Annotated in this window: 47 protein-coding genes and 1 tRNA gene (2 of these 48 cut by a window edge); 18 read left to right on the forward strand and 30 right to left on the reverse strand. The window is 65.4% G+C overall.

The features are described 5' to 3' along the window. The 10 genes from trpA to leuC form a co-directional block, all read right to left on the reverse strand. Positions 1-279, reverse strand: partial view of a tryptophan synthase subunit alpha gene (trpA, locus tag THITHI_RS0100240; protein WP_018231055.1) — the beginning only. It extends 525 nt beyond the left edge of the window; 279 of the gene's 804 nt are visible here — the first part of the coding sequence; the start codon lies at positions 277-279; its stop codon lies beyond the left edge, outside the window. Next, complete coding sequence (trpB, locus tag THITHI_RS0100245) at positions 276-1,475, reverse strand: tryptophan synthase subunit beta (RefSeq protein WP_018231056.1); 1,200 nt, start codon at positions 1,473-1,475, stop codon at positions 276-278. The genes trpA and trpB overlap by 4 nt, the downstream gene beginning before the upstream one ends. Positions 1,476-1,488: 13 nt before the next feature. After that, positions 1,489-2,127: a phosphoribosylanthranilate isomerase gene (locus THITHI_RS0100250; RefSeq protein ID WP_033336882.1), complete on the reverse strand. Its 639-nt coding sequence runs from the start codon at positions 2,125-2,127 to the stop codon at positions 1,489-1,491. Between the two features lie 265 nt (positions 2,128-2,392). Beyond that, positions 2,393-3,172, reverse strand: a complete 780-nt coding sequence (gene truA / locus THITHI_RS0100255) for a tRNA pseudouridine(38-40) synthase TruA (protein WP_018231058.1) — start codon at positions 3,170-3,172, stop codon at positions 2,393-2,395. A gap of 10 nt (positions 3,173-3,182) precedes the next feature. Then, the gene (locus THITHI_RS19675; protein WP_018231059.1) at positions 3,183-3,863 is read right to left on the reverse strand and encodes a hypothetical protein; all 681 of its coding nucleotides are present in this window, start codon (positions 3,861-3,863) and stop codon (positions 3,183-3,185) included. Between the two features lie 363 nt (positions 3,864-4,226). Beyond that, positions 4,227-6,908, reverse strand: a complete 2,682-nt coding sequence (locus THITHI_RS0100265) for a FimV/HubP family polar landmark protein (protein ID WP_018231060.1) — start codon at positions 6,906-6,908, stop codon at positions 4,227-4,229. A 134-nt stretch (positions 6,909-7,042) separates the two neighbouring features. Continuing rightward, positions 7,043-8,065, reverse strand: coding sequence for an aspartate-semialdehyde dehydrogenase (locus tag THITHI_RS0100270; protein WP_018231061.1), 1,023 nt, complete (start codon positions 8,063-8,065; stop codon positions 7,043-7,045). A gap of 80 nt (positions 8,066-8,145) precedes the next feature. After that, on the reverse strand, positions 8,146-9,225 hold the full coding sequence (leuB, locus tag THITHI_RS0100275; RefSeq protein WP_018231062.1) for a 3-isopropylmalate dehydrogenase: 1,080 nt from the start codon (positions 9,223-9,225) through the stop codon (positions 8,146-8,148). Positions 9,226-9,290: 65 nt separating this feature from the next. Continuing rightward, a complete protein-coding gene (leuD, locus tag THITHI_RS0100280) occupies positions 9,291-9,929 on the reverse strand; it encodes a 3-isopropylmalate dehydratase small subunit (RefSeq protein WP_018231063.1) in 639 nt (212 codons plus the stop codon). A 316-nt stretch (positions 9,930-10,245) separates the two neighbouring features. Continuing rightward, complete coding sequence (gene leuC, locus THITHI_RS0100290) at positions 10,246-11,664, reverse strand: 3-isopropylmalate dehydratase large subunit (protein WP_018231065.1); 1,419 nt, start codon at positions 11,662-11,664, stop codon at positions 10,246-10,248. A 112-nt stretch (positions 11,665-11,776) separates the two neighbouring features. Between leuC and THITHI_RS0100295 the strand changes: the two genes are divergently transcribed. Then, a complete protein-coding gene (locus tag THITHI_RS0100295) occupies positions 11,777-12,637 on the forward strand; it encodes a LysR family transcriptional regulator (protein ID WP_018231066.1) in 861 nt (286 codons plus the stop codon). A gap of 39 nt (positions 12,638-12,676) precedes the next feature. Here THITHI_RS0100295 and THITHI_RS0100300 read toward each other — a convergent pair whose 3' ends face one another. From THITHI_RS0100300 to aroC, 6 genes are all read right to left on the reverse strand, one after another. After that, the gene (locus THITHI_RS0100300; protein ID WP_018231067.1) at positions 12,677-13,720 is read right to left on the reverse strand and encodes a thioredoxin family protein; all 1,044 of its coding nucleotides are present in this window, start codon (positions 13,718-13,720) and stop codon (positions 12,677-12,679) included. 347 nt (positions 13,721-14,067) lie between these two features. Next, a complete protein-coding gene (locus tag THITHI_RS0100305; protein ID WP_018231068.1) occupies positions 14,068-15,321 on the reverse strand; it encodes a NupC/NupG family nucleoside CNT transporter in 1,254 nt (417 codons plus the stop codon). A 135-nt stretch (positions 15,322-15,456) separates the two neighbouring features. Next, on the reverse strand, positions 15,457-16,758 hold the full coding sequence (locus tag THITHI_RS0100310) for an Nramp family divalent metal transporter (protein WP_018231069.1): 1,302 nt from the start codon (positions 16,756-16,758) through the stop codon (positions 15,457-15,459). Positions 16,759-17,593: 835 nt separating this feature from the next. Continuing rightward, positions 17,594-22,237 (reverse strand): RHS repeat-associated core domain-containing protein, encoded by a 4,644-nt coding sequence (locus tag THITHI_RS0100315; protein ID WP_198005551.1) that lies wholly within the window; start codon positions 22,235-22,237, stop codon positions 17,594-17,596. Positions 22,238-22,577: 340 nt separating this feature from the next. Continuing rightward, a complete protein-coding gene (locus THITHI_RS0100320; RefSeq protein WP_018231070.1) occupies positions 22,578-23,744 on the reverse strand; it encodes an MFS transporter in 1,167 nt (388 codons plus the stop codon). A 135-nt stretch (positions 23,745-23,879) separates the two neighbouring features. After that, positions 23,880-24,992 (reverse strand): chorismate synthase, encoded by a 1,113-nt coding sequence (gene aroC / locus THITHI_RS0100325; RefSeq protein ID WP_026185919.1) that lies wholly within the window; start codon positions 24,990-24,992, stop codon positions 23,880-23,882. A gap of 109 nt (positions 24,993-25,101) precedes the next feature. Here aroC and THITHI_RS0100330 point away from each other — a divergent pair, with 109 nt between their 5' ends. The 3 genes from THITHI_RS0100330 (at position 25,102) to THITHI_RS0100340 (ending at position 27,911) form a co-directional block, all read left to right on the forward strand. Beyond that, positions 25,102-25,938, forward strand: a complete 837-nt coding sequence (locus THITHI_RS0100330; RefSeq protein WP_018231072.1) for an amidohydrolase family protein — start codon at positions 25,102-25,104, stop codon at positions 25,936-25,938. Positions 25,939-26,029: 91 nt separating this feature from the next. Then, positions 26,030-27,289 (forward strand): TlpA family protein disulfide reductase, encoded by a 1,260-nt coding sequence (locus THITHI_RS0100335; protein ID WP_018231073.1) that lies wholly within the window; start codon positions 26,030-26,032, stop codon positions 27,287-27,289. 160 nt (positions 27,290-27,449) lie between these two features. Then, positions 27,450-27,911: a DUF2721 domain-containing protein gene (locus THITHI_RS0100340; protein ID WP_018231074.1), complete on the forward strand. Its 462-nt coding sequence runs from the start codon at positions 27,450-27,452 to the stop codon at positions 27,909-27,911. Between the two features lie 165 nt (positions 27,912-28,076). On the opposite strand, the gene hemN is transcribed toward THITHI_RS0100340, so the two are convergent. Both hemN and prmB read right to left on the reverse strand, forming a co-directional pair. Next, the gene (gene hemN / locus THITHI_RS0100345) at positions 28,077-29,477 is read right to left on the reverse strand and encodes an oxygen-independent coproporphyrinogen III oxidase (protein WP_018231075.1); all 1,401 of its coding nucleotides are present in this window, start codon (positions 29,475-29,477) and stop codon (positions 28,077-28,079) included. 178 nt (positions 29,478-29,655) lie between these two features. Then, positions 29,656-30,570: a 50S ribosomal protein L3 N(5)-glutamine methyltransferase gene (gene prmB / locus THITHI_RS0100350; protein WP_026185922.1), complete on the reverse strand. Its 915-nt coding sequence runs from the start codon at positions 30,568-30,570 to the stop codon at positions 29,656-29,658. Positions 30,571-30,620: 50 nt separating this feature from the next. On the opposite strand from prmB, the gene THITHI_RS0100355 reads away from it, so the two are divergent. Both THITHI_RS0100355 and asd read left to right on the forward strand, forming a co-directional pair. Further along, a complete protein-coding gene (locus THITHI_RS0100355; RefSeq protein WP_232199362.1) occupies positions 30,621-31,277 on the forward strand; it encodes an SCO family protein in 657 nt (218 codons plus the stop codon). A 1-nt stretch (position 31,278) separates the two neighbouring features. Further along, complete coding sequence (asd, locus tag THITHI_RS0100360) at positions 31,279-32,151, forward strand: archaetidylserine decarboxylase (RefSeq protein ID WP_018231078.1); 873 nt, start codon at positions 31,279-31,281, stop codon at positions 32,149-32,151. A gap of 70 nt (positions 32,152-32,221) precedes the next feature. Here asd and epmA read toward each other — a convergent pair whose 3' ends face one another. Continuing rightward, positions 32,222-33,178, reverse strand: coding sequence for an EF-P lysine aminoacylase EpmA (gene epmA / locus THITHI_RS0100365; protein ID WP_033336883.1), 957 nt, complete (start codon positions 33,176-33,178; stop codon positions 32,222-32,224). A gap of 11 nt (positions 33,179-33,189) precedes the next feature. Continuing rightward, on the reverse strand, positions 33,190-33,750 hold the full coding sequence (efp, locus tag THITHI_RS0100370) for an elongation factor P (RefSeq protein ID WP_018231080.1): 561 nt from the start codon (positions 33,748-33,750) through the stop codon (positions 33,190-33,192). 94 nt (positions 33,751-33,844) lie between these two features. Here efp and epmB point away from each other — a divergent pair, with 94 nt between their 5' ends. From epmB to THITHI_RS0100390, 4 genes are all read left to right on the forward strand, one after another. Continuing rightward, entirely contained in the window at positions 33,845-34,909 is a 1,065-nt protein-coding gene (gene epmB / locus THITHI_RS0100375) for an EF-P beta-lysylation protein EpmB (protein ID WP_018231081.1), read from the forward strand. A 72-nt stretch (positions 34,910-34,981) separates the two neighbouring features. Beyond that, positions 34,982-36,760, forward strand: a complete 1,779-nt coding sequence (locus tag THITHI_RS0100380) for a hypothetical protein (protein WP_018231082.1) — start codon at positions 34,982-34,984, stop codon at positions 36,758-36,760. Positions 36,761-36,996: 236 nt separating this feature from the next. Further along, entirely contained in the window at positions 36,997-39,081 is a 2,085-nt protein-coding gene (locus tag THITHI_RS0100385) for an EAL domain-containing response regulator (RefSeq protein ID WP_018231083.1), read from the forward strand. A gap of 9 nt (positions 39,082-39,090) precedes the next feature. Continuing rightward, the gene (locus tag THITHI_RS0100390; RefSeq protein WP_018231084.1) at positions 39,091-39,765 is read left to right on the forward strand and encodes a class II aldolase/adducin family protein; all 675 of its coding nucleotides are present in this window, start codon (positions 39,091-39,093) and stop codon (positions 39,763-39,765) included. 281 nt (positions 39,766-40,046) lie between these two features. Here the strand turns inward: THITHI_RS0100390 and THITHI_RS0100395 are convergent, their stop codons facing one another. Then, positions 40,047-41,975 carry an NAD(P)-binding protein gene (locus THITHI_RS0100395; protein WP_018231085.1) on the reverse strand — a complete coding sequence of 643 codons (1,929 nt, stop codon included), beginning with the start codon at positions 41,973-41,975 and terminating at the stop codon, positions 40,047-40,049. Positions 41,976-42,264: 289 nt separating this feature from the next. Here THITHI_RS0100395 and THITHI_RS19680 point away from each other — a divergent pair, with 289 nt between their 5' ends. Continuing rightward, positions 42,265-43,296, forward strand: a complete 1,032-nt coding sequence (locus THITHI_RS19680; protein ID WP_018231086.1) for a glycosyltransferase family 2 protein — start codon at positions 42,265-42,267, stop codon at positions 43,294-43,296. Between the two features lie 71 nt (positions 43,297-43,367). On the opposite strand, the gene THITHI_RS0100405 is transcribed toward THITHI_RS19680, so the two are convergent. The 5 genes from THITHI_RS0100405 to THITHI_RS0100425 all read right to left on the reverse strand — a co-directional run bounded on the left by THITHI_RS0100405 (position 43,368) and on the right by THITHI_RS0100425 (position 51,178). Next, positions 43,368-44,279 carry a TauD/TfdA dioxygenase family protein gene (locus THITHI_RS0100405; RefSeq protein ID WP_018231087.1) on the reverse strand — a complete coding sequence of 304 codons (912 nt, stop codon included), beginning with the start codon at positions 44,277-44,279 and terminating at the stop codon, positions 43,368-43,370. A 20-nt stretch (positions 44,280-44,299) separates the two neighbouring features. Then, complete coding sequence (locus THITHI_RS0100410) at positions 44,300-45,889, reverse strand: alkaline phosphatase family protein (protein WP_018231088.1); 1,590 nt, start codon at positions 45,887-45,889, stop codon at positions 44,300-44,302. Next, complete coding sequence (locus THITHI_RS0100415; RefSeq protein ID WP_018231089.1) at positions 45,886-46,917, reverse strand: glycosyltransferase family 2 protein; 1,032 nt, start codon at positions 46,915-46,917, stop codon at positions 45,886-45,888. The genes THITHI_RS0100410 and THITHI_RS0100415 overlap by 4 nt, the downstream gene beginning before the upstream one ends. 293 nt (positions 46,918-47,210) lie before the next feature. After that, entirely contained in the window at positions 47,211-50,753 is a 3,543-nt protein-coding gene (locus THITHI_RS0100420; RefSeq protein ID WP_198005553.1) for a S41 family peptidase, read from the reverse strand. A gap of 335 nt (positions 50,754-51,088) precedes the next feature. Continuing rightward, positions 51,089-51,178 (reverse strand) — tRNA-Ser (locus THITHI_RS0100425). A 236-nt stretch (positions 51,179-51,414) separates the two neighbouring features. Here THITHI_RS0100425 and THITHI_RS0100430 point away from each other — a divergent pair. The 4 genes from THITHI_RS0100430 to THITHI_RS0100445 all read left to right on the forward strand — a co-directional run bounded on the left by THITHI_RS0100430 (position 51,415) and on the right by THITHI_RS0100445 (position 54,258). After that, a complete protein-coding gene (locus THITHI_RS0100430) occupies positions 51,415-52,083 on the forward strand; it encodes a Bax inhibitor-1/YccA family protein (RefSeq protein ID WP_018231091.1) in 669 nt (222 codons plus the stop codon). A gap of 81 nt (positions 52,084-52,164) precedes the next feature. Next, complete coding sequence (locus THITHI_RS0100435) at positions 52,165-53,124, forward strand: 2-hydroxyacid dehydrogenase (RefSeq protein ID WP_018231092.1); 960 nt, start codon at positions 52,165-52,167, stop codon at positions 53,122-53,124. 17 nt (positions 53,125-53,141) lie between these two features. Beyond that, positions 53,142-53,357 carry a SlyX family protein gene (locus tag THITHI_RS0100440; RefSeq protein WP_018231093.1) on the forward strand — a complete coding sequence of 72 codons (216 nt, stop codon included), beginning with the start codon at positions 53,142-53,144 and terminating at the stop codon, positions 53,355-53,357. Between the two features lie 127 nt (positions 53,358-53,484). Next, positions 53,485-54,258 (forward strand): class I SAM-dependent methyltransferase, encoded by a 774-nt coding sequence (locus THITHI_RS0100445; RefSeq protein WP_018231094.1) that lies wholly within the window; start codon positions 53,485-53,487, stop codon positions 54,256-54,258. Positions 54,259-54,449: 191 nt separating this feature from the next. Here the strand turns inward: THITHI_RS0100445 and THITHI_RS0100450 are convergent, their stop codons facing one another. Continuing rightward, complete coding sequence (locus THITHI_RS0100450; RefSeq protein WP_018231095.1) at positions 54,450-55,007, reverse strand: Rieske (2Fe-2S) protein; 558 nt, start codon at positions 55,005-55,007, stop codon at positions 54,450-54,452. A 98-nt stretch (positions 55,008-55,105) separates the two neighbouring features. Here THITHI_RS0100450 and THITHI_RS0100455 point away from each other — a divergent pair, with 98 nt between their 5' ends. Beyond that, entirely contained in the window at positions 55,106-55,426 is a 321-nt protein-coding gene (locus tag THITHI_RS0100455) for a hypothetical protein (protein WP_018231096.1), read from the forward strand. Between the two features lie 83 nt (positions 55,427-55,509). On the opposite strand, the gene THITHI_RS0100460 is transcribed toward THITHI_RS0100455, so the two are convergent. Then, positions 55,510-55,992: a YajQ family cyclic di-GMP-binding protein gene (locus THITHI_RS0100460; RefSeq protein ID WP_018231097.1), complete on the reverse strand. Its 483-nt coding sequence runs from the start codon at positions 55,990-55,992 to the stop codon at positions 55,510-55,512. 69 nt (positions 55,993-56,061) lie between these two features. Here THITHI_RS0100460 and THITHI_RS0100465 point away from each other — a divergent pair, with 69 nt between their 5' ends. Then, positions 56,062-56,442, forward strand: coding sequence for a DUF423 domain-containing protein (locus tag THITHI_RS0100465; RefSeq protein WP_018231098.1), 381 nt, complete (start codon positions 56,062-56,064; stop codon positions 56,440-56,442). 41 nt (positions 56,443-56,483) lie between these two features. Next, positions 56,484-56,807: an iron donor protein CyaY gene (gene cyaY, locus THITHI_RS0100470; RefSeq protein WP_018231099.1), complete on the forward strand. Its 324-nt coding sequence runs from the start codon at positions 56,484-56,486 to the stop codon at positions 56,805-56,807. Between the two features lie 292 nt (positions 56,808-57,099). Here the strand turns inward: cyaY and THITHI_RS18215 are convergent, their stop codons facing one another. Together THITHI_RS18215 and THITHI_RS0100480 are read right to left on the reverse strand one after the other, a co-directional pair. After that, the gene (locus THITHI_RS18215) at positions 57,100-57,456 is read right to left on the reverse strand and encodes a hypothetical protein (protein ID WP_018231100.1); all 357 of its coding nucleotides are present in this window, start codon (positions 57,454-57,456) and stop codon (positions 57,100-57,102) included. A gap of 155 nt (positions 57,457-57,611) precedes the next feature. Further along, positions 57,612-57,671, reverse strand: the final stretch of a protein-coding gene (locus THITHI_RS0100480) for a protein adenylyltransferase SelO (protein WP_018231101.1). It continues 1,422 nt past the right edge of the window; the window shows 60 of its 1,482 coding nt (coding positions 1,423-1,482); its start codon lies beyond the right edge, outside the window — the gene reads right to left on this strand; its stop codon occupies positions 57,612-57,614.

Consider the following 57,671-nt stretch of genomic DNA (forward strand, 5'->3'; position numbering starts at 1 on the left):
GTCATCGCGCTCACGGAAGCGCCTCACCATGTCCAGCACGCCGCGCAGGCTCACGTGATGGCGCAGGGCCCGCTCGCAGGCCTGCTGGATCACGGGCCCGTCGGCCATTGGATCGGAGAACGGCACTCCCAGTTCGATGATGTCGGCACCCGCCTCCACCATGGCGTGCATCAGCGGCACGGTGTTCTCCGGGTTCGGATCACCGGCGGTGACATAGGGGATCAGGGCCTTGCGGCCCGCGGCCCGCAGGGACTCGAAACGTCCGGCGATACGGCTCACAGTTCGATTCCTTCCAGTTGCGCCACGGTGTTGATGTCCTTGTCGCCCCGGCCGGACAGATTGATGATGACGATGGCGTCTCGATCCATCTGCGGCGCGCGCTCCATCACGTAGGCCACGGCATGACTGGATTCCAGCGCCGGGATGATGCCCTCGGTGCGGGTCAGGTGATGGAATGCGGCCATCGCCTCGTCGTCGGTCACAGAGACGTAGTGCGCGCGCCCCGTGTCCTTGAGCCAGGCGTGCTCCGGGCCCACCCCGGGGTAGTCGAGGCCGGCGGAGATGGAGTGGGTCTCGATGATCTGCCCGTCGGCGTCTTCCATGAGATAGGTGCGGTTGCCGTGCAGGACGCCCGGCTTGCCGGCGCACAGCGGCGCGGAATGGCGCCCTGTATCGATGCCGTCGCCGGCCGCCTCCACCCCGTAGAGCTCGACCCCGGCATCGTCCAGGAAGGGATGGAACAGGCCGATGGCGTTGGAGCCGCCGCCCACGCAGGCCACCAGCGCATCGGGCAGGCGTCCCGTGCGCTTGAGGCATTGATCGCGGGCCTCGCGGCCGATCACCGACTGGAAATCCCGCACCATGGCCGGATACGGGTGAGGGCCGGCGACGGTGCCGATGATGTAGAAGGTGTTGTCCACGTTGGTCACCCAGTCGCGCATCGCCTCGTTCAGCGCGTCCTTGAGGGTGCGGGAACCGGAGGTCACCGGTACGACCGTGGCACCCAGCAGACGCATGCGATAGACGTTCGGCGCCTGGCGCTGGATATCCTCCGCACCCATGTAGACAACGCACTCGAGTCCCAGGCGCGCAGCGACCGTGGCCGTGGCCACACCATGCTGACCCGCCCCGGTCTCGGCGATGATGCGGGTCTTGCCCATGCGCTTGGCCAGCAGCGCCTGGCCGATGGTGTTGTTCACCTTGTGGGCGCCGGTGTGGTTCAGATCCTCGCGCTTGAGATAAACCTGCGCGCCGCCCAGTTCACGGCTCAGCCGTTCGGCGTGATACAGGGGGCTCGGCCGGCCCACGTAGTCGGCCAGGTCCGCATCCAGCTCCGCCAGGAACGCCGGATCACCCATGTAGCGCGCATAGGCCTCGCGCAGTTCCTCCAGGGGCTCCATGAGCGTCTCGGAGACAAACTGGCCGCCGTACGGACCGAAGTGCCCGTGGGCGTCCGGGTAAGCGTTCCAGTCCATCGAACGCCTGGTTTCAGGGGTTGCAGTCAACGCGTTTCACCTCGTCTACAAAGGCCTGCATGCGCGCGGAATCCTTGATCCCGGGCCGCGCCTCCACGCCCGTACTCACATCCACGGCCCACGGGCGCACACTGCGCACCGCTTCGGCCACATTCTCCGGGTTGAGCCCGCCCGCCAGCACCAGGCAATGGCGCAGATCACGCGGGATCCGGTCCCAGTCAAAAGTCTCGCCCGTGCCGCCCGTCCTGCCGTTGCCGTGGCTGTCCAGCAGAAAACCGGCGGCATGCGGATAGGTATCCATGTAGGCCACCGGGTCCGTGCCCGGCGCCATGGGCACCGCCTTCAGGTACGGCCGGCCGATCGCGTCACAGTCCGCGGGGCATTCATCCCCGTGGAACTGAAGCAGGTCCAGGGGGACCGTGTCCAGGATGGCCGCCACCGTATCCGGGGCCGCGTCCACGAACAGGCCGACCCGGCTCACGAACGGCGGCATGGCCAGCGCCATCTCTCGCGCCGCCTCCGGGGTCACCGCCCGGGGGCTCCGGGCATAAAACACGAACCCCACCGCATCGGCACCCGCCATGGCCGCGGCGAGTGCATCCTCCATGCGGGTGATGCCACAGATTTTGACCCGGGTCCGGGGAATTGTCATGGGTGCTGACCAAGGCGCCTCGGAGGAAGCGGTACACTATCAGAAATCAGGGGGTTGTACTAAGTGTGAGCGCCGGGGGTATGGGTATTCCGGGTATGGGCGTACCGGGCCGGAGGTCATCCGGGCTCTGACACTCCCGATTCTCTAAGTCCAAGGCTTTCGATCCCCGCTGCGCGGGGCTCGAAAAGCCTTTGAAGTTATATTCCACGTCGATCGTCCGCCGACGTTCCCCCGAGGCCCATCTCAAGCCCCCCGGAATCCGGGCTCAGAACGACGGCAACACCGGCTCCAATACAATCCCGGTCTCCGGCTCATACTCCACATGCACCAGATACAGCCCATCCGGCGGCGCCGTCACACCGCCGAGGGTGCGATCCCGGGCGTGCAGCACCTCCGAAACCCACCCCACCGGCCGCTCCCCCTCTCCCACGGCCATCAGCACGCCGGCGATGTTGCGCACCATGTGATGCAGGAAGGCATTGGCGTGCACGTCCAGGTAGATGAAATCCCCGTGCCGGGTCACGTCCAGGGACAGTAGGGTGCGCACGGGGCTCTTCGCCTGGCAGCCCACGGCCCGGAAACTGGTGAAGTCCCATTCGCCCAGGAGTCGCTGCCCCGCCTCGTGCATGCAGGAGGCATCCAGCGGGCGATGGTGCCACGTCACCCGCCGGTGAAAGACGGCAGGGCGCACCCAACGATTGAAGATCACATAGCGATAACGCCGGCTGCAGGCGGAGAAGCGGGCACTGAAGCTCGCCTGCGCTTCGCGTGCCCAGAGGAGACTGATCTCCGGCGGCAGATTGCTGTTGCCCCCGAGCACCCAGGAACGGGGGCTGCGTTCAGACGCGGTATCGAAATGAATCACCTGGGCCATGGCATGCACGCCCGCGTCGGTACGACCGGCACAGACCACACGGACCGGATGGTCCGCAACCTGGCTCAAGGCCTTTTCCACGCAGGCCTGAACACTGCGCCCATGCTTCTGCGTCTGCCAGCCGCAGAAGACGGAGCCGTCATATTCCAGACCCAGAGCGATGCGCTTCATGGCCTTGCGCTCAGAGAGGACGCCACAGGGCGAGCGCAAACAGGGGCGCCAGCACAACGCACAGCATCAACCAGTGATGCCATCGCGGACGGCCGGGCATCGAGATCTCCATGGGCCCGGGTGACGCCTCGGCGGCCTGCTGAATGACGCGATCAATGAGGGCCCTGGCACGCCCCGCCCAGGTCATGTCCCCGGTGCCGGGACCGGCATCCCGCGCCTCGGCCACCAGCGGGTGCAGTCGGGGCACTACCTCCAGCGTCAGGACCAGGCGCACGGCGAAACGCTCCCGGGGGAATCCCAGTCCGGCCAGTGGGGCCGTGAGCCACAGGATGGCGCCCACCAGCTCCTCGCGTGAGCTGCGCGCCAGCAGCCACACCACGGCACCCACGATGATGGCGAGAATCATGACGCGGCCAAGGCCGAGCAGCAGTCCTTCCAGGGTCGGCGACAGGGGATCCGCGGCGGGCAGTACCTCACGTCCGGGCGTGAACCAACCGTAGAGCAGGATGATGGAGACGAAGAACCAGCGCAGACGGCGATTCAGATCCAGGCAACGGCGCCAAGCGGTTGGGCCGACACCGGTGAGCAGGACAGCCACACCCGCGCCCGCCACAAGACCCGCCAACAGGCCGCCGTGCGCCACGACGGGGATGAACAGCATCACGCCAAGGACGCGAAGCGCGGGATGCATGTCTCCAGCCCGCATTCTCACCACCCTTCTGTTGCGGCCGCCGATCGGCGCGCTGCCGCGGGGCGTGCTCGCACCAGCCGGCTTGACGCGGTGTCGGCTACGCCATCTTCCACCGCGTGCGCCCCGCCACATCGGCATCCCGACGCCCTCGCTGCGAACGGTGGTGAGATATGCGGGCTGGGTGACCGGTGGCGCATCGCTGACATCATGAGATCCGGGAAGGCGACTTACTGTACGCCTGCGGGGACACTGAACTCAAAGGGGCGAAAAGACAACGGGTGCGGCCCGTCAGCGACGCACCGCACCCGTGATTCGTGCATCAGGCATACAGGATCCCATCGGTCTGACGGGCCGCGAAGTGTCCTAGGCGATCTGATCGAGAAGCGACTTCGCCTCACGTTTCTGTTCGTCGTTCCCCTCGGACAGCACCTCTTCCAGGGTACTGCGAGCACCCTCCGGATCTCCCATGTCGATGTATGCCCGAGCCAGATCCAGCTTGGTGCTGACTTCATCGTCGTCGGCAAGCTGTTCGACAGGCTCATCGTCGGACACAAACGACGCGTCACCTTCCCCCGTGCCGTCTTCCAGGAAATCCATGTCGGAGAAGTCCTCCTCCATGATCTCGGTGGCATCGTCGTGCAGGCTTCCGGCAGTACGTCCGGAGAAGTCCTCCATGACCGTGTCGTCCAGATCGCCCTCCGGCTCCACGGGAACGTCGAGTTCGGGCAGCTCCGCCACTCGCGTGTCGTCCTCGGACGGGTCCGACAGTGTCGGCGCCGGGGCGTCCTCTTCGCCCGTGTCCTCGGTCAGCGCGGCCCCTGCATCGTGCAGATCCACATCCAGGCGGTCGGCGTCCAGCTCGAGTTCGCCCAGGTCGAACTCGAGTTCGTCGTCCCCCGCCTCAGCCGGCCGGGTTCCGGGCGCCTGCGGCGCTCCCTCGGCCCGGGGTTCTTCGGCCTCCTCCACCAGGTCCTGCTCGGCAGCCTGCTCCAGGTCGTCCAGCGAGCCTTCCAGGTCCCCGAAGGCGGCATCCAGATCCTCTTCGTCGGCGCCATGACCGCCACCCGTTCCCGCCATCGCCGCGGCACCGGTGAACAGGGGATTGTCCGGATTGAGATCCTTGCCCATGGACTGGACCCGGTCCCACAACTTGCTGGGTTGTCCCGCCAGGACCTCTTGCATCTGTTGTGCATTGGCCTCGAAGGCTTCGGTATTGCGGGTGGCGAAATGGGTTTCCGCCAGCTTGAAGCGGTAATCCACCCGGTCCGGGTGTTCCTCGATGGCCTGCTTCAGAAGATCCTCCGCCTGACTGTAAAGGCCATAGGCCAGGTAGACGTCCACCTCAGCGATGGTGTCGTCATTGATAATCTCCTCATGCTCCTCGGATACCGCGGCGGTGGATTTCGCCTCGGCATCGGCGGCCTCGAGTTCTTCTCCCACACGGGATTCGGGCGCTTCATCGGCGACCGCGGCCCCGGGAGATTCCTCAATCTCCAGCCTCTCCGCATCGGACGCTTCGCTCCGGTCACCGGCCAGTATCCCTGCGGCGGCGCCGCCTGCCGCGGCACCGGCGAGAGCGCCCGCGCCCATATCCATACCGGTGCCGGCTGGCGTGGCCAGGGCCAGAGACGAGTCTTCAGCCCCGGAACGCCTCATCCGGCGGACCATGAGCCACGCCAGCGCCAGGACCAGCAGGGCCAGCAGGCCGACAATCATCAGGGCGTTGGGATGGCCCATCAGGTCATCAATCATGCTGGCGGGCCGGGCCGGTTCGGCAGGGGCCGGCGGGGTCGCCGCCCGGGGTTCCGCCGCGGGCTCATCGACCACCGGCGCGGCGGGCTCCTCCGGCACGGGTTCGGCCGCCATGGGCTCCGCCTCGCCGTCGACCGTGGCGGGGACTTCGTCCGCAACGTCTGCCTCCGCGGGCTCCTGCGGTGCGGCCGGATCACGACCTTCGCCGCTGTCGAGGCGGGCCTGCAGTTCAGCCATCTGCTCGTTGGTCAGTTCCAGAAACCGCTCGCTACGTTCCAACAGCGCCTCAAGCTCGGCCACCCGGGAGCGCAGTTCCTCCGCCTCGCGGGTACGCGCCTCCGCTGTTTCCCGGGCAAGGTCCAGTTCCTGTTGCAGTTCAGCGACGGGGCCGCCCCCTTCCCGGGCAGCCAGTATTTCCAGGCGGGCGTCATCAGCCTCGGCGGGATCATCCGGTTGTGCGTCGGCGACCGCAGGCTCCGCCGGTGCGGGCGGTGCGGGCACCTGAGGCCGGGTCTCTTCGGCCACGCGCGCACGGTACTCCTGCCACAGGCTGTTCTGGCGAGCCACCTCGCGGCTGGCCTCGGCCCGGTCCAGCCGATCGATCTCGGCCCTGTCCGGCACACGCAGCACGAAACCGCTGAGCAGGTTGTTGATATTGCCGTCGGCAAAGGCCTCGGGATTGGCGCGAAGCAGCGCCAGCATCATCTGCTCCATGCTGACATCCGCGTCAGGACGCAGATTCCGGGCGACATTCCAGAGGGTGTCGCCACTCTGGACGGTGTATGACCCGGGCACCTCACGGCGCGGCGCCTCGGCACGGGGCGCCGGATCGGGACGGGGTTCGGCCGGGCGCGCCTCGGGCGCGGGTGCACGGGCGGGTTCCTCCCGTGCGTCGAACATCACCGGGGGATCCAGCAGGAGGGTGTATTCGCGGACCAGCCGGCCGGCCGGCCAGGAGGCCTCGATGAGGAAGTTGACGAAGGGTTCGCGGACCGGATCACGGGTGGTCACCCGGATCACGTGACGCCCGTCGGGCAAGGTTTCGGGCCGGAAGCTCAACCGGGTGACCAGGCCCGAGCGCTCGATGCCCAGGCGCCGGTACAGGGCCTCCGGCGCCAGGCGGACCTGCAGGTCCTCCATTTCGCCGCTTCGCACCGAGACCAGTTCGATCTCCGCATCCAGCGGCTGGTTCAGCGCCGAACGAACCTCAATGTCGCCGAGCCCCAGCGCCTGCGAGAGGCCTGGAACGAGAAATAGCCCCAGGAGGGCCATGCCCATCACCAGTCTGCGCACAGATCTTCCCCTTAGCCTTGTGGTGTTCGATGGGCGTTCCCTCATCCGGGAAGCCTCCCCCCTGATCCCTGGCGACGCACGCCATGGCCATCGGCATTGTCATGTCGAATCTAATTATATGGCGTAACTATAGGCTACAAATAGTCTTTTATCAAAATTTCTGCGATCTGGATACTATTGAGTGCCGCGCCCTTGCGGACGTTGTCCGCCACCACCCACAGATCGATCCCCCGAGGATGGGAAATATCCTCCCGGATTCGGCCTACATAAACTGCGTCATGGTTCGCACCTTCGGTCACCGCGGTGGGGTACCCGCCGTCCTTGCGCTCGTCCATGACCACCACGCCCGGGGCCCTGGACAGCAGGTCCCGGACCTGCTCGGCGCTGATCTTCTCCCGGGTTTCGATATGCACGGCTTCGGAATGCCCATAGAAGACCGGAACCCGCACGGCGGTGGGATTCACCTGGATGCTGTCGTCTTCCATGATCTTGCGGGTCTCCCAGACCATCTTCATTTCTTCCTTGGTGTAACCGTTCTCCAGGAACACATCGATATGCGGCAGCACGTTGAAGGCGATCTGCTTGGGATAGACATGCATGTCCACGGGCTTGCCGTTAAGCAGATTCGCCGTCTGACCGGCCAGTTCCTCGATGGCCTCCTTGCCGGTGCCGGAGACCGCCTGGTAAGTGGCAACGTTGATGCGCTCGATGCCCGCGACGTCCTGGATCGGCTTGAGCGCCACAAGCATCTGGATGGTGGAACAGTTGGGGTTGGCGATGATCCCCCGGTTGGTGTAACGGGCCACTGCGTGCGGATTTACCTCCGGCACCACCAGGGGGATATCGTCGTCGTAGCGGAACTGGGAGGTGTTGTCGATCACCACGCAACCGGCGGCGGCGGCCTTGGGGGCGTACTCCCTGGACACCGACGCGCCCGGCGAGAACAGGCCGATCTGCACCCTGGAGAAGTCGAACTTCGCCAGGTCCTGCACGACCAGGTGGCGGTCCCCGAACTTCACCCGGGAGCCGGCGGACCGCTCGCTGGCCACGGCGTAGACCTCGCCCAGGGGAAGATCCCGCTCGGCAAGGATGGAAAGCATGGTTTCACCCACGGCGCCCGTAGCGCCCACTACCGCAACATCGAATGTCTGGCTCATCTGGGTTCTCTCTTGAATCTGCTGTCGGCCATCCGGCCCATCGTGAACAATCCTGCCCGTCCTGTCCATTGCGGCACGGCTCAGGGCTCCAGTGCCGCCACGACCGCGTCACCCATGGCAACGGTACCCACCTTCTCGCAATCCTCGGTCCAGATGTCCGGGGTGCGCAGGCCGCGGTCCAGGACCCGGCTCACCGCGACATCCACACGCTCGGCCAGGGCGCCCTCTTTGAGGGAGTAGCGCAGCATCATGCTGACCGACAGCAGGGTGGCCAGGGGGTTGGCTACGCCCTGCCCCGCGATGTCAGGCGCCGAGCCGTGGATGGGCTCGTACATGCCGCGGCCCTCCGAGTTCAGGGATGCCGACGGCAACATGCCGATAGAGCCCGTGAGCATGGCGGCGGCGTCGGACAGGATATCGCCGAACATATTCTCGGTCACGATCACGTCGAACTGCTTCGGCGCCCGCACCAGCTGCATGGCGGCGTTGTCCACGTACATGTGAGACAACTCGACCTGAGGGAAGTCGGCGGCCACCCGGACCACGACCTCGCGCCAGAGCTGGGATACCTCCAGCACGTTGGCCTTGTCTACCGAGCAGAGCCGCTTGCCACGCTTCATGGCGATATCGAAGCCGCTGCGGGCGATGCGCTCGATTTCATGCTCGTTATAGACGATCGTGTTCACCCCCTCGCGCACACCATCATCGCGGATGCGGATACCCCGGGGCTCCCCGAAATACGCCCCGCCGGTCAGTTCACGCAGGATCATGATGTCCAGCCCCCCCACAATCTCGGGCTTGAGCGCCGAGGCGGAGGCCAGCTGCGGGTAGAGGATCGCCGGTCGAAGGTTGGCGAACAGATTGAGTTCCGCGCGCAGGCCCAGCAGCCCCCGCTCGGGGCGCAGTTCCCAGTCCAGGGTGTCGTACTGCGGCCCTCCCACGGCACCGAGCAGCACGGCGTCCGCCTCCCTGGCGAGTTCCAGGGTGTCATCGGGCAGGGGCACACCGGCGGCGTCATAGCCGGCGCCGCCCACGGGGGCCTCTTCCAGCTCCACGTCGAGACCGTGGTCCCGGCGCAGCGCGTTCAGCAGCTTGGTGGCCTCGGCCACGATCTCGGGGCCGATTCCGTCACCCGGCAGCACCAGGATCTTCTTGGTCATGTTTGGCTTCCTTGGTTACTTTCTTGAGAAAAGGCGAATGGACAGGATGAACAGGATTCCTCGAATCACCGAAACAGCCACGGCGCCTCGGCGCGGCGGCGCTGTTCGTAGGCGCGGATCTCGTCGGCGTGCTGCAGGGTGAGGCCGATGTCGTCCAGGCCGTTGAGCAGGCAGTGCTTGTGGAACTCGCCCACCTCGAAATCGAACGCCTCGCCGGACGGGGTCGTGACCGTCTGCGCGGCCAGGTCCACCTTGAGGCGGTAACCGGGCGTGGCGGACACCTCTTCGAACAGGCGGTCCACAACGACTTCGTCCAGGACGATCGGGAGCAGGCCGTTCTTGAAGCTGTTGCCGAAAAAGATGTCGGCAAAGCTCGGCGCGATGACCACCCGGATGCCGAAGTCGGTGAGCGCCCACACTGCGTGCTCCCGGGACGAGCCGCAGCCGAAGTTTTTGCGCGCCAGCAGGATCTCCGCACCCCGGTAGCGGGGGTCGTTGAGCACGAAGTCCGGGTTCGGCTTGCGCCCGGAATGGTCCATGCCGGGCTCGCCCGGCTCCAGGTAACGCCAGTCGTCGAACAGGTTCGGCCCGAAGCCGGTGCGCTTGACCGACTTCAGGTACTGCTTCGGGATGATGGCATCGGTGTCCACATTGGAGCGGTCCAGTGGCAACACGACACCATCGACCGTGGTCAGGGGTTTCATGAGATCATCTCTCCTGCTTGTCTGTACGCTGACCCGGATCTGCCTGCATCCGAAGTCCGCACGTTCAGGCCCGTGGCCTTCACGGCCCCGCGGACCGTCAGCCCATCTGCAATCTTCAGGCGCACGGAGCGTGTCCGTCACGCCTGAGGTCTCACCTCTCCCGCTCAGTAGCCGGAAGGCGCTTCGCGAGCCGGTTCGCCACCCTCACCCTGGCCCCTCATGTTCTCGCAACCACTCAGGCCAAGGAGCATCAATACAGCCAGTACCACAATCAGCATGCGCATGATGTCGGTCCTCCTTACTGACGAGACAACGATCAGCCGCCGGACGGGGTCACGGTGCGTACATCCGCGAAATGACCGCTCACCGCCGCCACGGCTGCCATGGCAGGGCTCACCAGGTGGGTGCGCCCGCCCTGGCCCTGCCGCCCTTCAAAATTCCGGTTGGAGGTGGAGGCACACCGCTCCCCCGGCTCCAGCCGGTCGGCGTTCATCGCCAGGCACATGGAGCAACCCGGCTCGCGCCACTCGAAACCCGCCTCCAGGAAGACCTTGTCCAGCCCCTCCTCCTCGGCCTGCCGCTTCACCAGCCCGGAGCCGGGTACCACCATGGCGAGCTTCACATTCTCCGCCACGCGGCGCCCGCGCACCACGGCGGCGGCCGCGCGCAGATCCTCGATGCGCGAGTTGGTGCACGAACCGATGAACACCTTGTCGATATAGATCTGCTCGATGGGTGTATTGGGCTCGAGCCCCATGTACTCCAGGGCCCGCTTCATGCCGGACGCCTTCACCGGGTCCGTGGCCTCGGCCGGATCCGGCACCCGGCCGGTCACCGGCGCCACCATCTCGGGCGAGGTGCCCCAACTCACCTGGGGGGCGATGGACGCGGTGTCGATGCGCACCACCCTGTCAAAGCGGGCGTCGGCGTCACTGTGCAGTTCGCGCCACGCGGCCACGGCCTTGTCCCACAATTCGCCGCTGGGTGCGTAGATCCGACCCTTGACGTACTCGATGGTGGTGTCGTCCACCGCCACCATGCCCGCCCGGGCGCCGGCCTCGATGGCCATGTTGCACACGGTCATGCGGCCCTCCATGGACAGCGTCCGGATGGCCTCGCCGCCGAATTCGATGGCGTAGCCGGTGCCACCGGCGGTGCCGATCTCGCCGATGACGGCCAGCACGATGTCCTTGGCGGTCACGCCCGGGCCCGCCTTGCCGTCCACCGACACCAGCATGTTCTTCATCTTCTTCTGCAGCAGGCACTGGGTGGCCAGTACATGCTCCACCTCGGAGGTGCCGATGCCGAAAGCAAGCGCGCCGAAGGCCCCGTGGGTGGAGGTGTGGGAATCACCGCACACCACGGTCATGCCCGGCAGCGTCGCGCCCTGTTCCGGGCCGATCACGTGCACGATGCCCTGGCGCACGTCGTTCATGGGGAAGAAGGTGATGCCGAACTCGTGCACGTTGGCGTCCAGGGTCTCCACCTGGATACGGGACACCGGGTCGCTGATACCCTGATCCCGATGGGTGGTGGGCACATTGTGATCCGGCACCGCCAGTACGGTATCCGTGCGCCAGGGCTTGCGCCCGGCAAGGCGCAGGCCCTCGAAGGCCTGGGGCGAGGTCACCTCGTGGACCAGGTGACGGTCGATATAGAGCAGCGCCGTGCCGTCCGCCTCGGACCGCACCACGTGGGCATCCCACAGCTTGTCATAGAGGGTCTTGCCGGTCATTCGAGGCACTCCCGCTTACGGTGATGGAAGCAGTCTAGGGCGGCCTATCAGATAACTCAAATTCATGTTTTTTATGTGCTAGATTCCATAATGGAATTCATAAACCGGGCGCATGATGGATCTGGACCACCTGCACACCTTCCTGGCCGTGGCCGAAAGCCGCTCCTTCTCCCTGGCGGCGGAGCGCCTGCACCTGACGCAGCCAGCCGTCAGCAAGCGCGTCGCCGCCCTGGAGGACACGCTTGGCCAGCGCCTGTTCGACCGCATCGGGCGACGTGTCAACCTCACCGAGGCGGGCCGGGTCCTGCTGCCCCAGGCGCGCCACATCCTGGCCGGGTTGGACGAGGCGCGCCGCAGCCTGGACAACCTGAGCGGCCAGGTGGCTGGCCCGCTCTGGCTGGCCACCTCCCATCACGTGGGCCTGCACCGGTTGCCACCGGTGCTAAAGGCCTTCACCCGCACCTATCCGGCGGTGGATCTGGACATCCGCTTCATGGAATCGGAGGAGGCCTGTCACGCGGTGGCCCACGGTGATGTGGACCTGGCAGTGGTGACCCTGCCGGAAGCGCAACACCCGCAGTTGCGCACACGGACCGTCTGGGAGGACCCGTTGCTGCCTGTGGCGGCCCGGGACCATCCCCTGACGTCGGAAGGCGCCTGCTGCCTGAGCGATCATGACGCGGTCCTGCCGCCGCCGGGCACATTCACACGGGAGATCATCGACACCGCATTGCGCACGCACGGCATCGTACCCCGGCGCATCGTGGAAACCACCTATCTGGAAACCATCCGGATGCTGGTCTCGATCGGCATGGGCTGGAGCCTGCTGCCGGAAACACTTCTGGACGATTCATTGCGCGTCCTGCCCGTCACGGGCCTTAGGCCGGCGCGCCATCTCGGCACCGTGGTACACCGGGAGCGCACCCACTCCAATGCCGCCCGGACCATGCTGGAGCTGCTGGCCCTGTCGTGATGGCGCATGATGAACGCCGGTGTCCCGGCAGCCATCCGGTCAGTCCATGAGATTGACTTCGATGCCCTGGTCGCGCAGCTCGTAGGCACGCGCATCGAGATAGCGCTGCAACTCCGGCTGTTCCCTGTACGCGCCGCTGAGCACGTAATGCATCACTCCCTGCACGTGGAATGTGCGGAAATAGCCCTCGGTGCGGATCACCTCGCCGTCCTCCGGGTGGATGAACACCATGGTTGGCGTAAAGATCACGTTCATGTCGCGGGCCCATTCCCGGGCTTCCATGGTCTCGCCCCAGGGGGTGGTCAGCGTATCCCGGGACCAGATATCCACGTGGGCGATGTCGAACTGCTGCAGCAGTTCCTCGCTGTCCTCACGCACCAGGATGTCCGTGTGCAGCTCGTCGCAGGCCGAGCATTGCTGCTGCTCGAAGAACACCAGCAACGGACGGTCGCTGCCGTTGATGACCTCGGAGAGGTCGAAGGGCGGCGTCATCCATTCATCGCGCACGTGCAGCTTGCCCGAGGCCGGTTCCTCGCCGACCTTGGCAAGATATTCCGGGAAGGTCATGTCGTTCTCCCTGCGCTCCCCGATGTAGTCCAGCGCCACCCGGAAGCGATGGGGCGGGAAGTAGCCGTTGATGCGCGCCACCACCTCGCCGGATTCGTCGAACATGAGCAGCGTGGGCGTGTACTGCACCCGCACGCTGCGGGCGAAATCCGCCTCGGTGACCTCCTCGCCATCCAGGTTGGTCACTTCCCGGGCGCCCCACATGTTGATGGACACGACATCGAAGTACTTGCGGGTCTTGTCCACGATATCCTGCTGCGCGAAGTTGTCGCGAATCAGGCGCTCGCAGTACGGGCAACCGTCCTGATAGAAATAGATCATCAGCCGGCGGCCCTCTGCCGCCGCGTCGTCGATGTCCTCGCGGATATCCAGGAAGGTCTCCCTGAACCACTCCGGCGGTTCCACCCATCCCGGATTCACGAAGCCGGGCTCAAGTCGCTCCGTGCTGGACTGTGCGGGCGCCCACGCAAGCAACAGGAACAATGTGACCCATACGGGGTGAATCAGATATCGCATGGCACGTGCCCTCCTCGGGAACGGGGGCCGATCGCACGATCAGGGGCGGGAGACACCGCTTTCGATCTGCCAGACAACCATACAGAACTACGGCGCCGGGCCTCCAGGGTGCTGACACCCCGCTGGAGAAACGAGGCGGCCCCGGGAATCCGGGACCACGATGGCCTCATCCTGTTTATTTAGCAGTCAGCCGGGCCGGTTGCAAACCCGGCAATCATGAAGGGATTTCGCGTCCGACCGACGCACCGGCGCGATCACGGAGATGCACATCATCACGTTGCGCACGATGAACAGTCATCTCGACACGATGGCGCTGCGCCATTCCCGCCACGCGTCACTAATCCCGCTCACGCGAAGCCGAGCAGGCCGACGACCGCCCCGGTCATCAGCGTGGCGAGGGTGCCGGCAACGATGGAACGCAGGCCGAGGGCCACGATCTCGCTGCGGCGCTCCGGCACCAGGGCCCCGAGACCGCCGATCAGGATCCCCAGGCTGCCGAGATTGGCAAAACCGCCGAGGGCGTAGATCAGAATGACCTCACTGCGCGTGGAGAGGGCATCCTCGCCGAGTTCGGCCAGCTGCAGGAAGGCAACCATCTCGTTGAGGATGGTCTTCACGCCGAGCAACGACCCGGCCACATGGGCCTCCGCCCAGGGAATGCCCATCAGCCACGCCAGCGGCGCGAATCCCCATCCGAGCATGCGTTCCAGACTGAGCGCCTCACCGGCCACCGCAGGCAGCGCGGCCAGCATGGCGTTCACCAGCGCGACCAGAGCGATGACCACCACCAGAAGCGCGACGATCTGGAACAGCAGTTCCAGCCCGCGCAGTGCGCCGCGCGTGATCGCGTCCATGGCGCTGGTGACCGGCTCGGGTTCGGGCATCAGTTCACCCGCGGTGGAAGGCGCCGTCGGCGGAATCATCACGGTGGCAATCAGCAGGGCCGCCGGCAGGCTGATCAGGGAGGCCACGATCAGATGGCCCAGGGCATCGTCCAGCACCGTGCCGATGATGCTGGCGTAAAGAACCAGCATGGTGCCGGCCAGGGTTGCCATGCCCACGGACATCAGCGCGAACAGCTCGCTGCGGTTCATCTCTTTCAGATAGGGGCGGATCACCAGGGGCGATTCCACCATGCTCAGGAGCACGTTGGCCGCGGTGCCCACCCCGAGCGCCCCGCCGATACCGAAGGCGCGCTGCAGCACCAGGGAAGCGCCGCGAATCAGCACCGGCAGAACGCGCCAGTAGAACAGCAGCGCCGAGAGGGCGCTCAGCACCAGGATGAGCGGCAGGGCCTGAAACGCCAGCACGAAGCTCGAGCCCGCCCCGTCGGGGCGGAAGGGCGGTTCGCCGCCGCCGATGTAACCAAAGACGAAGGCGGTCCCCGCCCGGGTGGCGTCGGTCAGCGCGATCACTGCCGTATTGGCCCAGAGGAACAGATGGCGGGCCGCGGGCACGCCCAGCAGCAGGGCGGCGATGCCGAGCTGCAGCGCCAGACCGGCGAGCACCTCGCGCCATGGAAAACGCCGCTTGTGCTCGCTGAGCAGCCAGGCGATGCCGACGAACACGCCGAGCCCCAGCATGGCCTGCAAGGCGATCACAATGATCCCCCTGGCGCACCGGGCACATGACGTAACGCCTTCCGCGTACGGACCTGCTGCGCTCCCTGCGATCCGCGGACTCGATGCGTCACGCGCGCCTCATGACCCGGAACCCCTGCGGCCCCCATCGCCCGATCACGCCCAGAGTCGCCAGGCGGCCCAGACCAGGGAAAAGCCCAGCAGAAGGATGAACCCGACCCAGGCGAGCGCCCTCAGACCGGGCCCCGGACGCGCCTCGGCCGGCATATCCGGGGAAGTCACCACCCGGAAGGTAATCCAGGCGAGGATGGGGGCGGAGAGAAACGACAGGATGGTGGCGACATCCACGAAGCGGGTGAACTGCGCGCCGGCAAACCAGATCAGCAGCAGCGCGCCGGACGCGATCACCAGCAGACCGATCCGGTAGCCCCACCAGTCCACATCACGCCGGCCCTTGCGCGATGGATCGACCTGCCGGGGCTCGTCACCGTGATCCTGCAGCATGCCCAGCAGAGCGGCGAGCACACGCGGATAGGCATCGGTGACGGCCAGGGTGGTGGAGAACATTGTGGTCAGGGCGGCGACGGCGATAAGGGACCGGCTCCACTCCCCCAGTGATTGTGCATACATGTCGACCAGTTGCGCCGAGAAGGCGGCTGCCCCGGTCGCGAAGCTGGCCCCCGCGCTGTACATCAGCAAGGCGCCGAGCAGAATGAAGAAGACCGCAATCACCGTGGCCCCGGCATAGCCCAGACGGAAATCGAAGACGGCATCGCGCACGCTGGGCGCGTGACCGGTGCTGCGCGCACGCTCCTGGGTCCAGATGGAGTGCCACGCGGCCACGTCCAGCGGAATGGGCATCCAGCCGAGCAGTGCCAGCACGAAGCCAAGCCCGGCCAGCGACCACAGGCGTGACCACTCCGCGACGCCCGAGATCGCACCCCAGTCAGGCGCCTCCCGGAAAGCGAGCATCACCGCGACGAAGGTGGACACACTGAGTGCCGCCATGATGATCTTCATGCCCAGGTCCAGGCCCTTGTAGGCCCCGATCATGAGAAAAACGATACAGGCGGTCAGCACCATCGCCGAGATCAGCGTAACCGACATGTCCACATCGAACACCAGCGCAAACAGCCCGGCGGTGGTCAGCGTGACGACAGCCTGAATCGGAAACACCGTGCCCACGGTGACCAGGACATACAGCCACAGCGCCCACCGTCCGAGGCGGCGATACCCGACCAGAAGATTGTGGCCCGTGGCCGCCGCATAGCGCGGACCGAACTCCAGGAAGGGATACTTGATCAGGCAGGCCAGCAGCACCACTGGGATCAGCAGCAGCCCGTACTCGGCGCCGCTGCGGGTTGCCTGCACCAGGTGAGAAACACCAACCGCAGCCCCTGCCATCAAAAGGCCCGGACCAATTGCGGCACGCAGCGCGGCCTTGGAGGAAGAACGCATTCTTGGCTCCAGAAGATCAGCGAATTTGAGAAGGCGAAGACAGACCGCGCCGGATCAGGGCCGAATTATAGGGAAATTCGAAGTAAAGACCACCCCGGCCGGTGGCCATGACAGCGTCGTCAGGCAGAAGCGAGGAGCAGGCCAGTCCGATCCCGGGACAGAGTCCCAGGAAAAACGACTTGACGACGGTCCCCTTGCCCCATAGACCAGAGAGCGTCCGGACGATGTTTGCCCGATCAAGCGGAATCGAACGCGGAGGAGGCGGCGGGCTGATCAGATGCCGGAGGCCCCGTGTGTCGGGTAATTACCAAACTTGTACACACACTTGTACAACCAGAGGCTTCTCAGGGACAAGAGATTCCTAGACGGCCCTCAATAATACTGATGTCGCTGTAGGACTCAAACAGGATCAACACATGCTGTACCCTGTTGTCAGGCTCAATAAGCCTGGATGGCTCTCGGAGAACAGAGTAATAGCTTAGAGAGATCGTTATGAGTCGATCATCCTTCGCCCAATGACTAACATGACGATGCACCATGCGACCATCTCCAGAGGCTAGATCCGGGAAGGTATCCCACCCTCGTTTCTCTACTGTGCATCTCAACCAGCCACGTTTCTTCAACTCCTTCCACTGAGACTCACCAATCGCAAGGTCCGGATATTCGAGAATAAGCCAGTAAGTAACTTGCAAACGGTCACCACCGTCGAATTGATATTCCTCTATATTCTCTGCTCCTTTGACGATCAAAAGTTCTCTCTCGGCAGGCATTGCGTGTGTACAAGCACATGAAACGATGATCAATGCGATACCAACTATGCCCGAAAAACGATACATCACTGATCGCAGCCCCCATCATTACATTCCATCTCTGGACCAGGCTTTCTGTAACAAAGGCAAGCATTTCCTGCTTCGATATCGCCTGCCGCAGGACCCCTTACAGTTGGATCAAAATATAGTTGCCCTGTTGTAGAAGGCAAAGACTCCTTGATCCCGCTCCACGCTACTGGGTAATCGCAGTCCCGGCATAGCCAATAGCAAGTGCATAAGCGCAGCACACGAGGAAGCTGGGGATTAAATCCTACATACTGCCACCAACCGTTGCAGTTTGGCCGCAGGCCATTTGAGTCATACCAACGTAATGGATTTCCCAAAGCATAAACATAACCATTCAAGCCACCCGCAAGCCCAATCGGATCACTCTGCACATACCGCCCGATGGCCGGGTCATAGTCCCTGAAGTAGTTGTAATGCAGCCCCGTCTCCCCATCAAAATACTGCCCCGGAAACCGCAACGGATTTCCGATCTCCTCCACTTTCAGGATCACCGTCCCGAACGGGCTCTGCACCGCGTCCCATACGACGCGCTGTTCGATATCCGTCATCCGCCTTGGCGTGCCCAGGTGATCGGTGTGGTAGAAGTACACCTCGCCCCCATGCAGCATGGCAAACGGCACGCCCTGCAGGTAGATGTACTCGCGCACCACCCGGCCATCCTGTCCGTATTCGCCGATGAGCTGTCCGTTGACGTCATGGATGAAGTAGCGGTGCTGCTCGACGAGGGTGCCGGCCTCTGAATCCAGCCCGGCCAACAGCTCGCGCCAGTAGGCCACCTGCTCTTCATGGTGGCGGGCTTCCTCCCGGGCGGCCTCGGCCAGCGCCCGCTGGTCATCTGCCTCGGTCATAAGCGCGTCGGCCTGCTGTTCGGCGGCTTCGGCTCGTGCCAGGGCCTCCTCGGCACTCGCATCAAGGCGGTCGGATTCGGCGCGGGCCTGGGCGGCCTGCGCCCGCAGCCGGGCCGCGGCCTGTTCGTTGAGCTGATCGGCACGCGCCTCCAGCGAATCGGCCAAGCGGGCCCGGGTGGAGGCCCGATGGGCGAGACGCCCGGCCTCGCGACGTGCCGCAGCCACCTCAGCGAGCAGCGTCTCTGCCTGATCCTCGGCTTGCACGGCGGCAAGCTCATACGCTCGGGCGAGAGCCTCCAGGCGCTCGAGCTCGGCCTCGTGGTGAGTCAACTTCCGCTCGGCCTGCGCCCGCTCGTCATCCGGGTCCGCGCCGCCCGGCAGGGTCTTGCGGGTGCGCTGACCCAGGGCGTTGTGGGTGTATCGGGCCACCTCACCGCCCGATCGATGCACCCGCGCGAGGCGGTTGGCTTGGTTGTAGCTGTACTGGAACCTCCCGTCATCCAGCGTGTTGCCGTTGGCGTCGTATGCGTACTGGCGCGGGGCCGGGCCGCCGCTCAGGCTGAGAAGGCGGTTGCTGTCGGCAGCATAGGCGTAATGCTCCTCGCCTTCATCGCTTTCGCGCAGAAGCCGGTTGCCCACCGCGTCGTACGCGTAGTCCCGGTACCCGTAACGCCCCACGGCGGAGACGAGACGATCCAAAACATCATAGTCGAAGGCCTGGGAGCGCGTGGCGTCAAGCAGATCGGTCAGTGCAGTAATGTTACCCACGGCGTCATAGGCCGGATCCAGATCCTGGACCGGCAGAGCGCGCGCGGCCTGGAGACGCTGATCCATGTCATGGTCATGCTCGACCCGGATGCCGTTGCCAAGCCGCAGGGCCGTCACCGCGCCGGTGGCGCTATAGGTGAGACCCTCACCAAGGACGAATGTGCCGAGGTCGGTTTCCAACGTCAGACGGGACACCCGCCCGCCGGCGTCGTGGGTGAATCGCAGGGTGGCTCCGCCCGGATAGTGGACCGCGCCAAGGCGGCCATGAAGATCGTAGTCATAGCGGGTCTCGAAACGCAGGCCGTCGTATTCGCGCACCTCGGCGATCACATCGCCGTGGGCATTGTAGGTGTAAGCGGTCCGCCCGGATGCGTCCTCGATCACGCTAAGGCGGCCGATTCCGTACGCACCTTGGTCGTAGATGAACCGGATGTCCTCAGCGGGATCGGGGTAGCGGATCGCGGTCAGCCGGTTGAGGGCGTCGTGGCTGAACGTACGGGTGACGCCCCGTGCATCCGTCTCGGTGAGGCGATTGCCGGCCCCATCATAGGTGAAGGTCCGGGTGCCGCCATCGGGGCTGACCTCTTCCAGCAGATCACCGAACGCGTTGTAAGCATAAGTGGTAGTGACGCCGCGAGAATCCACCAGCCGGGTCATGCGATCGGCACTGTCGTAGCCAAGCACCGTGCGCCCGCCGGCGGGGTCCACCGTTTCTATCAGGCGATTGAGGGCATCATGGGCATGGCGGGTCTCGCGCTGCAACGGATCAATGCTTGCCACGAGATTGTTCCCAAGATCATAGGAGAACGCGGTGACCTGATCGAGAGCGCCCAGCGACTGGCGCAGCCGGTTCAGGGAATCGAATGTCTGGCGGCGCAATGCCACCAGGTTTCCCTCGGGATCGAGGAGCTCCTCGCTGAGGCGGTTGCCCGCTGCATCGAGGGTATAGCGGTGGTGATTGCCGAGGCTGTCGGTGACGCCGACAATTCGATGGGCCGCGTCGTAGTGATGCTCCAGGTAAGTCCCGTCCGGGTAGGTGATGCGCCGCAGGTTGCCTGACGCGTCGTAGCTGAACCAGGTGGTGCGCGTGCCTTCGGTGCGGCGGATCAGACGCTGTCGCACGTCGTACTCAAGCACGGTGGTGACGCCGTTGGGGTCGATGATGCGCCGCGGATTACCGTGGGCGTCGTGGTCCTGGTAGTAATGGATATGACCCAGGGCATTCTGCACACTGCTCAGGTTCCCGGCGGGATCATAGGTACGCAGCGTGGTGACCGCACCACCGGGACCGGGCTCGCCGGTTCCGAGGAGCAGACCGTCCGCCGTGTAGGTCCAGGTCCATTCCCGGGATTCCCCGGTGTCCAGATCGGTCTCGCGGCGGGATACCAGACGCCCCATGGGGTCGTAGGCGTAGTCGGTGGCAAGCGCCCCGCGGATCCGGCCTGCGGGCAGGGGCAGATCGGAATGCCATCGGATGGTCGTGAGTCGCTCCTCCGCACGACCGGCAGCCTCGCGCCGTTCACTGATCCGGCCGCGATGATCCCGGGTGTACTCGGTACGAACCCCGTCCCAGCCGGTCTGCGCGACGAGGCGCCCCCGGGCGTCGTACTCGAAGTGACGTACCTCGCCGAAAGCGCAGTCCGGACAGGTACGGGTGATGCTTCCGATGCGCCACTGTCCGTTGACGAGCGTCCGCTCGTATCGCAGCTCGGTGCCCGAGGCATCCCTGACCCATCGCGGGCCCGTTCGTCGTGTCGAATAGGTCAGTTCGGTTCGCCCCACCCCGTCGGCGCCTTCGCTCAACACGACACGCCCGGCGCCGTCGTATTGATACGAGGCGCTGCGTACGCCGCCGCCATCCACCACGCCGGTCAACAGGCCACGTCCCCGGGCGCCCAGGATCAGGTCGGGTTCATCATAAAGATACCGGGTGGTGATCTCGTCCGGGTACTGAACCGATATGAGGTTGCCGGCATCATCGTACTCATAGCGGTAGTGCTGGCCCGCGGGGTCCACCATGGCACGAATCAGCGGCCCCCCTTCGTACAGGAAACGCAGGCTGCGGCCGAAAGGATCGCGCACCTCTTCGAGCCGACCGGAAGCGTCGTAGTCCAGGGTGTGGATGATGCCCGATGAGGCGAGAACCAGGAATCGCAGCCGCCCCTCGCCATCGTAGTACTCCCGCTCTCCGCCGGAGGTGTCGTGGCGCCATGCACTGACCAGTTCCGGGTGCGTGACGTGGCGCAGACGCACCTCATCACCCCGGCCGTGCAGTTGGCGGCCGTCGTGATCGAACTGCAGCACCTCGCCGCGAGGGGTCTGAAGCACCGCCATCACCCGGGGACTGTCCGGCATCAACCACAGCCGACGGTCGTAGTTGAACCGCCACAAGCGCCCGAAACCCCGGGGCGCCTCAAGTTCCCGTCCGATGGGCAGGAAGAAACCGAAGCTTCGGTAGTGACGATCCACGCGCAATGCCCCGGGACCACTGCCTGCGTAATCCTGCTGATCCAGGAGCTTCGAGCCGCTGGTGACCAGGACCGGATTGCCCACCTGGGCAGGCACATCCGAATCACAGGGTTCCGGGAGCCGGTAGCACTCCACCTCGCCGTCCACGCTGCGCTGGCGATATCCCGCGGGGCAGGACACCGGGCGCTGCATGCGGGCGATGATACGCTCGCTCCAGGGCCGGCTGCAGGTCTCACTGTGGCGGTCATAACCGATCCCCGAGATCTCGAAGCGGCCGAGATTGTACACGTTCACGCCGTTGACGTACTCGGGCTCTCCAGACCAGCAGAAAGACGATTCCAGGTGTTCCCCCGGCGACAACCAGTCGCTCCAGGTCAGATGCGTCGAGCCGCAATCTCCGTGACCGTTTGCAAGACGCGCAAACTCCTCGGCCCTGGGTTCGAGTTCCGCCTCATCCCGGATGGGTCTGGTCTGATCCCTGCACGTCGGACCCGGCGAGATGCCTGTAACCCATGTGCCGTCGTAGAACACCCGGCAGGCCAGGGCAATGCGTGTCATGTAAGGGGGATATTCATCGCAAAGATCGTATCCCCGCGCCCCGATGACGGGTGCCGAGCACAACGCCGTGCCACCGTTTTCGATGCAGGGTTCCGAACTGGGGGGGAATGCGAAGGCCGGCCCGGAGAGGACCGACACTGTCAACACGAGGAAGAGAAGAAACGCAGCGCCGCGCGAAACACCGTCCAGTGGCTTCATGAGGTCCTCCCTGACCTGTCGGGCTACCACCCTGCCGTGGGCGGCATGAAAACAGCACTGACTGCTTCACGACAATATAGGCCGGGGAACGCGATGCATGCAACCTCTGCCCAACCGGCGCCCGCATCGGTGCGGGTATCGATCAGCGGTCCACTGCAACGCCTCCCCGGGCGGCCCGCATGCCGAACCAGGCGGCTGCCAGGCCCGCCGTGGCCAGACCGGAGGCCATGAAATAGACCCAGGCCGGGCCGACACCGCCCCACACGTATCCGCTGGCGAGGCTGCCCATCGCCCCGCCGAGCCCGAAGCTCAGGGACGAATACAGGGCCTGCCCGCGGCCCTGCAGACGGCCCGGGAAGTACTCGTGGATCAGGGAGATGGCGGCGGCATGATAGAGCCCGTAGCTGGCCGCGTGCATGACCTGTGTGAGCAGCATGACCGGAAGGACCTGCGGCAGGCTCGCCAGCAGCCACCAGCGCACCGCGGTCACCCCGATCGCCACCAGCAGCAGGCGCCATGCGCCGAAGTACGGCAGCCAGCGGTGCATCATCACGAAGACCGCCACTTCCGCCAGCACGCCCAGTGCCCAGAGCTGGCCTGCCATGGTGCGGGAGTAGCCGTTGTCCTCCAGGTAGATGGTGAAGAACGCGTAGTAGGGGCCGTGGCTGGCCTGCATCATGAAGCAGGCCACCAGCAGGGCCAGCACCTCGGGGCGGCGAAGCGTGGCCAACAGGGACGATGAAGCATCGCGGGCGTGGGTGACCAGGGGGTCGTCGGAGACGGTCAGGGTGCTCGCCCAGAGCGCGCCCAGCATGACCAGCACGATCCATGGCAGGATTCCCACGTCGACCCGCTCGAACAGCGGCCCCAGCAATGCCACCGAGGCGATGAAGCCGATGGAACCCCACAGCCGGATATGGGCATAACGATGTGTCCGTCCGCCCAGGCGGTTCATGGTGAGCGCCTCGAACTGGGGCAGCGCCGCGTTCCAGAAGAAGCTGAACAGGGCCATGACGGCCGCGATCCACCAGTAGCCCGTGTAAAGCGTGACCCCGGAGAACGTCACCAGGGCCAGCAGCGCCGCGAGCCGGATGATGCGCGTGCGCTGTCCGGTCCGGTCCGCCAGCCACCCCCACACGTTGGGCGCGATGATCTTGGTGGCCATGATGATGGCCATGAGTTCACCGATCTGCCCCGGCGTGAAGCCCTCACCCCGCAGGTACAGACCCCAGTACGGCACGAACGCGCCGATGCTCGCGAAGTAGAAGAAATAGAAACCGGAGAGTTTCCAGTAGGGAGTGGTGGACATTCTTGTATCTTTGAAAAGCGAACCGCCAGGGACGCGAAGGTATGCGCGAAGGTGAAGGGCGAGAGGTGTGAAGGGGGAGACGCGGAACGGGATCAGTGCGGCGCCGTATCCATTCTGCCCTTAACGCCTCGCTCCTTACGTCTCACCGCCCGCGGGGTGCGCCGGAACATCCGGCATCTCCGTACTCACATCTCCGCACTGGGCCCGGTGGCGCAGCGCGTGGTCCATGAGCACCGTGGCCAGCGCGGCCTCGGCGATGGGGGTGGCGCGGATGCCCACGCAGGGATCGTGACGGCCGGTGGTCACCACTTCCGCCGGTTCACCCCTGATGTCCACCGTGCGCCCCGGCAGGCGGATGCTGGACGTGGGCTTCAGGGCGATGGATACGCGGATGTCCTGGCCGCTGGAGATGCCGCCCAGGGTGCCGCCCGCATGATTGGACAGGAACCCTTCCGGGGTGATCTCGTCCCGGTGCTCGGTGCCCTTCTGCGCGACGCTGGCGAATCCGTCACCGATCTCCACGCCCTTGACCGCGTTGATGGCCATCATGGCGTGGGCGATGTCCGCGTCCAGTCGATTGAAGATCGGTTCGCCCCAGCCGGGCGGGACGCCGGTGGCCACCACGTTGATGCGGGCTCCCACGGAGTTGCCCTCCTTGCGCAGTGCGTCCATGTAGGCCTCCAACTCCGCCACCTTGTCCGCGTCCGGACAGAAGAAGGCATTGGTCTCCACCGCGTCCCAGTCCAGGCGCTCGATGACGATGGGGCCAAGCTGTGCCAGATAACCGCGGATCTCCACGCCGTAGCGCTCGCGCAGATACTTTTTGGCGATGGCGCCAGCGGCCACGCGCATGGCGGTCTCGCGCGCCGAACTGCGCCCGCCGCCGCGATAGTCCCGCAGGCCGTACTTTTTGAAGTAGGTGTAGTCCGCGTGCCCGGGGCGGAACCGGTCGGCGATCTTGCCGTAATCCTTGGAGCGCTGATCCACGTTGTCGATGATCAGCGCGATGGGCGTACCGGTGGTCACCCCTTCAAACACCCCGGAGAGGATGCGCACCTGGTCGGTTTCCCGGCGCTGGGTGGTGTGGCGCGACTTCCCCGGGCGTCGGCGTTCAAGATCGGGCTGCAGATCCGCCTCGCACAGGGCCATTCCCGGGGGGCAGCCGTCGACGATACAGCCGATGGCGGGGCCGTGGCTCTCGCCGAAGCTGGTGACGGTGAACAGCTTGCCTGTGGTATTGCCGGACATGGCGCGCATTGTAGCAGGTCCCGCCGTGGCTGGGCGCGGCAGGTATGCGCTTCCGGACGACCCGGCCGCCGGTTCCCCCGGGCCCGCCAAGCCGGTAGCCTGTCATGCCATGAGAACCGCGACCGCCCTGCTCATCCTGTGCCTCCTGCCCATACTCGCCGCCGCGGGTGAAGACCTGCCCATCTTCGATGCGCACCTGCACTACAACGGCCCGGATTCCGACGGTGCCGCGGCGGCGTTCACGCCCGAGGAGATCATCGCCAGGCTGGACCGAAACCACGTGCGCAGGGCGGTGTTCTCAAGCCGCCCCAACGAGGCCACCCAACGCCTGTACGAGGCGGCCCCTGACCGCATCATTCCCTACCTCATGCCCTATCGCAGCCGGGACGACCGGTATACCTACCACTCGGACCCGGACCTGATCCCCTGGATCGAGGACCTGCTGCAATGGGGCCACTGGCGGGGCATCGGCGAGTTTCACCTGTTCTCGGAACACGCCGACAGCCCGGTGATCCGCGACATGGCGCGCCTGGCCGAGTCCCGGGGGCTGATCCTGCTGCTGCACGGGGACCACGGCGTGGTGGAGCGCCTGTTCGACCATGCGCCGGGGGTGACCATCCACTGGGCCCATGCCGGCACCGTGCCCGTGCCATTCTTCCTGGGCCTGTACCTGGATCGCTATGACAATCTCTACGTGGACCTGTCCATGCGCAACGAGCGCATTGCACCCGATGGCCGGCTCGACCCGGAATGGGCGGCCCTGTTCGCACGCCACCCGGACCGGTTCATGGTGGGGATGGATACCTTCAGCGTGAACCGCTGGCGCCGGTTCGACGCACTGGTGGACGAAACCAGGGCCTGGCTTCGGCAGCTTCCCCCCGAGCTGGCGGAGGCCCTGGCGTGGCGCAATGCCCAGCGGCTGCTGATGACGGACACGGGGCCCTGAATCACGCCGCGGGAATTTTGCGCCGTTTTGGGCGTCATACCCTGCTGGTGCCTGCCGACGGCCTCCAACCCTCCACACGACACGACCGGACATGAAGAAAACGGGACTGACCCTGCTCGCCTGCCTGTGGCTGGCCGCTCCCCTGGGCGCCGCCGAGCATCCGCTCACCATGGACGACGGCACCGACGTGCCCGTTCACCGCTACGAGGCCGGCGGCGATCGCCTGCTCATCTGGCTGCCCTCGGAACACGGTGTGCTGCCCGGACATCACCAGCAGGCCCGATACCTGGCCGAACAGGACGTGGAGGTCTGGCTGCCGGATCCGTTCTCGGCCTGGTTCCTGCCCAATACGCCCAGCAGCCTTGACGCCATTCCCGAGGACCTGGTCGGTCGCCTCATCGACACCGCCCGCGCCGACACGGACAAGCAGCTGTATGTATTCGGCAACGACCGGGCGGCGCCCTGGGTGCTCGCCAGCCTTCGGGAATGGCAGCTGCAGGGGCCGGCGCGCGAGGGCCTGGGCGGGGTGATCCTCATGAGCCCCTATCTGCACATCGGCATCCCCGAGGATGACCGACCGCCGGAGTTCCAGCCCATCGCCCGGGCCACCAACCTGCCTGTCTACCTCATCCAGCCCCTGCTCTCCCCGCAGTACCCGCTGCTCAAGCCTGTGGCGGACCAACTGGGCGAAGGCGGCAGCCACGTCTACGTGCGCACCCTGCCCCGGCTTCGGGACCGGTTCTTCTTCCGTGGCAACACCCTGGAGGCGGAGGAGGCCTTCAAGCCGCAGCTCGCCGGGGAACTGGTCGCCGCCATGCGCATGCTGGACGGCCTGGAATCCCGGCGCACCGCCGCGGCACTCGCGGGGGAGGCACGCACCGCCACGCCCACCCGGCAGGAGCGGCGCCTGGAGCCTTACCGGGGCAACCCAGAGGCCCCACCGCTGGTCCTGCCGGATCTGGGGGGCGAAATACGCAACCTGGACGAGTTCCGCGGCGAGGTGGTGCTCATCAACTTCTGGGCCAGCTGGTGCCCGCCCTGTGTGCATGAGATGCCCTCCATGCAGCGCCTGGAAGACAGCCTGGAGGGACGGCCCTTCCGCATCCTGGCGGTGAACCTCGGTGAGGACGAGGAGACAGTGCATGCGTTCCTGGAGCGCATCAACGTGGACTTCACCATTCTCATGGATCCTGCCGGCCGGGCGCTGCGCGACTGGAACGTGCTGGCCTATCCCACCAGTTACGTGATCGGCCGCGGCGGCGAAATCCGCTACGCCCTGTTCGGGGCCATCGAGTGGATGGACCCGGAAGTGATCGCGGTGTTCGAGAGACTCATGCAGGAACGGGATTGAGGATCAGGCGCCGGACTGCACTGGATGCGGGAAACATCTCCATGGCGCGGACCTTCGCGTCCATTGCGATTCGCGCTCGTGAATGCCGGCTCGGCATTCATTTGTGGACGCCCACCCGCTAACATGTGCCGACACCCCCTCACTGCGCGGGATCGCCGCCATGCCCCTGTTCATGGAATCCGGGCCCACCGACATCTCCCAGGTGATTCAGCTCGCGGTGGCTCCGGTATTCCTGCTGGCGGGCATCGGCGCTTTCATCAACGCCTTCGCCAGCCGGCTGGCCCGGGTGGTGGACCGGAGCCGCCACCTGGAATCCGGAATACAGACCCTGGGCGACCACGCTACCCGCGCCGCCGCCTACCGTGAACTGGACACGCTTCGCAAACGCGCGCGTCTCGCGTACACGGGCATCGCGCTGGCCACCCTGTCGGGCCTGCTGGTATGCCTGCTCATCGTGTTCGCCTTCCTGGATCACTTCCTGGCCCTGGACATGCCCGAGATCGTGGGCGCCCTGTTCGTCGGCGCCATGCTCTCACTGATCGGCGCACTGATCGCCTTCCTGCGGGAGGTGTTTCTGGCGGTACGCAACCTGGCGCTGCTGCGGGGGAAGAAGGAGGAGTAAGGGGGGCAATTCAAAGTTCAAAGTTCAAGGTTCAAAGTTCAACGGGTCAGCACCGTAATATCCTTTGAACTTTGAACTTTGAACTTTGAACTTTGAACTTTGAACCTTGAACCTTGAACCTTGAACCTTGAACCTTGAACTTCGAATTTCGATCTCCGTGTTTCCTCAAATGACCTTCGAGTGCCGCACCACCGCCGCCTCGCGGATGTAGCGGTCGAACACCATGCAGATGTTGCGGATCAGGAGGCGGCCCCTGGGTGTTACCGTGATGCCGTCCGCGTCCACGTTCAGGAGGCCATCGGCCTGCATGGGCTGAAGCGCCTTCAGTTCTCCGGCAAAGTAATCGGCGAACACCACGCTGTGCCGTGCCTCCACGGCGGCGAAGTCCAGGCGGAAATGGCAGATGAGCGCGGTGATCACATCGCGGCGCAACCGGTCGTCCGCATCCAGGCGCACGCCCCGGAATACCGCCAGTTCACCCGCATCGATGCGTCCGTAGTAACTGTCCAGATCGTGGCGGTTCTGCGCGTAGCAGTCCTGCACCATGCCGATGCTGGTCACGCCCAGCCCGATCACGTCGCAATCCGCGTGGGTGGAGTAGCCCTGGAAATTGCGATACAGCGTGCCCTCGCGCTGGGCCATGGCCAATTCATCGTCGGGGCGGGCAAAGTGATCCATGCCGATGTACAGGTAACCGGCCTCGATGAGCTGGGCAATGGTCTGCTGGAGGATGGCGAGGCGCTCCGCCGGCTCGGGCAGGTCCTGCTCGTTGATGCGACGCTGGGGCTTGAAGCGCTCCGGCAGATGCGCATAGTTGAACACGGATATCCGGTCGGGCGCGGCCTCGATGATGCGCTCCACGGTCGCGGCGAAGCTGGCCCGGGTCTGCAGCGGCAGACCGTAGATCAGGTCCACGTTGATGGACCGGAACCCCACCTGCCGGGCCTCCTGCAGCACCGCAAGGGTCTGCGCGGCCGGCTGGATACGATTCACCGCCTGCTGCACCCGCGGATCGAAGTCCTGCACACCCAGGCTCAGGCGATTGAACCCGAGGCGCCGCAACAGGGACAGCGTGTCGTTCCCCACCTCCCGGGGATCGATCTCGATGCCGTATTCCCCCGCATCCTCCTGCAACCCGCCGAAATGCGTGGCGATTCCGGTCATCAGCTCCGCCATCTCGTCGTGGGCGATGAACGTGGGCGTACCACCGCCCAGGTGCAGCTGGTCCACGGGGCGGTCGGCATTGAACAGCGACGCCTGCATCTCCATCTCGCGCAGCAGCCGGTCCAGGTAGGGCCGTGCCCGGCTGCGGTCCTTGGTGACGATCTTGTTGCAGGCGCAGTAGTAGCAGACCGTGTCGCAGAACGGGATGTGCACGTACAGGGACAGGGGTCGTCCCGAGACGTTGCTTGCCAGCGCCTGCGCCCGGTAATCGTCGGCCGCAAAGCCCTCATGGAACTGCACCGCCGTGGGGTAGGAGGTATAGCGGGGCCCCGCCATGTCGTAGCGGCGGATCAGGTCGGCATCGAATTCCACGTTCTGGGGGATGGGGGTCGTGGTGGTCATGGCAGAATCGGTAACACCCGCTGATGAATATGCTTGAACTCTAGTCCGCCCCGGAAGGGGCAGGGATGACCGAGATCAATACTAGGGATTAAAGGGGACGCTGTGAAGGATGCAACAAGTCTACCCCCGGAACCCCGCGCATGGCGAAGGACCCGGGTGGAGTGTTTTCATTCAACCTTCATCCTTCCGCCTTCATCCTTTCAAAAAGCTCCTCGGCACCCACCACAAACACCCCCTCCCCGCCATGCTCGAACTCGAGCCAGGTGAAAGGGGCATCGGGAAACCGCGCCATGAGGGCCGCCTGGCTGTTGCCCACCTCCACCACCAGGATGCCGCCGGGCGCCAGGTGTGACGGGGCATCCCGCAGGATACGCAGGGTGGCCTCGAGCCCGTCCTCCCCGGAGGCCAGGCCCAGGGAAGGCTCATGACGAAACTCCGCCGCCAGCGCGGCCATATCGCCGGCGTCCACATAGGGCGGATTGCTGACGATCAGGTCGTAGCGTTCCGGCCCGATCCTGTCGAACAGGTCGGAGCGCAGGGCACGGACCCGGTCCTCCATTCCGTGGCGACGGATGTTCTCCCGGGCGACGGCCAGGGCAGCCGGGGAAATATCACTCAGATCCACCCGGGCCTCGGGAAAGGCATGGGCGCAGGCAATACCGATACAGCCGCTGCCGGTGCACAGATCCAGCACCCGGCCCACGCGCACCGGATCGATCCAGGGCGAAAACCCCTGCCCGATCAGTTCAGCGATGGGGGAACGGGGCACCAGCACCCGCTCGTCCACGTAGAACGAAAGCCCCGCGAACCAGGCCTCCCGGGTCAGGTAGGCGGCCGGCTTGCGGGTATTGACCCGTTGCACCAGCAGGTCGGTCACCCGGGCACGCTCCTCCCGGGACAGGCGGGCATCCAGGTATGCGGGGGGCAAATCATGGTCCAGGTGCAGCGCGTGCAGCACCAGCCAGGCCGCCTCATCCAGGGCGTTGTCCGTGCCGTGGGCATACGTGAGGCCTGCCTCGTTGAAGCGGCTGGCACCCCAGCGGATGAAATCGCGAATGGTTTCCAGGCCCTGGGGCAAGGGGGATGGCTGCATGGTCTGTGCCGTCGACGTGAAAGATGTGGAATAATACGCCGATGGCCCGGATGCTTCACAATCGAACCCTGCAGATCCTGCTGTTGTTGCTCGCCGGCGCCGTGGCCATGGCCATCGGCATCGGCGCGGGCATGTCGCAGCGCGACGCCGGCGGGGCCGGGCCCCTGTCGCTGGACGGCGGCACCTGGCTCCCGGAACCGCGCGTACTGCCGGACTTCGAACTCATCGACATGCAGGGCGAGCCGTTCACCCGCGCGTCCCTGGAAGACCGGTGGAGCTTCCTGTTCTTCGGCTATACCTACTGTCCCGATATCTGCCCGCTCACCATGGCCCTGCTGGGCAGCGCCGTGGAGGAGATCCAGCGCGTGGAGCCGCGGGCCGGCAGTCCCAACGTCGTGTTCGTCTCCGTGGATCCGGAACGTGATACACCCGAGGCGATCAAGGAATACGTGGGCTACTTCAATGCCGACTTCATGGGCGTCACCGCGCCCATGGAACGGCTGACCCCGTTCACCCGCGCCTTGGGGATTCTGCATCGCAAGGCCGAGGACCCCCGGGATCCGGACAACTACCTGGTGGACCATTCCGCGTCGATTCTGCTGATCAACCCGCAGGGGCAGCTCCAGGCGGTGCTCAGCGCACCCCACCAGGTGGACACCCTGGCCTCGGATTTCCTGCTGATCCGCAAGCGTTTCGAACGGGGCTGAGATGCCGGGCGCCACACCGCCCCGGTGGCTTGACCTGCTCAAGTCCCTGCCGCTCTATGCCCTGCCCCATCACACCGTGTCCCGTGCCGTGCATGCCATGGCGCGCATGGAAACACGGCTCAAGGACCCCCTGGTGCGCTGGTTCATCCGCCGTTACGGCGTGGACATGGGAGAGGCGGCCGAACCCCGGCCCGAGGCCTATGCCAGCTTCAACGCCTTCTTCACCCGCGCCCTGCGGCCCGATGCACGGCCGCTGGATGCCGATCCCGGCGCCCTGCCGAGCCCCGCGGACAGCACTGTCAGTGCCCTGGGGCGCATCACCCACGGCCGCATCATCCAGGCCAAGGGCCACGACTACAGTGTCGAGACCCTGCTGGGCGGTGACGGGCGGCGGGCCGCCCCGTTCCGGGACGGGCACTTCATCACCCTGTATCTCTCGCCCCGGGACTATCACCGGGTGCACATGCCCGCCGCCGGGCTGTTGCGCGAGACCGTTTACATCCCCGGGCGCCTGTTCTCCGTGGCCCCCCACACGGTGCGTACCATCCCGAACCTGTTCGCCCGCAACGAGCGCGTGGCCTGCCTGTTTGACACGGACCGCGGCCCGCTCGCCTCGATCATGGTGGGCGCCATCAACGTGGGCAGCATCGAACTGGTCTGGACCGGCGAGGTCACCCCGCCCCGCGGCGATCTGACGGTCACGGACTACGGGGATCGCGCGTTACGGCTCGAGCGCGGCGCCGAGATGGGCCGTTTCAACCTGGGCTCCACGGTGATCCTGCTGCTGCCCGACATTCCCTTTGCTTGGCGTGAGGATCTGGCACCGGGGGTGAGGGTGAAGGTGGGGGAAAGGCTTGGGAAGTTTGAAGGGTGAAGGATGAATCAAGGGGTCAGAGTTGTTGAAGCGAACTTCAACAACTCTGACCCCTTGATTCATCCTTCCGCTACGCCCGCTCCCACGGAAACGCCAGCACCTCCCGGATGTGCGTACGTCCGGTCAGGCACATGAGCAGCCGGTCCACGCCGAGCGCCACGCCGGAACAGTCGGGCAGGCCCGATTCCAGGGCCGCCAGAAGCCGGACGTCCACGGGCATGGGCACCAGACCCCGGGCCTTGCGTGAGGCGAGATCCTGCTCGAAACGCCGGGCCTGTTCCCGAGCGTCAACGAGCTCGTGAAATCCGTTGGCCAGTTCCAGGCTCCCCCAGTACAGTTCGAAACGCTCGGCCACGGTCGGATCGCGGGGGCGCAGCCTGGCCAGGGCCGCCTGAGAAGCCGGGTAGTCGTGCACAAAGGTGAGCCGTCCGGCCGGAAAGGCGGGTGCCACCACCTCGCTCATGAGCAGATCGAGCCAACCGTCGCGGTCCAGGACCCCGGTGAGATCGATGTCATGATCCGCCGCACAATCGGCGAGTTCCTCCTCATCGGCGCACATCGGGTCAAGGCCCGCATGGCGGCGAAAGGCCTCCGCATAGCTCAGGCGCATGCCGGCGCCGGGGTCGGTGGCGCCGGCCAGTGTGCGCACCAGGGACTCCACCTCGTCCATGAGCCGGCGGGCATCGAAACCCGTGCGATACCATTCCAGCAGGGTGAATTCCGGGTTGTGATAACGGCCCGCCTCGCCGGCGCGAAACACCCGGGCGATCTGGTAGATATCGCCGCTGCCCGCCGCCAGCAGGCGCTTCATGGGAAACTCCGGAGAGGTGTGCAGGAACCGCGGGGGGGTGAACGTGCTGACCCCGAGGCTTTCCAGCGCCGGATCCGTGGCGCCGGCGGGGGACAGCATGGGCGTCTCCACCTCGAGCACATGCCGGGCCGCGAAGAAGGCCCGGACCCCGGCCAGCATGTCGGCCCGGGCGCGCAGCACGGCAGACGATGCGGTGGGACGCCAGCTCCCGGGCACGAGGGGCCGGGTCAGACCCGGGAAACGTATTCGCCGGTGCGGGTATCCACGCGGATCGTCTCCCCCTCCTCCACGAACAGGGGTACCTTGACCACCGCGCCCGTCTCCAGGGTGGCGGGCTTGGTGCCGCCCTGCGCGGTGTCTCCGCGCACGCCCGGATCGCATTGGGTGATGGTCAGTTCCACGAAGTTGGGCGGACTGACCGCCAGGGGCACACCGTTCCAGAGTGTCACCGTGCACATGTCCTGTTCCTTGAGCCACTTGATGGCATCGGCCACGGCGGGCTCCCCGGCGGCGTGCTGCTCGAAGGTATCTGGTACCATGAAATGCCAGAATTCACCGTCGGTGTAGAGGTACTGCATCTCCGTGTCCACCACGTCGGCGCTCTCGACGGATTCCCCCGATTTGAAGGTCTTGTCCAGCACGCGGCCGGTCTTGAGGTTGCGGACCTTGACCCGGTTGAAGGCCTGGCCCTTGCCAGGCTTGACGAACTCGTTCTCGACAATGACATAGGGGTCACCGTCCATGAGAATCTTCAGGCCGCTCTTGAATTCGCTGGTGTTGTACGCCATTTGACTGCTTCTCTTTGGTCTGAACAGGGAAACCGTGCGGGATCGTTGGACCCGGACCCGGATACGTATGAAACTTGAAAGCCGAAGGCGGCACATGATAACCCGATCGCCGGAATCACGACAGGCGGCGCCGTGGCAGCGGCTGCAGTCCGCGGCCATCACCGACCCGGCGGTGCTCATCGGGCGCCTGGGCCTGGACCCCGGCCTGCTGCCCGCCGCCCGCCGTGCCGCCCGCCAGTTCGGCCTCCGCGTCCCCGAAGGCTACGTGGCACGCATGCGCCCGGGCGATCCGGATGATCCCCTGCTGCGCCAGGTACTGCCCCTGGATGCAGAGTGCCGGGACGCCCCGGGCTTCACGGACGACCCGGTAGGTGACCACGAGGCCATGAAGGTGCCCGGACTGCTGCACAAGTATGCCGGCCGTGTACTGCTGGTCACCACGGGGGCCTGCGCCGTGCACTGCCGGTACTGTTTCCGGCGTCATTTCCCCTATGCGGATGCCAACCCCGCCCGGGCGCAATGGCGCCCTGCCCTCGAGTACGTCGCCGCGCACTCCGATATCTCGGAGGTGATCCTGAGCGGCGGTGATCCTCTGTCACTGAGTGATGAGCGACTGGCCGACCTGGTCCGGGCGCTTGCCGATATCCCCCATGTGCGGCGGCTCAGGGTGCACAGCCGCACGCCGGTGGTACTGCCCGAGCGGGTCGACGATCCGCTCCTGGCCTGGCTTCGTCCGGGGCGCCTCGCCACCGCCATGGTAATCCACGCCAACCATGCCCGGGAGATCCACGGCCCGGTCAGGGCTGCGCTCGCGCGGCTGCGCAACGCGGGTGTGCAACTGCTCAACCAGTCGGTACTGCTGCGCGGTGTGAACGACCGGGTGGAAGATCTCGTGGACCTGAGCGGGGTGTTGTTCGAGGCCGGTGTGCTCCCCTACTACCTGCACCAGCTGGACCCCGTGCGGGGCGCCGCCCATTTTCGGGTGTCCGACGAGCGTGCCGCGAGGATTCACCGGAAACTTTCGGCCATGACGCCGGGCTATCTGGTGCCGCGCCTGGTGCGTGAAGTCCCCGGGGCCGACAGCAAGACGCCGGTGACTGGAAATGGCGCCGCCGGTCGCATAACGTCACTGAACATCCGAAGAGCTGATGTAGAATAGTGAACTGGATCACACTTTTCCCGATGATCCACCGTTCCGCCCGCACGGGGGCAAACCAGAGAGACCCAGGGGATGTGGTTCAGACTGCCAGGCCGCAAGACCTCGCGTCAGGAAGGCTTTCCAACCCGGCCTCGCCAGCTCAGGCGTTGGCTGGATGAACTGCCCGTGGGCAGCATGGGTGACACCACCCGGCAGTTCTTCGAAGGACTGAAGTGCCTGAACGACACCCGCCTGCCTCCGGCCCGCCGGCTCGAACTGCTGGAACTGATGCGTCCCATGGCCACCACCATCCTGAGCCATCTGGGCGAGCACTTCATCAATCGTACCCTGCCACTCCCGGAGAGAAGCCAGCGTATCGCCGAACTCAATCACGCGGTGCTTGCGGAGCTCTCGGCCGCCTACGGCCGTGTGGTAAGCGAGTGGCCGGGGGCCGGCAGGAGACGCGACAAGGATGTGGCGTTGGCCGTCTATCGGGCGCTGTGTTACCGGGAAGAGGGCATCCTGAACAGCTGGCGCATCTATGAAACGCCGCCGCCGGGCACGTGGCAGGCAATCTACCGCCTGTACCGGGCCGCGGAAGCCCGCAGTCTCCAGGAGAGGCCCGTGACCGATGATACGCTCCGGGGCGAATGCCATGGACACGCCGGTCAGTGTTTCAAACGCATCTGCCTCCTGGCCCTGACCCATCCCCTGAGCCTGCGTCAGGGAGAAACCGACCGGGTGGCCAATCTGTTGGAGACGGCGGCCGATCTCGCGGTCATCTCCAGGGAACCCTTTCCGGACAGCAACCAAAACGTGTACCTGATCGACCTGGAAGGCGATGAGGCACCCGCCGTACACAAGGTGGACAAGGCCCCATGGGGTCCGGCCATCCGATGCATCAACCTCGCTCCGCTGATCCGCGATACCCGGGCGAGGCTCCAGGCAATCGGCGGAGCCGACGACCGGGACATGAACGCGGACCTGCTCCGTCGCGTGCTTGCTGCGTGGACACGCCCGACCGGGCGGCGCTTCAGCCGGGCGCCGCAGGATGGCGAGATCAACGTGGCGATCGGACTGGCCGGCATCTACGCCACCATTGCCGAAGAGTCGCAGGCACACCTGACAACCGGGCAGGCGACATCCGGAGTCGATCGGCTCACATTGCAGTGCATCAGCAACGACTTGCAGGTGCACGGCGGCACCGAAGCCTCGTTCGTGTCCGACACCGATGCCGTGGGAGATGCGCATGCCTGGGACATGGTGGCCAAGGGTAACGTGATTACTGAGGGCTACAAGGGTAATCCCCCGACGACCCCCATCATGGTCGTCGGACTGGGCGACGGTGAACCGGACCACGAAACCTGGCAGCTGGTCAATGCCAGCGCAGGCGGATTCTGCCTGGGCTGGCGTCGTCAACAGACCTGCCGCGCCCGGGTGGGCGAACTCATTGCCCTGAGGGAGAAGGAAGGCAGCCATTACCAATGGCGCGTCGGCGTGATCCGTTGGATGCTCAACAGGCGGGATCACGGCCTGGAGATCGGTGTCCGTGTGCTGGCCCCCAGGACGCTGCTGGTACTGATAGAACCATCGTGTCTGGGACACGCTGTGGATGACCCCATCGAGGCGCTGCTGCTGCCGTCCATCATGACCATTCAGCAACCCGCCACGCTGCTGGGGCCACCCGGCAGATTCCGTCCGGGAGACGAGGTGCTGGTCACCCTCGCCGGACGAACCACACGCGTAAGACTGACCGGAGTCGGCGAGCACACAAGCCAGTTTGTGCAATATACGTACACGCCACTGGACCGGGCCGAACCAGGGGATGACACCGACGAATCCGGGTTTGAGAGTGTGTGGTCCCTGATTTGAAACCCGGGCTCCACGCGCACCCGTCCGGACACGCCAGGCCGCTCGAGGGTATCTCCGGCATCACACCCGCACTCCCTTGACAGATCGGCACTTCCGCAGGGCATGCTGTGCCATCACGGTGTCCCGCAAGCGCCCGTGGTCCACTGGTTGAGACATGGGCTGGCGCAGGTAGCGGCCCGTGCGGCACAATGGGCGGGCTCTGCCAAGTCATGTCATTCAGGGAGTAACGGCCAGCCATGGACAACCTGCTGCGACTGCTCATCATCGAGCCGGATCTCAACGACGCTGAGATGATGATCAGCACGATCAAAACCACCGGGTTTGCGGTAAGGCCGGCGCGAGCGGAAGACGAAGAAGACCTGCTGGAAAAACTTCAGAAACACTCTCCTGACGTGATCCTGTGTACGCTGAGCCCGGAGTCAGGGCTGAGCCTGGAGGACGTGATCACAGGTATCAATCAGGTAGGCCGTCACGTGCCGGTCATCGCGATATCCGACGGCTCCGGCCACGATGTGGTGGATTGCCTGCAGTTGGGCGCCCACGACATGGTGCTCAAGGATCGGCTGGACCACCTGAAACTCGTGGTCAAACGGGCGGCCGAGGCCCAGGGACAGTGGCGGCATCTCAAGTCCGCCGAGTCGTCCCTTCGCGAGGCGGAACGGCGCTGCAAGAACCTTTTGGACAGCTCCCGGGACGCCATAGCATACGTGCACGAAGGCATGCATATCTATGCTAACAAGTCCTATCTGGACCTGTTCGGTTACACGGAGGCCGAGGACCTGGAGGGGATGCCGGTCATGGACATGGTGGATCCCGCCGATCAGTCCACCTTGAAGGAGTTCCTGCGCAACTATGACCGCGACGGGGACACACCCGAGACCGCCAATTCCGTGGAGATTCGCGTGAACGGTCCCGGGAAAGAGCCCCTGGCCGTGGAGATGGAGTTCACACCCGCAAGTATCGACGGCGAACCCTGCACACAGATCCTCATACGCAGCCAGGCCAACACCAAGGATCTGGAGAAGCAGCTCAGTTACATGGCTCAGCGTGATCTGGTCACGGGCCTGTTCAACCGCCAGCATTTCATGGAACAGCTGGAATCGATCTTCGGCCAGACCACTCAGGGCAAGGATCCCGTCACCCTGGTGGATCTTCGGATCGACAACTTCCAGGAGATTCGCGAACTGGTGGGTGTGGCCGGCAGCGATCTGGTACTCAGCGACGTGGCCAAGATCCTGGAGAGCCGCGCCGGCGACGGCGACGTAGTGGCACGCTTCGACGGCGAGGGCTTTGCCATTCTGACGCCGCACCAGGATCTCAACGAAGCCAAGGCCCACGTGGAGGATATTCTGGCCGAGATAGCCGGGCATATCTGCGAGGTGGACGGCCGTTCCATGACCTGCACTGCCTCGGCCGGCATCGTCCAGGTGGGCGAGAACGCCCCCGACCCCGACGAGTTGCTGTCCCGGGCCGCCAGGGCCTGCGACGAGGCCATTCGCGGCGACGGCAATCGGGTGGAGGTTTACCGGCCCCGCAAGGGTGAAATGACCCAGCGCCAGCAGGACGAGCTGTGGGTCACCCGTATCAGCGAAGCCGTGGCCGCCGAACGCCTGCGCCTGCTGTACCAACCCATTGTCAGTCTGCACGGCGATACCGGCGAACACTACGAAGTATTCATGCGCCTGCTGGACCAGGAGGGCACGGAGATCTCGCCGGCCGAATTTATGCCGAGCGCCGAGCGCACGGACATGGCCAAGGTCCTGGATCGATGGGTGATCAGTCACGCCCTGCAGCAACTGGCGCAGCATCGCAAGAATGGTCACGAGACCAATCTTTTCGTCAAGCTCACCGCCGGATCGCTGCAGGAACCCGGCATGCTGCCCTGGGTCGTCGAACGCCTCAAGGAGCATCGGGTTCCGGCGCAGTGCATCGTGTTCGAGATGAAGGAGTCCACGGTGGTCAACCATCTCAAGCAGGCCAAGGAGTTCGTCAAGGGCCTGAAGAACATGCACTGCCGTTTCGCCGTGGAAGACTTCGGTGTGGGCCTTCATCCGTTCCAACTGATGCAGCACATCCAGCCCGACTTCCTCAAGATCGACAGCAGCTTCATGACCAAGCTCAAGAACAGCGAGGAGAATCAGGAAAGTATCCGCAACATCACGGACAGCGCCCACGGGATCAACAAACTGGTGATTGCGCCCCATGTGGAGGACGCCACGGCGCTGTCCATCCTGTGGGGCATCGGGGTGAACTACATCCAGGGGAACTTCCTGCAGGCGCCCACCGACAGGATGGACTACGATTTCACCGCCATGAGCTGACGAACCGCCTTGAGCGCCGCAACCAGACAGCAACGGGATGCTCTGGCCCGGGCGGCATCAGACCTCTACCGGGCGGGTCTCAATCAGGGCACCGAAGGCAACCTCAGTATGCGCACGGGCGAAGGCATGCTGATCACGCCTTCGGGGCTGCCGTGGGAAGAGATCGGGGCAGGACACATGGTCGGCGTGGACAGCCACGGCAACGCCCGTGGCGGGCGCCCGTCCAGCGAGTGGCCCCTGCACCGGGCGATCCTGGATGCGCGTTCGGAGATCGACGCCGTGGTCCACACCCACTCCAGCTTTGCCACGACGCTGGCCTGCCTGCGCCGTGGCCTTCCGCCGTTTCATTACATGATCGCCATGGCCGGCGGACCCGACATTCGCTGCAGCCGCTACGCCACCTTCGGCACCACGGCGCTGGCCGAGGCGGCGGTGGAAGCGCTCGACGGCCGCCGCGCCTGCCTGCTGGCCAACCATGGCTTGGTGGCCCTGGGCGAGACCCTGGACCAGGCGGTCATGCTTGCGCTGACCGTGGAAAAGCTCTGCGAACAGTACTGGCGGGCCTGCCAGCTGGGTGAGCCGGTGCTGCTCACGGAACAGGACATGGCGGAGGTCATGGAACGCATGGCGGACTACGGCCACGCGCCCCGGAGCAGGCCCCCCCGCGGCGATCCAGCCCCGTAGCCCGAAAAGGACGGGGTGTCATCCCGGGATCGCGCCGCCCGGAATCCCACGTGACTGATCCCGGATCCGCGACACTGACCCGTTCCCCACTCGTACCTCGCCTGCCGAGAAGAAACATACAAGCCCGGGCCTCCGGGCGACGTCTCCCGCGCGGCTCACCTTTTCGCCCGGGGGACCGGGCCCCTACCGGGGTGATTAGCGCCGATCTTCGCGCCCTCGACCGGAGACACCCATCAATCCCAAGAAATGCTCAATTCCACTCGAAACGTCGAAGAACCTCCCTACTCGCCCATACCCATGCGGATGTAGCCGGTGGGGCAGACATCGGCGCAGATGTGGCAGCCGATGCAGCGGTCGTAGTCGGTGTAGACGTAGCGCCCCATGGTGGCCTCCTTCTTGGGCGTGCGCTTCACGGCGGTCTGCGGGCAGAAGATCACGCAGTTGTCGCACTCGAAGCACATGCCGCAGCTCATGCAGCGATCCGCCTCGGCCTGGGCCTCCTCCTCGCCCAGGCCCCGGAAACGTTCCTCGAAATGACCCAGCACCTCTTCGGCCGACACGCCCGTCTCCCGCCGAAGGTGGCGCGGGGTGTGCTGGAAGTGCCCGAGAAACAGCTCATCGGAAGGAATGACCTCGTTGCGGGAACGGTCCTCGTAGTTGTGCACGGCGTAGCGTGACTCGTGGGTACCCCACTCGGGGTCGTGGCTGTACGCTTCCGGTTCCAGGTGCACCTCGCGCAGCTTCTCCAGCAGGCTGAAGTGATGCACGTCCACCTTGGGCCGTGGGCCCGGATCCGCACGCCGCATATACTGGTCCACCGTTTCGGCGGCGATGCGCGCATGACCGATGGCGGTGGTGAGCAGATGCGGACGCAGCATGTCGCCGATGGCGAACAGGCCGGGACGTCCGGGTACCTGGTAGTGCCGGTCTGCGTCCACCAGCCCGCGACCGTTGTCCAGCCCGTCCATGCCGGTGAAATCCACGCCCTGGCCGATGGCGGCCACCACCAGATCGCACTCGATATCGAACTCGGTGCCCTCCTTGACCCTGGACTGATTGCCCTCCCATTCCACTTCCACCACGCGCAACGCCCGCGCGCGGCCGTCTTCGCCCAGCAACACCTCCACCGGCGCCAGACTGCCGCGGATCTGTACACCTTCGTGCATGGCCGCCTCCACCTCGTGGCGGGCCGCCGGCATGCGATCCACGGGGCGGCGGTAGACCAGCAGTACCTCGGAACCCTCGTGGCGCGCAACATCCGCCACGTCCTGGGCGGTCTGGTTGAGGATCACCCACTCCGGCCGGTCCTGCTCGCGCACGTTGTCGATGTGCCCGAGGCGGCGCGCGACGGAGACCACGTCCATGGCGGTGTCACCGCCGCCGATCACCACCACCCGGCGCGCGGCATAGCGCAGGCGGCCCTGGTTAAAGGCCTCCAGAAAGGCGATGCCGCTCACGCAATTGGGCGCCTCTCCACCGGGCACCGGCAGCGGCTTGCCCGACTGGGCCCCGATGGCGAGCACCACGGCGTCGTAGTCACGCTGCAGGTCCTCCAGGGAGATGTCACGCCCGATGCGCACACCGAGGCGCGTCTCCACGCCGAGATCGACAATGCGCTTGATCTCGCAGTCCAGCACGTCGCGCGGCGTGCGGTATCCCGGGACCCCATAGCGCATCATGCCCCCCAGATGTTCGTGCTCGTCGAACAACGTGCAGGCATGGCCCATGCGCCGCAACTGGTAGGCGCAGGCAAGCCCGCCCGGTCCGCCGCCGACGATGGCGACGTGCTTGCCGGTGGGACTGCCGGCCTCGGCCAGCCGCAGGTCGTGGGTCCTGGCGTAATCTCCGATGAACTGCTCCACGGAGTTGATGCCCACGCGGTCTTCCACCTGGTTGCGGTTGCAGCCGTCCTCGCAGGGGGCAGGGCACACGCGCCCCATCACCGAAGGGAAGGGGTTGGAATCGGTGGCGCGCTGGAAGGCGTACGCCTGCCAGTCCAGGCCTTCCGGCGGGCGCTCGATGCCTCGCACGATATCCAGCCACCCGCGCACGTCGTGCCCGGAAGGACAGCTGCCCTGGCAAGGCGGCGTGCGGTGGACGTACACCGGACACTTGTGGCTCGCATCGGCCTCGAAGATGGCGTCCTTGAACGTGCGGTAATTGTCCTCGCCGTCCCGGTAACGGCGGAAGGTCAGGGTCTGGTCGTTCATTGTCTTCCCCCAGGGTGATGACCCGATAAGTATAGTGGAGAATAAGCGGCCTTCTCCCCTCGATTCAACGGGTCATGGGCCGGCACCCGGGCCGCCGTCGCGCCGATCCGGCCGGATACCGCGCCCCGGCCGGCATCCTCCGCCACGCGGATCGGGCCCACGCTCCGTGACCGCAAGTCTGCGCGCCTGCCCGCCGAAACCGCCGCTGCGCTAAGATAGGCTCTGCCTTGCAGGACCGATCCGGTGCCATCCGGCGGATGGCACCGTTCATCAGCGACCAGGATATCCGGTGTCCGTCCAGGTTTCCGTCATCATCCCCGTATACAACACGGGCGCGTTCCTCCGGGAGTGCCTCGAATCGGTACTGGGGCAGACCCTGGCGCAGATCGAGGTCATCGTCATCAACGACGGCTCCACCGATGACTGCGCGGCCATCCTGGACGAATACGCCCGGGCCGACCCACGGGTCACCGTGGTACACAACGCACGGAACCGGGGCGTCTCGGCCGCGAGAAACCGCGGGATCGACCTCGCCACCGGGGCCTATATCGGCTTCGTGGATTCCGATGATGTCGTTGCACCGGAGATGTATCAGGTGCTGCTGACAACGGCCCTCGACCAGGGTGCCGATATGGTCAAGTGCGAGTACCGCATGAAACGGGGCCGGAGGCGCTCTGCAGGCTCCGCCTTGCCGACGGGGCGGGTCCGGATTCTGCCGGGTGGCGTCCAGGCGGTGCAGGCGTATCTGAACAACGGGATCGACACCATCTGCTGCGACGGCCTGTACGCCCGCGAATTGTTCGATGGAATCCGCTTTGTCGAGGGACGAAGGCACGAGGACACCCAGATCATCCCCCGGCTGCTGCTCCGGGCGGAGACAGTCGCCCTGGTGTCCGGCACCTTCTACTTCGTGACGCGACAGCCGGGCAGTTTCATGTCCTCGTTCACGGAATCCAGATTCGATGAGATCTGGGCCCGCCGGGAACTGCACCGGATCCTCTCGGGCACGGAGGCGTATCACCGTCTCCGGCATCGGATCGACGAGCAGATCGCATCCAGCATTATCCGCACCCTGTCGGCCGCCTATGAAAGCCGCACGTTTCCGAACCTGACCACCATGTGCCGCACGCTGGAGCGTTATATCACGCGGGATGAAATCCGGGCGCTGGCCAAGAACCGTCGCATCCGGTTCACACACAGGATACTGCTCCATGGATTCCTGGCCACACCCGCGACGGTGATTCTCTATGGCCCCTTGCTTCGAATCTGGAGGCGTGCCCGCAAACGGTTGCCCGCGCGTCCCGCGGCAAAGGGCCGGTGACGGGGGCATTCCGGGCTGGAGTCCGTTATTTCCTGCTGCAATAGCGCGTGACCGGCATGCCGTGATCGACTTCAGTTCACGCGTGGTTCTTCCAATCCATCGCCACGCCGGGGCCAAAGGACGATGCGCCGGAGCCGGCGCACCCTGGCGTGTACACCGGGCTCCCGGCGGTGCAGCAAGGTCCGATTGTCGAACATGACCACGTCACCCGGCTGCCATTCATGGTGCAATACAGGCGCCGCCTCGACGATCATTCTCTCGAGTTCCACCAATGCACGCGGCCCGATGCTATCGGCCATCCCCTGAATGGTCCAGGCATGGTCGCCCAGACGGATGAAACGATCGCCGGACCCGGGATCGACCTGAACCACCGGGACGGCAATGCCGGGCCATGGCGGAATCGGAGGCAGACGTACCTGCATGCCCCGGCGGGTGAACTGCATCGCCAGTCGCACATGCTGCGTCAGTGCCCGCACGCGCCGTGCCAGCACCCGCGCCCATCCGGGCTGCCTCGACATCGGGGCACCATGCCGGACCCACCGGGACATCTCGACATGATGCACGGCCTTCCACCCGTCGATCCGGGTTCGCGTCCCCTCATCGAGCGCCGCATATGCCCCACGCATGTCGGCGAACTGGGTCTCGGCACAGCCACGCTCGACCGCCTCGGCCGCGAGCATCGTCACGGGCGGGTCCACGTCGGCCCACGACAGATCCGCGTGCCACTGTTCGTTGAAGAACACCCGTCGAGGAGCGGCAGCGTCACCGCCCGCGTCCGTCTCGTATCGCACCTCCGGTCTGCGCGGCACTGCCCGGGATCGCTCCGCCAGGAGCGGCCCGAAAAATGCGGCGACCCGGAGCTGCTCGCTCGGGTTGATCGTCTGCCCGCGCATCACGACCACACCGTGTAGAGCAATCGCCGTCACGATGGCGTCAACATCCGGACCGGGCCCGGAGAGCGCGGCAAGATCGATGCCGTGCAATTCGACTCCGAACGGATCCCTCAACGTCGCGACCCCGGCCGGATCGGTGTGCCGGCCAAACCCCCGGGGATGCGCTCCCCGAGCAACTCGAAGATCGTCGGCACGATATCAAAAGCACTGCGGCGCTCCCGGTCCCTGGCCAGACCCGGCCAGTCGATGTAGGCGAAACCCCGCTCGCCGGTGTGCCCTCCTGTGCGCCGGAACGGATACGGCCCGATGCGCCCGCCGACCGGGTGTTCGAATCCCAGCGGCGTCCCGCGCCACTCGATGTAGATATCCGCCTCCGAGGGGCCGCGCTCCAGGGGTGCGGATTCGGGATACCAGATCTCGTCCACGACCGGTTCGCCCGTGTGCAGGCAGCGCGTGTCATGCAAGGCGGCGACAAGTTCATCACGGGCCGCGTCGAACCTTGCAACGGGCACCACCCCCCGTTTTTCCCGCCCGGCCAGGTTGATTCGGATCTGCCCGTCGTAGAACGACGGGAAGGCGAAGGCAGGCATGCGAGGCCAGTACGGCTGATAGCGCGCCGAAGGCATCCAGTCAACGGTGCCGGACCCGCCGTTCCCGTATCCCGTCCATCGGGACAGCCTCAACCGTCTCCAGGCGCGCGACAGGCGGCGGCGCAAGGCCTGGTAAGCCGGAGAGGGCACGAGTCCCTGCATCACCTTGAACCAGTCCTCATGCGGTTCCATGAGGGGCACGCCGCCGGGCAACGTCTGTCGCCACGCCGGGGGGCCTGCATGGGAACGCCCGAAGGCCAGCCTGAACATCAATTCCGGGAGCAGAACCATCGAGGGGATATCAGCCTGGTTGGTACCCATGCCATGCATGGCGAACACGACGATCCCGGCATCGGGCGCTACTTCCCGCAACGTCCCGCACATGGCATCGATCTCGCGATAGATCCCGCGCAGCGCCTCCCCGGCGGGATGCGCCGACGGTATGCCGTGGAGCGGGTGTGCGGGGTCGACACCGTGCCAGAACTGCTCGATGGCGGAATGCGCTTCGCTGACCGTCACCAGCGCCACGTCCCAGTCGGTCAGACGTTCACCCAGCAGCCAGGCGGCCACCCTCGACCGCTGGCGCACGCCTTCGATCAGGTCGGCCCCCGCCTCCGCAGTCCTGTCGGCGGAGGGCCAGGTGAACCCGTAGATCCAGCGCCGGGCGACATACCGCCCGAAGCGCGCCAGGATCTCTCCGTCCAGCCCGGCGGGACTCGCCTGTGCGGACACCCCCGGATCATGCGCGCCCCAGTTCGTCACGCCCCGCGCGCCGCTGCGTGCCAGATCAAAATAGGGGGCATCAAAGACCACCATGCGGTCTGCGAGGTCGGCAAACACCGGTTGGGCGCTGGTGACGGCCTGCCGGACCGTATAGCGTTCGGGATCGAATGTCAGGGCAGACCAGCGGCCGCCATCTCCCGGGCCCCGCCCGCTGGCCACCTGTTCCCAGGCGAGTCCCGTCGCCTTCGCGCGCCCGTGGTCGAGATCGAACACCGACGCGGTCTCCGCCAGCCGGGCCATATGCGGCATGTCGCCGGACGCCATCATTGCTTCCGCGAGCGAGATCTCGAAACCATCCAGGCCGAGAACGATCAGGCGGCGACTCACGGACGGCCTCCCTTTTCCGGTGTTGAGGACACGTCTGCAGCGGAAGCCGCACGCGGTGACACCTCAGGCGCCCTATCGTTATTCATGCGTCCCATGACGCAGCCGGCCTCGAAGGCGGCCCGTCTGAGCGCGCGCACCCAGAACGCCGGACGCGCCGCCAGCGTTCCGACCATCAACGCACCGGCAAAGAACATCATGCGGATCAGCCCCAGAACCACAGGGAAGGTCTGGCTGCCGCCTGCCGCACGCACCGCACAGCCCACCCGATACCCGTGGCCCGCGTAATGACGGACCAGGTGCCGGCGCGTGCGGCGCTCGCCGGAAATGACGTGCTGCACACGGGCATCGGCGATCCATTGCCCCCGGCCGCCTGCCGCCAGGATGCGGTTCAGCAGCGCCGTCTCCTCTCCTCCGATCAGGAGGAACCCCGGACGGCGCCCGAGACCGGGATCGTACGCAAAGCGGCGCTGCCAGTCCGAACGCACGGCATAATTGGCACCGTAGGGCAGATAGCGGACATGGACCGGCGCGTCACATGGAACATGCCGGACAGCGAACACATCGGTGAAAAGGCGCCAAGTCTGATGGAACCACGGCGGTATCTCGCCTTCGAACAACGGCTCGATCGGCCCGCCGAAGAATGCCGCACCAGGGTGCGCAGCCAGTGCCCGCGCATACGCCTCGAACCACGACCGGCCAACGACCACGTCATCGTCGATCCACGCGATCACGCGGCCACTGCACGCACCGATCGCGGCATTACGGGCATGGGAGATGCCAGGACAGGGTTCGTCCAGAAACCGGACAGGCAACTGCCGCGCATGCCGCCTCACGACGGCCTCGGACCTGTCGGTGCATGCATTCAGGACCACCAGGATCTCGTAGGACAGGCCCGGCGGCTTGTCGGCTCCGCCCAGCGAAGCAAGCGCACGGTCCAGCAACCCTGCGCGATTGCGTGTCACGATCGCGACGGTCAGATCGCAGGAACTTCCGATCCCGCCGCCCCCGTACCCCTGCCCCACCGGCATCAGGACACACTGCCCGCTGCGGCAGGTTCAGGAGACCGCCGGCACATGGCAGCCGGCACAGCGTTGGCACCGTCACTGCCAGCCGCCTGTCGTGGTCGGATCATGACTTACCCCCGCCTTTCACATGGATCCGCCCGGCAGCCCGGCAGCCCGGCAGCCCGGCGGGCATGCAGGAAGCATAAGCGCCCTGCGCCCTCATGTTCAACGGACAACACGCGATCGCCCGCGCCTGCCAGCCGGATGGCGGGGCCCTCCTCGCTGTGATGGATCAGATGGGGATCGGCGTGAGGGTACTACCCGTCGGCATCGAGGCGTTCCAGAAGATCCTCCACGGCGCGATCGAGTTGCCGGTCCCTGCCGGCCACTTCGTCCTCGGGTGTCTGTGTCACCAGGACATCGGGCACGGCGCCATGGTGTTCCATGTCCGTGCCATCGGGGAGGTACCAGCCGCGGAAGGGACGGCGGACCGTGGCGCCGTCGATCAGGGTATGGCTGCCGGCGGAGATGCCCCCGCCGTATGTTCGCTGGCCCACGAGCGTACCGCGACCGAGCGTGCGGAACGCGTGTGCCAGTATCTCGGCATTGGAATAGCTCTTCTCGTTGGCCAGCATGTTGATCGGCAGGGTGTAGCGCGGGGCGTCCAGCCTTCCCTGGGGGTAATGACCGGTCCGGGACGGATCGGCGCCTGCCGGGACCGTATAGGCGTGATCGGGCGCCATGATGGATGTCAGGATTCGGTCCGTCGTGCTCCCGCCGCCGTTGTTGCGGACATCGATAATGAGACCGTCCTTGCCCTCGGCAGCCGCGTAAAGGTCACCCTGGAACCCTTCCAGGGAGGTCTGGTTCATCGCCTGAATATGGAGATACCCGAGCCTGCCGCCGGACAACTCCCGCACCCTGTCCCGGCTCTCCTCGAGAAACGCATCGTAATTGAGCCGGGCAAGTTCGGTGAAATCCACAGGGGTGATCAGCGTCTGGTACTCGTGCCGGCCCTCTCCCACGGGACGTTCCAGGGTGACGACGAGTTCCTGACCCACACGGCCTCGAAGCGCCCTGGCCAGGGGGTCATGGGCATCGAAGCCCCGCAGGTCGATCCGGGTGATGATGTCCCCCGGCCAGAGCCGCAGGGGGCCGCTGGCGGTGGGGCCACCCGGAACGATGTGCTCGATCCTGAACCCGGTCCGGCCGTCCTCCAGTGTAACGGGCTCGTAACGGATGCCGAGCCGTCCTGAAGGCTCCCGCAGGGCCGACACCGGACCGGGGTTGGAGACACCCGTGTGTGATGCCGCCAGCTCGCCCATCAGACGGTTGGCGATATCGCTGAATTCACTGGCCGTGCGCGCGTGCCCGATCAGTGCTTCGTAATCCGCCACGACGGCTGGCCAGTCCAGACCCTTCATGTCAGGCCGGTAGAAGCTCTCTCCGACCACGCGTGCCGCCTCCCGGAACTTCTGCAGCGACTGCTCCCGCAGATCGATGCGGACGCGGTCCGAAATATCCAGGTGCTGATGCACCGGATTGCCGGTCAGGTTCACCATGCCCACCCGCCCGTTGTTGAGGTAGATCAGCCGATCACCGGTGACGTTGAGATGCTGCACATCGACAGCCGGTCCAAGGCGCTGTCGGCCACTGCCATCCCAGTTCATGACCACGAGTCCCTCCCCCCGGGAGACGAACACGTAGCGGTCCCCGCCGGGCGTCATCTCGTTCGCGAACTGGTGGCCCGGATGGGCGGTCACACGCTTGACGCGGCGCCAGGCGCCATCGAGGTCCAGCTCCCGTTCGTCTGCCGCCGCTTCGGTCCGCTCCTCCGGCGCCTTCGCCGGAACAGGCTCCCGTGCCCCCGCCGCCCGTCGGGCGTCGCGGTAATAGGTCGTCCGTTCCCGGGCCGTGTAGGTTTCCGGTTCGGGGTCCAGATAGACCCGGTACAAATCGAAACTGTCCCCGGAGCGATTGGAGATAAAGCTCAGCTTGCGTCCATCCGCCGACCAGCGCGGATTCAGATCATTGCGTGGATGGCGCGTGAGGTTCACCGGCTCCCGCGATCCATCGGCGGGAACGATGAAAAGGTTCGCGCTGAAGTTGAGATCGTTCTGCGCGTAGGCGATGTACCGACTGTCCGGTGACCACCGCCACTGGATGGTGCTGTCCCAGCCCTCCACCAGCGTGTGCTCGTCACCGCGATCCAAATCCATCACCACCAGATCCCCACGGCCGCGGCGAAACGCGATGGACCGGCCGTCGGGAGACGGCATGACGCCGCGATCGTTGTACGCCGTCTGGACCACCGGCCACACGGTGAACTGTACTGCATCATGCCAACGGGCGGGATCCATATACAGCGGAAGGTCCTCGGCGGCAGCCGACTCCAGTTCCGCTTCAGGGATGCTCTCCGGGAGTGTCGGGATTTCCTGTACGGACGCCGGAGGCGTCGCCGGTTCGTCGGGTTCCGGCTGAGCCAGCGGATCGACGGGTATGCCGGGGTCCACCGGGGCGAACGGATCGTCCGGATCCTCGCTGCGGAGGTCCGGTTCCGATTCCGGAGGTGGATCCGGATCGGCCGGTTCCGGCATCCCGGCAGGTACGTCAGCGGCCGTTTCCGATGGCCTCGGCCGGTCGCCGGGCGGCTGCGGATTGTAGGCACTGCGGATCTCGCCGCGCGTCAGCGCGACGCGGGCTTCGTATATGGATTCGGTGCCATCGGAATCGTTGGTGAAGTACAGGCGCAGGCCGTCCGGCGACCAGGACAGGTCCCGGTGGCGGGCATGCGTATCCGGCGTCACCGCCCGGGTAACGCTGTGTTCGTCCGTGTGGCGTATGTAGACGCGTCCGTAGGCAATATAGGCCATCGTCTTGCCGTCCGGGCTCAATGCCGCCTCGGTCACATCCCGGCCGACCCGGTGCAACCGGTAGTTGTCGTGGCCATCATCACCCGCACGCACGTCGACGGGCCGGGGTTGCGGGTCGGGGATGGTGAGGTCCAGCGTGTAGAGGGTGTCCCAGACATGAAGCACGGCGGTTGTCCCGTCCCGTGACACGTCGAAATGCTGCACGTCGCGGCCGTCGAAGTCCGTCAGGCGGACAAACCTGCGCCCCTCACCGTCCAGATCGACGCGGTAGAGGTTGACGGTGTCCAGCTCGCGGTCCGACATGACAATCAGCGTATGCCCGTTGACCCATTGGGCGTTGCCATCGTCACCATCGCGGGTAGTCAGCGCCTCGAAGCGCCTCTCCTCGCGGTCGTAGATCCAGACGTTCATCGCATCCGGGCCGCGGTAATGCCGGCGGCTCCAGCCGTGGTAGTAACCGCCCCGGGTGAACGCGACAAAACGACCATCGGGGGACAGTCTCGGCGCCGAGCCGAATGCATCGTGCAGCCGGGCCGGCTCGCCGCCCTCGGGCGAGACCGCGTACGGGCGTTCACTGCGATAGACATCGGCTTCCAGCAGGGCGGAGAACGTGATGACCGGCTGCCCGTGTTCATCCAGGCCATAGGCCGGGTTGCGGATGTGGCGGTCGCCGTGGGTGAGCTGGGTCAGACGCGTGGCGTCGCGGTGGATGCGCCAGAGGTTCAGGTAGCCGTCACGCATGGAGGTGAAGGTGATCCAGTCACCGTCGGGGCTCCAGCCGGAGTAAAGGTCATCCAGCGGATGACGGGTGAGACGTGTCGCCTCCCCGCCCCCGGACGCCACGCGCCAAAGGCCACCCCGCCAGCTGAATACCAGTTCCGAGCCGTCAGGGCTGATCGACGGAAATCGCGGCAGGCCGACCCGTTCCGCTGCCGCCGTGGCAGACGCCAGCAGGATCACGAGCGATGCGCCAGCCAACGCGAGCATCGCGACCCGTCCACGCTTGTCTGACCGTTCGGTTTGCTCGGATATCATCATCCTCGCGCCCTTCAAGTCATACTCACCACAGGGGCACGGTATCAAAACCTGCCCGGGCGAAAACAACGAAGGCGGCACAAATCGGGAATCTCCGGATTCCCGGCGCCATTGGCGGAAAGGCGGGATGACCGCGGGCTGCGGCGCCGCTACGCGGCAGCGTTCGGGCTACGCTTCGCTGCGCCCGTCGAACCCATCATCTCCATTCTCTCGGGTTCGAATCACGCCTTCATGCATATTCAAATGCAAGGGGCCCCGAAAAACCCGGGGCCCCTTGCATTTGAATATGGCGGAGAGGGAGGGATTCGAACCCTCGAACGGGTTGCCCCGTTGCCGGTTTTCAAGACCGGTGCATTCAACCGCTCTGCCACCTCTCCAAACTTGGTGCCAATCCCTGGCCAGGTTTGTTGGGGTTCGTTCGTCACCCCAACCTACAGGGTCTCACGCCTGACGCATGACTCCTCACGCCTCACCCCGCAAAGGCGGCCATCTTACCCGCCCACGGCCAAAAGCCACAACAATCAGGCGGTTGCCAAGGGAACTTTGAACCGGTACCGGGAATCAGGTACCTTAGCGACACCCATGGAAAAGAACAGAACCCGGAGACCCATCCATGCAGACTGAACGACTGTCCACGGCACGTCCCCAAAGCATCAGGCTGGCCACCAACAAGGTCATCCGCAACACATACATGCTGTTGTCCATGACGCTGGCCTTCAGCGCGGTCATGGCGTTCGTGGCCATGGCGACCGGGGCCCGGCCCATCAGTTGGATCGTCATGATCGCCGTGTTCATCGGCGGACCGTTCCTGATCCACGCCCTGCGCAACAGCATCTGGAGCCTGCCCCTCACCTTTGTGTTCACGGGCTTCATGGGCTATGTACTCGGCCCCATCGTCACCCTGTACCTGGCCCAGCCCAACGGCTCCGAGATCGTCATGGGCGCGCTGTCCACCACGGCGGTGATGTTCGTGGGCCTCTCCGCCTATGCCCTGACCACCCGCAAGGACTTCAGCTTCCTGGGCGGCTTCGTGTTCGTGGGCTTCCTGGTGGTGCTGGCGGCCATCGTGGCCAACCTGTTCCTGGGGCTGCCTGCCCTCTCGCTGGCCATCTCGGCAGCGGCCGTGCTGGTGGTATCGGCGGCGATTCTGTTCGACACCAGCCGCATGGTGCACGACGGCGAGACCAATTACGTGATGATGACGGTATCCCTGTACGCCAACATCTACGTGCTGTTCCTGCACCTGCTCAACCTGTTCCATGCCTTCACCGGCGAAGGCTGAGGCCGAGGCCGCATGATAATCTAATGGGGCCCCGCCATGGCGGGGCCCTTTTTCATTGCACTGGACGGAGGATGAGGGGCCATGACCCAGCTAGGTGTGTTTCTGGATCTGGAGACCGTGGACCGCGACGATCTGGACCTTTCGAAACTGCGCGCCGCCCTGCCCCACTGGACGTTCCATGCCTTCACGGACTCCCGTGATGTGGCGGCACGCCTTGAGGGGGCGCAGGTGGCCGTGACCAACAAGGTGGTGCTGGATGAGGCCGCACTGGCCGCGGCCCCGGAACTGCGCCTGATCTGCGTGGCCGCCACCGGCACCAACAACGTGGACCTGGAGGCGGCAAGGCGCCGGGACATCACGGTGTGCAACGTGCGCGATTACGCCACAGCGGCGGTGGCGCAGCACGTGTTTGCCCTGATCCTGAGCCTGACCACCAGACTGACCGCCTACCAGCGCGACGTGGCCGAGGGGCGCTGGCAGGCAAGCCGCCAGTTCTGCCTGCTGGACCATCCCATTCGCGAACTGGCAGGGCTCACCCTTGGCATCATCGGCTACGGCGTGCTGGGCCAGGGTACGGCGCAGGCGGCCCGGGCCTTCGGCCTGCGGGTGGCGGTGGCAGAAAGCCTGGTTTCCCCGGGCGGCGATCCGGACCGGTGGCCGCTTGAACGCCTGCTGGCCGAGTCCGACATCATCAGCCTGCACTGCCCGCTCACGGAAAGGACCCACCACCTGATCGACGCCGGGGCGCTGGCCGCCATGAAGTCCGACGCGCTCCTGATCAATACGGCCCGGGGCGCCATCGTGGACAATGCGGCGCTTGCCGCGGCATTGCGCGAGGGGGAGATCGGCGGAGCGGGAATCGACGTGCTCGAGCAGGAACCGCCGCCCGCGGACCACCCCCTGCTCGCCCCGGACATCCCCAACCTGATCGTCACGCCCCACATCGCCTGGGCCGCCCGGGAGGCACGCCAGCGGGTGCTGGACCAGGTGGAGGAGAACATCCGCGCCTATCTTGCCGGCACGCCGCGCCACGTGGTCTGAGATCTGAAAGCATGCCCATGAGCGAGACACTGGAAGCACGCATCGTCGAAATGGAGATCCGTCTGGCCCACCAGGACGATACCCTGCAGACCCTGAACCGCCTGGTCATCGACCAGCAGCAGCAGATCGAGACACTGCGGCACCAGGTCGAGAATCTTCGCCTGCGCCTGATGGAAGTGGTGCAGGCGCCGGGAATTGATCCTTCCCTGGAGCCGCCACCGCCGCACTATTGAGAAAGACCTCTACGCAGGGAACGAACATGGGACAGCTCTTGCAGGGTTCCAGGGGGCATGCGAACCGCAGGCCTTCAGGACTTGATCCGGCGAACCCTGCCCGTTGTCCCCGTAGCGGATCGGTTCCATGACCTCATCCACACCGCGGGTCTGCGTGGCCTTCGACGGCGAGGCGTTCAGGGGCGATGCCGAGGCCCTGGCGGCCATACTGGGCCTGCCCCTGGCCACCGGACCGGACGATGCACCGCTGCATCTCACAGTCAGTGCGGCAGGCCTTTCCTTGTCGCTCACCGGCCCGGACACGCCGGGACCCGTCCGGGTGGATTTCATCTCCGGGCGCCTGGGTTACCGCCAGGCACGCATCAGCCCGCGGGGCGAATCACTGGCCCGGGCCGTGGGGCTGCGCGGGAATGAACGCCCGAGCGTGGTGGATGCCACTGCCGGACTCGGCCGGGACGCGTTCGTGCTGGCGTCCCTGGGCTGCCGGGTGACGCTGGTGGAACGCGAGCCAGTGATCGCCGCCCTACTGGAGGACGGCCTGGCGCGCGCGGCCGGGCAGCCGGGCCTTGCAGATGCCGTGGCGCGCATGCATCTCGTGCAGGGCAACGCCCGGGATTATCTGTCGGCCCTGGACGAAACGGCACGCCCCGACGTGGTCTACATGGATCCCATGTATCCGCACCGGGACAAGTCGGCCCTGGTGAAAAAGGAGATGCGCGTGTTCCGCGCCCTGGCGGGGGATGACGCGGATGCGCCGGAGATCCTCGCTGCGGCCCTGCGGGTAGCCCGGCGCCGGGTGGTGGTCAAACGCCCCGCCCGGGCCGAACCCCTGGGAGGACGCAGGCCCGGTCACCGGATACCGGGCAAGACCACCCGTTTCGATGTCTACGTTAAGGGATGATTCGAAATTCTAGATTCGAAGTTCAAAGTTCAAAGTTCAAGGTTCAAAGTTCAAAGGGGGCTCGCGGGTCGGCACTGCGACATCGCGGACACCGCCTTTTCTTTGAACCTTGAACCTTGAACCTTGAACCTTGAACTTTGAACCTTGAACCTTGAACTTTGAACTTTGAACCTTGAACTTTGAATCTAGAATCATCCTCCCAGCACGATCCGGCTGCCGTCAACGCGATACGCCGGCACCTCGAGATTCCGACGGGCCGGCTGACCGTCGTGGACACGGCCGGCGAAGTCGTAGCGCGAACCCCGGCAACGGTCCACGAATCCACCGCCCCAGCCCTCCGCTGCGGCCTCCTCCGGGGTGACCAGATCCAGCGGACAGGACAGGTCCGTGCCCTGGGCGTAGGCGATGAAATAGCCGGGAGCCAGGGTGCGGCCGGGATTGCGGGCGTCACGGGGCTGAACGCTCCAGCGGGAGGCGGGGTCGTAGAGCCGCTGCTCATGGGCCGCATCGGCCGCGTCCATGGCCGGGCTGCGGCGCAGCACCATCAGTTCCCGGCCGCGCCATTCCACCCGGTGCAGACTACCGGGAGGCATATCTGCCAGATCGATATGCATGGGCAAGACCGAATCGCCTCCCGGATCACCGAAGAATCCGGACGCCATGGCATACAGCACAAACACGAGCAGGCCGCCGCCCATGAGCTTCAGGATCACGCGCAGGTAAAGCCGCCTCGAATCCGATGCACTCATGACCTGATCTCCGCGGGACGTCCTCCCGCAACTGCCATCGGGGGGCCAAGGCACGTAGAATACGTCCATACGCGCAGCCACCTGACACGGAAGAGACCATGAAACAACGCATCCCGCCCACCTACGTGGGGATCCACAACGATCTGTACGGCGGCATGACGCCCACCGGGGGCATCGTCAAGGATGCCTGGGTGTTCGGCCTTATCCCCGAAGAGGAAACCTGCGAGGGCTGGTCCGCAGCCGACATCCAGAACCTGTACGACAAGGTCAGTGAAGCCTGGCAACCCTACGGACATCTGGTAAGCACGCTCCCGCCGGAACTGCGCGAGCGCCATACCCGGATCCATGATGCCGCGGTCCGGCGTGCCCGGGAGGCCGGCTGGGTACCGGGGCAGGACATGGACAGCGACATGGAATGAGGGCGCCAGAGGCAAGATCCAAGAGGCAGGATAAAGACAACTACCACAAGCGTCATCACTTGCATCTTGTCTCTGGCGCCTTCCTAATCCCTGAAATTGTTGTATTGCAGGGGCAGTCCGACGTCAGCCTCGCGTAGCATCGCGATCACCGCCTGCAGATCATCGCGCTTCTTGCCGGTGACGCGCACCTTGTCGCCCTGGATGGCCGCCTGTACCTTGAGCTTGGCCTCCTTGATGAGCTTGACGATCCTGCGGGCGGTGTCGGTCTCGATGCCGGCAAGCACCTTGACCGTGCGACGGGCCTTGCCGCCGCCCTCCTCCAGCTTGCCCGGCTCCAGGCAACCCACATCGATGCCGCGTTTTGAAATCTTCTGCACCAGAATGTCCATGACCTGGTCGACCTGGAACTCGGCATCGCCGAACAGCGTCAGCTCCATCTCGTTAAGCTCGATGGCGGCGGCAGTGCCCTTGAAATCATAGCGGGTGTCGATTTCCCGGCGGGTCTGATCCACCGCATTGCGCAGTTCCTGCATGTCCACTTCGGACACCACGTCGAATGATGGCATGAGCTCTCTCCACTGGTTTATCGGAATGCGGCCATTATAATCGGGGCCACACCGGATTCGGGACCCAATATGCAACGACTGTTCGTTTCCACCGGCGCCGGCCTCATGGCCTTGGCCGTGGCCCTGGGCGCATTCGGGGCCCACGGGCTGAGGGACGTGCTCGAGCCGGCCATGCTTGCCGCCTGGCATACGGGCGTGCAGTACCATGTCTACCATGCGCTGGGGCTGCTGGCCCTGGGCGCCCTGCATACCCGGCTGCACGCGGGCGGCGCGCGCCTGGCGGGCCTGCTGATGCTGGCCGGCGTCGTGCTCTTCTGCGGAAGCCTCTACCTGATGGCACTGACCGGCATCCGCGGGCTCGGCGCCATCACTCCGTTCGGCGGCGTCGCCTTCATCATCGCCTGGCTGATCTTCGCCTGGGGCGCCCTGAAGGGCCCCGCCCACCCCTGACTCCGATTGCTTTCCTTCACATCCGAGAGGCAAATGCCCACATGGCCGACATCTCCTTTTCCCTGCACGCTGAACAGACCCTGGAATCCCTGCTGGAGCGCATGAGCGAGTTCGACGCCCTGGCGGATCTGGACATGGACATCATCGACGGGGTGCTGACGCTCGAGTTCGAGGACGGCGGCAAGGTCATCATCAATCGCCAGGAAGCCGCCAACCAGATCTGGCTCGCCTCCCCCGAAGGACCCGCCCACTTCGGTTATGACGCCGGCCAGGACGCCTGGCTCAACGACCGCACCGGCGAGAGCCTCACCGACACGCTGAACCGGGTGCTGAGCGCCGGTTGCGGCGAGCAGATCCGATTGTAATCAAGGTCAAAAGACTGACCGCGAAGGACGCGAAGTGGCTATGCGCCAAAGGCTTTCCAGGCGTCCTTCGTGAGACCTTTGCGGTCAGGCTCTTCGAACAGCATTTGCATGTTGGGGTGAGCTCAGCGAACCCCAACGGGGGTGGCTTCCGACGCTCCGCACTGTTGGGGTTCGCTCCTCACCCCAACCGACAATTGATCAGGCATCTCCCTGGCATCAACAGCAGTATCTCTGCGCATTCCGCGTTCCGGCATTCACTTCACTTGCGTCTGTTCGCGGACTGAATCGCCTTTCAGCCCTGTTCTCCCCGCGGTGCGCGCAGGCGGCTTTCCACGGCCAGCAGGACCGCCTGGGGGCGTTCCGATTTCATGGCCTCATCCAGCAGGGTCCAGGTCTCGGCGAATCCCTCCCTGTCGCGCAGCTTCATGCGCGCGAGCCCGATGGACAGGCTGCGGAACTGGCGAAAGAAAAGGTAGCTGAACGTGGCGACGATCAGACCCGCCCAGGGCTGGCCCTGGAACCACAGGTACACCGCCACGCCATAGCCGACAAAGGTCAGAACGAAGATGAGCGCGGCATAGTGGTGCACCGTGGACACCACCTGCTCAAGGCGCTCACGGTGCGTATCGATCTCTTCCTGGCTGAACATGACGGGTCCGGAGGGTGACGAAAAGTTCAAGGTTCAAAGTTCAAAGTTCAAAGTTCAAAGGCGTGTCACCTGGTCTTCTCCTTGAACCTTGAACTTTGAACTTTGAACTTTGAACCTTGAACTTTGAACCTTGAACTTTGAACCTTGAGCTGCCCTCACGACGAGCAACTCACCTTGATCTCCGACGCCCATTCCGGGGGCAGATCCGCGTAGGC

This window comes from Thioalkalivibrio thiocyanodenitrificans ARhD 1 (genome assembly GCF_000378965.1).
GTDB lineage: Bacteria > Pseudomonadota > Gammaproteobacteria > Ectothiorhodospirales > Ectothiorhodospiraceae > Thioalkalivibrio_A > Thioalkalivibrio_A thiocyanodenitrificans.

Bases quoted from the DNA above. Each gene is read 5' to 3' on its own strand.
- aroC (WP_026185919.1), bottom strand. From the start codon at position 24,992: ATGTCCGGCAATACCACAGGCAAGCTGTTCACCGTCACCAGCTTCGGC.
- THITHI_RS0100335 (WP_018231073.1), top strand. From the start codon at position 26,030: ATGAAGAAAACGGGACTGACCCTGCTCGCCTGCCTGTGGCTGGCCGCT.
- leuB (WP_018231062.1), bottom strand. From the start codon at position 9,225: ATGACCAAGAAGATCCTGGTGCTGCCGGGTGACGGAATCGGCCCCGAG.
- prmB (WP_026185922.1), bottom strand. From the start codon at position 30,570: ATGCAGCCATCCCCCTTGCCCCAGGGCCTGGAAACCATTCGCGATTTC.
- THITHI_RS0100320 (WP_018231070.1), bottom strand. From the start codon at position 23,744: ATGTCCACCACTCCCTACTGGAAACTCTCCGGTTTCTATTTCTTCTAC.
- efp (WP_018231080.1), bottom strand. From the start codon at position 33,750: ATGGCGTACAACACCAGCGAATTCAAGAGCGGCCTGAAGATTCTCATG.
- THITHI_RS0100340 (WP_018231074.1), top strand. From the start codon at position 27,450: ATGCCCCTGTTCATGGAATCCGGGCCCACCGACATCTCCCAGGTGATT.
- hemN (WP_018231075.1), bottom strand. From the start codon at position 29,477: ATGACCACCACGACCCCCATCCCCCAGAACGTGGAATTCGATGCCGAC.
- THITHI_RS18215 (WP_018231100.1), bottom strand. From the start codon at position 57,456: ATGTTCAGCCAGGAAGAGATCGATACGCACCGTGAGCGCCTTGAGCAG.
- THITHI_RS0100395 (WP_018231085.1), bottom strand. From the start codon at position 41,975: ATGAACGACCAGACCCTGACCTTCCGCCGTTACCGGGACGGCGAGGAC.
- THITHI_RS0100450 (WP_018231095.1), bottom strand. From the start codon at position 55,007: ATGAGTGCATCGGATTCGAGGCGGCTTTACCTGCGCGTGATCCTGAAG.
- cyaY (WP_018231099.1), top strand. From the start codon at position 56,484: ATGGCCGACATCTCCTTTTCCCTGCACGCTGAACAGACCCTGGAATCC.
- leuD (WP_018231063.1), bottom strand. From the start codon at position 9,929: ATGAAACCCCTGACCACGGTCGATGGTGTCGTGTTGCCACTGGACCGC.
- THITHI_RS0100250 (WP_033336882.1), bottom strand. From the start codon at position 2,127: ATGACAATTCCCCGGACCCGGGTCAAAATCTGTGGCATCACCCGCATG.
- THITHI_RS19675 (WP_018231059.1), bottom strand. From the start codon at position 3,863: ATGCATCCCGCGCTTCGCGTCCTTGGCGTGATGCTGTTCATCCCCGTC.
- THITHI_RS0100445 (WP_018231094.1), top strand. From the start codon at position 53,485: ATGACCTCATCCACACCGCGGGTCTGCGTGGCCTTCGACGGCGAGGCG.
- trpB (WP_018231056.1), bottom strand. From the start codon at position 1,475: ATGGACTGGAACGCTTACCCGGACGCCCACGGGCACTTCGGTCCGTAC.
- asd (WP_018231078.1), top strand. From the start codon at position 31,279: ATGCCGGGCGCCACACCGCCCCGGTGGCTTGACCTGCTCAAGTCCCTG.
- truA (WP_018231058.1), bottom strand. From the start codon at position 3,172: ATGAAGCGCATCGCTCTGGGTCTGGAATATGACGGCTCCGTCTTCTGC.
- THITHI_RS0100385 (WP_018231083.1), top strand. From the start codon at position 36,997: ATGGACAACCTGCTGCGACTGCTCATCATCGAGCCGGATCTCAACGAC.
- THITHI_RS0100295 (WP_018231066.1), top strand. From the start codon at position 11,777: ATGATGGATCTGGACCACCTGCACACCTTCCTGGCCGTGGCCGAAAGC.
- epmB (WP_018231081.1), top strand. From the start codon at position 33,845: ATGATAACCCGATCGCCGGAATCACGACAGGCGGCGCCGTGGCAGCGG.
- THITHI_RS0100460 (WP_018231097.1), bottom strand. From the start codon at position 55,992: ATGCCATCATTCGACGTGGTGTCCGAAGTGGACATGCAGGAACTGCGC.
- THITHI_RS0100435 (WP_018231092.1), top strand. From the start codon at position 52,165: ATGACCCAGCTAGGTGTGTTTCTGGATCTGGAGACCGTGGACCGCGAC.
- leuC (WP_018231065.1), bottom strand. From the start codon at position 11,664: ATGACCGGCAAGACCCTCTATGACAAGCTGTGGGATGCCCACGTGGTG.
- THITHI_RS0100310 (WP_018231069.1), bottom strand. From the start codon at position 16,758: ATGCGTTCTTCCTCCAAGGCCGCGCTGCGTGCCGCAATTGGTCCGGGC.
- THITHI_RS0100380 (WP_018231082.1), top strand. From the start codon at position 34,982: ATGTGGTTCAGACTGCCAGGCCGCAAGACCTCGCGTCAGGAAGGCTTT.
- THITHI_RS0100415 (WP_018231089.1), bottom strand. From the start codon at position 46,917: ATGCCGGTGGGGCAGGGGTACGGGGGCGGCGGGATCGGAAGTTCCTGC.
- THITHI_RS0100355 (WP_232199362.1), top strand. From the start codon at position 30,621: ATGCTTCACAATCGAACCCTGCAGATCCTGCTGTTGTTGCTCGCCGGC.
- THITHI_RS0100300 (WP_018231067.1), bottom strand. From the start codon at position 13,720: ATGCGATATCTGATTCACCCCGTATGGGTCACATTGTTCCTGTTGCTT.
- THITHI_RS0100440 (WP_018231093.1), top strand. From the start codon at position 53,142: ATGAGCGAGACACTGGAAGCACGCATCGTCGAAATGGAGATCCGTCTG.
- THITHI_RS0100455 (WP_018231096.1), top strand. From the start codon at position 55,106: ATGAAACAACGCATCCCGCCCACCTACGTGGGGATCCACAACGATCTG.
- THITHI_RS0100330 (WP_018231072.1), top strand. From the start codon at position 25,102: ATGAGAACCGCGACCGCCCTGCTCATCCTGTGCCTCCTGCCCATACTC.
- THITHI_RS0100315 (WP_198005551.1), bottom strand. From the start codon at position 22,237: ATGACACGCATTGCCCTGGCCTGCCGGGTGTTCTACGACGGCACATGG.
- THITHI_RS0100430 (WP_018231091.1), top strand. From the start codon at position 51,415: ATGCAGACTGAACGACTGTCCACGGCACGTCCCCAAAGCATCAGGCTG.
- THITHI_RS0100420 (WP_198005553.1), bottom strand. From the start codon at position 50,753: ATGCTCGCGTTGGCTGGCGCATCGCTCGTGATCCTGCTGGCGTCTGCC.
- THITHI_RS0100270 (WP_018231061.1), bottom strand. From the start codon at position 8,065: ATGAGCCAGACATTCGATGTTGCGGTAGTGGGCGCTACGGGCGCCGTG.
- THITHI_RS0100465 (WP_018231098.1), top strand. From the start codon at position 56,062: ATGCAACGACTGTTCGTTTCCACCGGCGCCGGCCTCATGGCCTTGGCC.